Origin of the sequence: Paenarthrobacter sp. RAF54_2 (genome assembly GCF_052113945.1) — a bacterium.
Classification (GTDB): domain Bacteria; phylum Actinomycetota; class Actinomycetes; order Actinomycetales; family Micrococcaceae; genus Arthrobacter.
Map to the genome: position 1 here is coordinate 57672 of NZ_JBFRDV010000016.1, position 57671 is coordinate 115342.

Here is a 57671-nt window from a genome sequence, read left to right on the forward strand (position 1 = left end):
CACCATTGAGGCCACGTATTCCCCAACCGCGACCGTGGAACCAATCGCCGTTACCGCCAGGAGGTCAATGCCCCACCGCCCCTGAAGGAGGCCTTGGAGCATAGCCACCGTACGATATAGGGCCAGCGAGAGCGAATAGATGGTGGCCGTGACCTGGGCCGCAGCGGTATATCCCGCAACGGCCAATCCCGCAACGATGACCCCTGTCAGGACGGTGGACGCTACCAAAGGAAAGCGCACCGCAAGCTTCGCTACTTGCCGTGCCGTGGCGCTAATCATGCGGGGTTCTGCTGAGGACCACCTTCAACGCGTCCGTCTCGGCCGCCCCTGAGAACGTGTCGTACGCGTCCATGATCTGGTCAAGCGCGAAATGATGGGTTGCGAACTTCCCAGCAGGTAGCTTTTGTTGGGCGACAAGGCGAAGCAGCATCGGCGTCGTATTGGTGTTGACCAAGCCCATGCTGATATTGATGTTGCGGATCCAAAGATCTTGGAGCGGAAGTTCGACGGGCTTCCCGTGAACGCCAATGTTTGCAACATTTCCCCCTGGCCGCACCAAGCGCAATGCCATCTCAAATGTCTCCGGGAGCCCGACGGCTTCCAGGGCAACATCAACCCCGGCACCATCAGTGAGGGCAAGGACCTCACTGATCCATTCGGGGTTCCCCGGGTTCACGGTGTGCGTCGCACCAAATCCCGCCGCCCGGGCCAGGCGGCTCTCGTTGGGGTCAATGGCAATAATGGTCGCGGCTCCATAAAGCCCTGCCGTCGCCATCACTGCCAAGCCGATGGGCCCGGCGCCAACTACGGCAATGACGTCACCGGGGGCCACGCGACCATCGCGGACACCGATTTCGAAGGCTGTGGGAAGGATATCGGAGAGCATAACGGCCTGATCATCGCTTACCCCGGGTGGGAGCTTGTGGAGCGAGTTGTCCGCGTACGGGACGCGAACGAATTCCGCTTGGGTCCCGTCGATGAGGTGACCGAAGATCCACCCCGTCCCCACCTGGCCCTCTTCTCCAAGGCAATGGGAAAACAAGCCCTTCCTGCAGTTGCTGCAATGGCCGCAGGACTTGATGCACGAGATGATGACCCGGTCACCAACGCGCAGGCCACTAACCGAGGTGCCTATCTCGGTGACGGTACCGACGCCTTCATGCCCGAGGATCCGTCCTGGCTGTACCGCTGGGACGTCGCCCTTGAGGATGTGCAGGTCCGTCCCGCAGATGGTGGTCGTGTCAATGCGGACAATCGCATCCGTAGGGTGGGTGATGTGTGGATCAGGAACGTCCTTCCAGGACGTGGATCCTGGTCCTTCATAGACGAGTGCCTTCATGGTGTGGTCCATTCCTGTAGGAGCCACCGTCATTCCAAACCCGCACGGGTGGCGTCGTCCAAAGGGCTCCACCACGTCAATGGCGGTGTCACCTTGAAACGCCTCCCCGTCATCGTGGTTGGGATAATCCGGACGAAGTGATCCTTCCGCCCGGCTTGCCAGGGGAAGAGCAGCAGTCCCACAGTGTCCAGTACTTCCTGCGTCAGCTGGATGCTTTCGGCCGTCCCCTTTACCACCACGCTCCAGGCAATTCCCGAGGCTGTATCCACACCGTCGGCTTCCAGCGCTACCGGCGTTGTTCCAAGCGCAGCATGGAGTTTGGTTCCTTCACCGGTTCGGAAGACCAAGGTGCCGTGGTCAACTTTGTAGTTGATGGGGAAGATATCGGGATGGTCGCCCATCCACACTGCCAGGCGGCCCACGGATACGCTGCGGAGTTGCTCCCAACATTGCTTGGTGTCCAGGTGCTCGGCCTCGGGTGCTGACGGTTCGTTCCTCATGCGAGGATCCTAAGCCTGCCTCGGTTGCTGCGACAGGGCCCAAAGACCCCTTCTGCCTGCGGTTATGGCTAGCCGTACGGGCCCGGAGTAGGCTGACACCGAAAGTGCCAAACAGTAACGCCGTGCACCACGCTGGTGGCGGGCGCCGAAAGGCGGCGATGAAAGACTCTCCCAATCTCCCACGCGAACACCACACGGTTGCTCCGGCGGTCCAACTGGAGGACCTATTGAAGGACTTCACGTCCAGGGCAGACGAGTTACTGCAGGCCCAGGAGAGGACGCGGGGCCTGCTCGAGGCCGTCGTGGCCGTTGCCCAAGACCTGAGCCTTGAATCTGTGCTGGAGCGGGTGGTTACTTCCGCATGCAATCTCTTGCAGGCACGCTATGGTGCGTTGGGTGTTATCGGCGAGGACAAGGCGCTCAGCCATTTCATCACAGTGGGCATCGACGATGATTTGGCGAGCCGGATTGGTCCTCTGCCCACAGGACACGGGGTTCTGGGACTGCTCATTACCGAGCCTTCACCTTTAAGGCTCCACGACCTCCGTGAACACCCGATGGCCTACGGCTTCCCGCAGCACCACCCGCCGATGAAGTCTTTCCTCGGTGTTCCAATCCGCATCCGGGACGTCGTGTTCGGCAACCTGTACCTGACAGAGAAGGACGGCGGCGAGGACTTCACCCCGGAAGATGAGGATGTCGCGGTGGCATTGGCGGCAGCCGCCGCCGTCGCGATCGAAAACGCCCGGCTCTACGAGGATGCGGGGCACCGGACGTCATGGCTTGAAGCATGTATGGAAATTACGGGGCTGATGCTGGAGGAGGGACAGCCAGAAAGTGCCGCACTTGACCTCATTGCAGACACGGCCCTTCGGGAGTCAGGATGCCACCTTGCCGTGGTTCTGAAGCCTTCGGCTGAACACGTCCAGGACTACACCGTGGAGGGGGTAGCGGGCGGGAAGGGCGCGGCCCTGAAGAGTCGCGTTTTATCGTTGGATTCCACGGATTTCCTTGACGTCACCCTCAAAGGAGCAATCAAAGGCGAGGATCCTTGGCACCTCCTTGGCGATCCGGCCGATGAGTGCCCGGGAGAACTGCTTGTCGTAAACCTCAGTGCCCAAGGAACTCATCAAGGGCTGCTGGTTCTTGCTCGAAAACCCGGCACCGGGTCCTTTTCCACCACCGTTGTTGATATGGCTCCGGTCTTCGGTTCACATGTAGCCCTGGCTTTGGCACTGGACCGGATACATCGGTTCCGGGAGCAGCTGGTGGTTTTCACTGACCGGGACAGGATTGCGCGGGACCTTCACGACCTCGTCATCCAACGCCTCTTTGCGGCGGGACTGAGCATCCAGAGCCTGCGGCGCTACACCGCCGGCGGCTCAGCCCTTGAACGGATCGACGCCATAACGGAGGAACTCGATACCAGTATCCGCGACCTCAGAAACACCATCTACTCCCTGCGGACAAGTACCCACGACCACGAACTCCTGAGCAGTCGGATCTTCCAAACGATTCAAGCCGGGGCAAAATCGTTGGCATACACCCCGCATCTGACCTTGATCGGCCCCGTTGATTCCGTAGAAGACGATGTCACGATCGGGCACCTCCTGGCGGTAATCTCGGAGAGCCTCAGTAACGCTGTCCGCCATTCCGATGCGAACACCATCTCCGTGTCAGTTCGGGTGGCTCATGGCACGCTAAGCACGGAGCTCACAGACGATGGCTGTGGTTTCACGGCTGTGGGATCCGGTAATGGGTTGGCGAACATGGCCCGGAGGGCTGCAGAACTCAACGGGTCATTCAGCGTCACCAGCACGCCTGGCAAGGGTACTTCGCAGGCTTGGTCCGTTCCGCTGCCCTGAGCGTCAGCGAACGGAGCCAGCGTCCTCCTCGGGTACGTGGGCCATGAAAACTGCGGCTTGGGTCCGTCGCTCGAACCCAAGTTTCGCCAAGAGGGACGAGACATAGTTCTTCACCGTCTTTTCCGCCAACAGCATCTCCTCGCCAATCTGGCGATTGGTCATCCCCTGGCCGACGTATTCCAGCACGCGCCGCTCCTGGGGAGTCAGGGCGGCTACGCGCGGATCGAGCCTCTTCGGTTCAGTGAGTCCTTGGATAATCCGCGCCTTCACGGAATCATCGAAGAGCGACTCGCCGCGCGCCGCCCTGCGCAGCGCACCCAGTAGGTCTGAACCGCCGATTTCCTTGAGGATGTATCCCGCGGCTCCTGCCAGGACTGCACCTCGCAGAGCCATTTCATCGTCATAGCTGGTCAGAATCAGGCAATTCAGGCGAGGATCAATGGATCTAACGTCGCGGCAGACTTCGATGCCCGTACCGTCAGGCAGCCGTGCATCCAGGACTGAGACGTCGGGGCGCAATGCCGGGATACGGCGCGTCGCTTCCTCAGCAGATCCCGACATGCCCACCACCTGAAACCCTTCGCTTTCCAAAAGCTCCTGCAACCCGCGGCGAACCAATTCGTGGTCATCAAGAATGAACACGCGAACAGGACTTTCTGGCGAACCCACCCTGGCAAGGCCTGGGACATCCTGGTGATTCATGACATTCCCTCTCCGGCGGAAGCGGCAACCGCGCTTGCCGACATTTCATCGATGCCAAATTCTTGCCGACTGCATGTCTGCGCCACAAGGGCACAAGGACCCATCCCCGCGCGTGACTTTAGGCCCTATTGGGACGAGGAGATTAAACGGACGCTGGGAGAACGGGAGATGTAACCGCCCAGCATCAGGCCCCGCGGGTGTCTCCAGACAATAAAGGAGCAAAATTCCGATGAAGAAATGGACACGATGGCAGGATTGGACAGTAGTCGCGGCGGGCGCCTACGCGGCCCTGTCAGTCCTCTGGACCACACAGACAGGATCATCCACGGCCATCATGGTCACCTTAGGCGCGTTGCTTGTCATAGCCGGAGTCGTCAATCTGGCGTTGCCGGGAATGCCGGCCGCCGAATGGGCACAAGCGATCATCGCAGTGGCTCTCTTGTTGGCCCCTTGGGTGGGTGGCTTCACATCAGCGACTGGCGCTGCGTGGAGCGCATGGATTCCGGGTGCTGCCGCTTTGATCGTCACCGCGTTGGCGATCAAGCCCAGTACGGAAGAGTACCGGCACCACCACGCGGTGCCGGCCCCTTAGGTACCAAACCTGCATCTGGCGCCGGACTACCTTACGGCGCCAGATGCCGCCAAGGTCTGCTCTGCGGCCAATTCCCAGGGCAGGCGCCGTCGACTTGAGTGGTTAGGGCATAATGCAAACCAGGAACGTCGCTTCACTCCGCTTCCTTGGAGCAACCGATACTGTCACAGGGTCCCGCTACCTTCTGGAGTTCAACGGGACGCGCGTCCTCGTGGACTGCGGCCTGTTCCAAGGCTATAAACGTCTCCGCGAGCGCAACCGGAGGCCATTTCCAGTTTCCCCGGGCTCCATAGATGCCGTGCTCTTGACACACGCCCACTTGGATCACAGTGGGTACGTCCCGGCTCTCGTCCGGGACGGTTACCGCGGCCCCGTATACACCACTCACGGCACCAATCAACTGTGCAAACTCTTGCTGCCGGACTCCGGCCACCTGCAAGAGGAAGAGGCCCGGTATGCCGAACATACTGGCTCTTCCATCCATGTGCCCGCCTTGCCCATCTACACGGCCGCCGATGCGGTGAGATCGCTAAATAGCGTCCGCCCTGTGGACTTTGACGCACCCGTCGAGCTGGGTCACGCCTTTGATGCGACATTCGTTCCCGCCGGGCACATCCTTGGTGCTGCCCAGATCCATGTACGACTCGGAGAGCATTCCGTCCATTTCACAGGTGACCTGGGCAGGACCGATGATCCATTCATGTACCCGCCCCGGGATCTTGAATCCACTGATGTCCTGGTGACAGAGTCTACCTACGGGAACCGGACCCACCCGGCGGCGGGTTCTGACATTGAACTGGCCGAAGTTGTTAACCGTGTAGCAAAGCGCGGCGGTGTCGTCTTGATTGCGGCGTTTGCCGTGGGGCGTGCCGAGACGCTGATGCTCCAGCTTGCGCGTCTCCGCCGGAAAGGGCTGATTCCGGACATACCGGTGTATTTGAACAGTCCCATGGCCATTGACGCGTCCTATATTTACCAGCAACATCCGCAGGAACATCGCCTGGGTCCGGAGGAATTCAAGAGCATGTACGAGCTCGCCATTATGACCAGGAGCGTCGATGACTCGAAACTCCTCAATCTCCGTGGCGGGCCAATGATCATCATCTCGGCCAGCGGAATGCTCACGGGAGGGCGGATACTTCATCATCTGGCCGCCTATGGCCGCGATCCACATAATGCTGTGGTTCTCAGCGGTTACCAGGCAGGAGGTACCCGCGGAGCCGCCCTTGCCGCGGGGTCCCGGCAACTCAGGGTTTATGGACAGGATGTACTGATCCGCGCGGAGGTTGTTCAATTGGAAGGTTTCAGCGCCCACGCCGACGCCGACGGAATTATCCGTTGGATGCGTTCAGCACCGCGGACGCCACGAATGACCTACATCACGCATGGAGAGCCTGAGGCCTCCGATGCACTCCGTCTGCGCATCAAACGTGAACTGGGCTGGAAAGCACGAGTTCCCGAGTACCTGGAAACCATCATGGTGAATGCCCCCGATTAGCAAAAGGCACACCAGTCTGCCGCGGCCGCGTTCCGCGGGACTTCCGACCCTAACCCTTTGAAAAGAGCCGGCAGAAGCTGGACTGACAAGACCCGGCAAAGGATTTTCCGGGGAATCATCGAACAAGAACTGGAGCAGTCATGAAGGAAGCAATTGTCGTCGGTGTCAGCGATTCGCCCAGTAGTGAGGCTGCGACCCGATGGGCCGTGCAAAGGGCCGCTGCCCTTAAATTGCCTGTGCTCCTGGTACACGCTGTGGATGATCGTTGGGCCTACGATGCCATCGGCTATAACGAGTGGATCCGGGAGTCCGGTGAAAAATTCCTTGTTACTGCCAAAGACCGGGCCGAAAAAGTCGAGCCAACGGTCAAAATCAGCACGGATCTCGTCTCGGGAGGAGCCGGGTACGCCCTGCGCAAGCGGTCAAAAACCGCATCGATGGTGGTTATTGGTTCCGGCCACAGTTGGGCCGGCGGATCGCTCGCGGATCGTGCGCTACAGGTTGCTGCCGTGGCGAAGTGCCCCGTAGCGGTGATCGGTGAACATGATATGACCAGTCGACACGGCGTTCTGGTCGGAGTTGATGGTTCCGAAGAATCCACTCAGGCCGTGGCATTCGCTGCCGCAGAGGCAGACCGTGAAGGGCAGGAGCTAACCGTGCTGCACGCTTTCCGGACACCGGATCCATGGGTGGATCGGGGAGTGCCCCACGGCAATTTCTTTGAACTCGTGACCGAGGAGGAACGGGTGGTTCTTGCGGAAACGGTCGCGGGCTTGGCGGATAAATATCCGGATCTTGTTGTGCACCAGAACTTGGAGACCCACATGCGTCCTGGCGAGGCGCTGGTAAATGCCGCCGCAACAGCCCGCCTGTTGGTCGTCGGCAGCAGGGGCCGTGGCGGCTTCAAACGTCTACTGATGGGATCTACGGCCCACGCAGTCCTCACCAAACTGCCGTGCCCAACAATCATCACCAGGATCCAGCCAGTCAAGCATTCCGAGTAAGTAGCGAGCAGCAGGTCCTGGAACCCAATGGCTCCCCGGGCCTGCTGCTCATTACTGCTCCCTCGCTTCCAGTGGGGGCCTTACCACCACGACAGGACAGGAAGCATGATGGAGAACGGCATGCGCCGTTGAGCCAATACTGCCGCGGACAAGACCCTGCCCCATAGTTCCCACAACGATTAACTGGGCATCTTTCGCTGCACTAAGGAGCGTTCCGGCAACGGAGGTCCCCGTGAGCAGGAGGTCTTCAAGCTCGAGTTCGGGCGAGGTGTTGCGCACGGTACGTACTGCCGAATGCAATATTTCCAGGGGACCAACGTCACTTGCTTCAGCGTGGGCTTCGTGTCTCTTTCGGACATGCACAATCCGAAGCGATGTGCCCGCATAGGAAGCATGAGAAGCGGCATAGTGAAGCGAAGCCTCCCAGCCTTCCCGATCTATGCCAACGACGACGGGTCCATCCGGGTGGTCGGTGGACCGAACAACAGCCACGGGACACGCTGCAGTGGCGGCCAACTCCAGGCTCACGGATCCCACGAGCAGGCCCATAAAGCCTCCTATCCCCCGACTTCCCACAACCAGCATGGAGGCGCCTCCCGCCAACTTGCGAAGGTTCTCGGCCGGCCAGCCGTACACCAGGCTCTTCGTGATTTCCACCGACTCAGAAGCCTGACGGGCGCACGCGACCCCCTCGGCAACTATTGATTCAGCGGCGTGTCGCAGGCCGCTGTCAGCTACACCCGGCACGGGTTCCATGTTGTGTGTTATGGCCGGCCAAAGGGAACAATGCACTAATTGCAGCGCGCAGCTTCTCAGCTCGGCTTGCCGGGTCGCCCACTGAACTGCCGTAACGGCCTCGGGAGACCCGTCAAATCCGACGACGATCCGCTCGCTCTCTTTCATTGTTCCTTCTTTCCAAGCCTTGGACTGCCCTTTGGTAACCGTCAAGCCAGGAACACATTCCAGCCTGTCCAGCCGGTCATGCTGGGCAAGGTCATCTCAAACTCCCTATCTTCCGGCGTCAATTAACCTGGCCAGAGCTTGGCCCCACTTTGCGGCGCGGTGGAGCTCGTCTTCGCTTATCGAAGGTTCCTGGCTGACTTCGAAGCTCTCCGGTTCTGCAATGAGCTCGAAGCCGGCTTTTCGTAACCCGGAGGTGATGTGTTTGGATGCTCTGCCGGTGAGGAATGCCGGACCGTGGTTGCGGGTGTCGAATGCTGCGGCTTTTTGGCCCGGGATGGCAGGTCGGAGCTGGGCCAGCCACTCACGTATGCCGACGTTCGCATCGATATCGTGGCCAAGGGAACCGGTCGCGGCAGCGACGTTTGCTGCGGAGTGTCGTGTTGCGGGTCTGCTCATTCCGTGAGCATGGGTAGGTCCACCGACGATCAGCAAGGCACAATTACCCAGGTCATCGGCGACTACATCGGAAACGGAGACCGCTCTGGCCCCGGGCTCGCCATCAAAGCCGCTGGCAATTGCTTCAGCTACCCTGCGGGTAGTTCCGTACATTGTTTCGTAGACCACCAAGATGTCCATCATGGTCGCCCTTCAGTGGCTTCGTTCGAGTGGTCCTCAGGTACGTGGACCACGAGAACCGGGCAGTGGGCATGAGCTACGCACGCTGAGGTGACTGATCCCAGCAGCAACCCTCCAAAACCACCGTGTCCACGTCGCCCCACAACGATCATGTCTGCCTTCCGGCTAGCTTCGATCAGTCCTTGTCTGGGATGACCCTGAACAAGCCGCGAATGGACGTTGTCGGGCTGGGTCGGGCCGAAGGCCATTTCCACGGACTGCTTCAGGATTCGCCCGGCGGCTTCCTCAAAACCGGTAATGCCCATCACCACATAGCCCTCGTAGACGGGGGGATAGTCCCAGAAAGCCGTGGCAACCACGTCAACGCCCAACGGCGTCGCCAACAGTTGGGCTTCTTGGAGTGCAGCTATGGACGCATCGGAGCCGTCAACTCCGACGATGATTTCTCCTGTTGAGCCGGCTTTGTCCATGACTGTTCTCCTGCCGAATGAAACGTTCGATCCCTCCACAATGGCGCTGCAGGGCGTCCTCGGACAGGGTCCAAAGTCACGGAGATGCTTATTGCGTGGGCGGGGATTCTTCGGAACGGAGGTCTTCGATTGTCTTTCTGAGAGTGCGGATGGTGTCATCCAATTCCGACGTGACATGCATCATCCGCTCAACGGCTGCGGGGTCCACCAGGAATCGCTTCAAGTTCTGCATTCCCAAGCCGGCTGCAAATATACGCTGAATGACGAGGTCATGAAGGTCGCGGGCTATGCGCTCCCTGTCCGAGAGCAACAAGGCCTGCTCACGAAGGGCGCTTACTTCCGCGAGATCCAGTGCAAGGCCGATCCTGCTGCCAAACAATGCACTGGATTCCAGATCAGAACGGGTATAGGCCGCGCCGCCAACGGCCCGGGCCATCAGCAGAACTCCGTTTCCCCTCCCCCTGTGGCCCAGGGCCGCTACCAACACAGTGCCCAGCTTCTCCGACACCTCGGGACCGAGAACTTGTGAAGCATCCTGCACGAGGCGGGAGTCGCCAGTGGCAAGCACTGATGCTACTACCTCGGAGCCCGGCAATTGCTGGCCCGTGTTCAAGCCCTGCACTCCGACCGCCGATCTACAACGGACCTCTCCTCCGGGCGTTGGTATGGCAACGACACCCAGGATTGAGTCGGAAGCACGGACGGCCGCCTCCGCGACAAGATCCAGGTTGCCGGAGTCGTCGTCGGGCTTGCTTGCAATGAGGCGGCTGCCAAGCTCCATGCCCGCTTCCAACCATCGCTGCCGGCGATTGCTTTCGTCGAACAGGCGGGCGTTTTGGATGGCGACGCCGGCTGCTGCCGCCAGTGCGATGGCAAGCTCCTGATCATCTTGGCTGAAGTCCTTCCCGTCCCTCTTCTCGGTGAGGTACAGGTTGCCAAAAACAATATCGCGGACACGGATTGGTACTCCGAGAAACGACTTCATGGGAGGATGGCTTGCCGGGAAGCCCACAGCCATTGGGTGAGCGGTGAGGTCGTGAAGACGGAGTGGTTCGGGTTCGCGGATCAGGTGTCCCAGGACACCATGCCCGGTGGGAAGATCGCCGATGGATCCAATGGCGTCCCCATCCATGCCGACCGTAATGAAGTGGCTTAGCTGCTTATCCTCTCCAATGACGCCAAGAGCTCCGTATTTGGCGTCCACCAACTCGCAGGCCGACCGGACGACGCGGTCCAGGACAACTTCCAGGCTGAGGTCCTCGGCAATGGAAATTACCGCTGAGAGCAACCCGTTCATTTGTTCCTGTGCATGGATCATCTCATCCGCACGCTGCACGAACTCACGGAGGAGTGTTTCAACGCGCCCCTTCAGTGGGGAGCGCCAAGGGTGATCCGCGCCCATAGGCCTTTACCTCCCTGCGCCACTAATGGCCTGCCTCTCCCGAGTCTAGGTGAGTCGTCGGCATACGGGTACAGATCAGGGGTCAAGGGCCCGAACACGTCTTGGGAGACATGACCTTCGACCCTACACCTGCCGTCAGGAGACTGGGACGATGACAAAGGTGATACCAGCATGGCGAAACATACTTCCATGAGAGCCGTTAGCACAGGCGGTAAAGGTCGGCGACGATGATCACACCCAACATCCCGATGGCGGGCCTTTCCGAAGAGGAAGTCTCCCAGCGGGTCCGGGACGGTCTCGTGAACGATTTGTCGACACCTCCCAGCCGTAGCCTGTTGGCCATAGTCCGTGCCAATGTACTCACGCTGTTCAATGGCATCGTAGTGGCGGGTTTCAGTTTGCTGCTGTTCCTTGGGCAGTGGAGGGACGCGCTCTTCGGGCTGGCAGCCATAGGAAACGCCCTCATTGGCGTGGTTCAGGAATACCGCGCCAAACGATCCCTCGACCGCTTAACCATCGTCCACGGAGCAATGGCCAGAGTGGTGCGGGAGGGAAATGTTCAGGAAATCCCCGCACATGACGTGGTGCTGGATGACTTACTTCTGCTTAGTGCAGGTGATCAAGTCCCAGCAGACGCCCATATTGTTGGACCGGGTTCGCTTGAAGTCGACGAGTCACTACTGACAGGTGAATCGGCACCTGTCACCAAACACCGGGGGGATGTGCTGTTGGCCGGGTCCCTGGTCTTCACCGGCTCCTGCCATACCCGGGTATTCAGGGTTGGCCATGAGACCTTTGCCAACCGGCTGGCCGCCGACGCCAAGCGGTTTTCGCTCGTCAGTTCAGAAATACGCACAGGTATCAATCGGGTGCTGCGGGTTCTCGCCTGGGTTGTCCTGCCGGTGACGTTGCTGGTGTTGAATTCACAGCTGCTCCAACAAGGGGGATGGGAGGCCGCACTGGCCTCTGGAGCTTGGGCACAGAGCGCTGTTTCGACTGTGGCAAGTACAATCGCCATGATTCCCCTGGGACTGGTACTCATGACCAGCGTGGCTTTCGCCGTAGGCGCCGTCCGCCTCGCGGGCCAGAAGGTCCTGGTCCAGGAGCTTGCAGCTGTAGAAGTGTTGGCCCGGGTCGACGTCCTGTGCTTGGACAAGACAGGAACGCTAACAGACGGACGAATGGCCTTCGACGCCGTTCACCAGCTTCGAGGTGAAGTCCAGGACGGCTGGCGACAGGCTTTGGCTTGGTTCGGGGCCAACCAGCCTGCCAACGCCACATCCCTGTCCATCGGAGACGCCTTTCCCCTCAAAGTGCAACTGACCCCTCTCTCTTCAGTGCCGTTCGACTCTACGCGCAAATGGAGCTCGGTGACCCTGCCCAATCTCCAAGGCGATTCCAGTACCTGGATTCTCGGCGCACCGGAAGTTGTATTTGCCGGCGAATCGCCTGACTGCAGGCTCGCGCGGCAACGGGCCGGGGAGTTGGTCTTGTCGGGGGTTCGCACCATGGGAATGTCCCGCTCGAGCCAATGTACCGAAGCGACTGAAAGTGCCTTGCCCGGTGACTGCGAGCCTGTCCTGGTGCTGACACTGCGGGAAAGTATCCGGTGGGATGCGCCGCGCACTTTGGCCTACTTCCGGGAGCAAGACGTCACCATAAAAATTCTTTCCGGAGATGACCCCAGAACCGTTGGTCTTCTGGCCCGGAAGTTGGGTCTGGAAAACCCGGATGCTATCGACGCCAGTAAATTGACTGGGGACCCGGCAGCCTTGCAGGATCTGGTGGACGCGCATTCAGTGTTCGGACGCGTCTCACCGGAACAAAAGAGGGAGCTGGTGCTTGCACTGCAACGTCGCGGTCACACGGTTGCCATGACCGGAGATGGAGTCAATGACACATTGGCGCTCAAGGTGGCCGATCTCGGCATAGCCATGGACTCCGCTGCTCCCGCAACCAAAGCCGTGGCACGCATCGTCCTGCTTGATGGCAGATTCAGCCGGCTTCCTGCCGTCGTGGCCGAGGGGCGGAGAGTGATCAACAATATGGAGCGTGTCTCCATGCTGTTTCTCAGCAAGACAGCCTACGCACTTGTGATCTCGCTACTATGCGGAGCACTCCTGCTCCCTTTCCCATTCCTTCCACGCCAGCTGTCTGCCATCGATGGCCTCACCATCGGGCTGCCTGCCTTTTTCCTGGCACTCCTGCCCAATAGGCACGACTATACGCGCGGATTCCTGCGGCGGTCATTAGCCTTCTCAATACCGGCAGGCGTGGCCATCGCCGTCGGGATCACCGCGCTCAATTTCTACGTCCAAGCTACGGGCCATTTCAGCGTGGACCAGGCGCGATCCGCCTCATCGATGGCCTTGGCGCTCATAGGATCCTGGATCCTGGCGGTCATCGCGCGACCCCTCAACCTACGGAAGGCGGCCGTTATAGCCGCAATGTATCTGGGCACTGTCATCGTATTCACCTTCCCGCCCTTGAGTGGGTTCTTCCGACTTGAATGGCCCCCAGGAGACCTCTTCCTGGCGACTTTCGTAGTCGCGGTGGCGTCCAGCACCGCCGTCGAGATTGCCGGTCGACTCCGGAGGAGTCCTCCTCCCAGGCCACATGGCGAAGGACCATGACCTTCGGCTCTGGTTTACGGCGCTGAAAGCATGCAAACCTCCAGGCGTAGGACTACGAAAGGAAGCTGGCAATGCATGCATGGTGGGTAGCAGATCCAGGACCGATAGCAAACCGTCCCCTGGTGCAGGGGAAACGGAAAGACCCCCAACCACAGGCCGGGGAATTGCTGATCCGTATAAGTGTTTGCGGTGTGTGCCGAACGGACCTTCACCTGGCTGAAGGTGATTTACCGCCCCGCAATGCCAATGTAGTGCCGGGCCACGAAGCCGTCGGAACAGTCCTCGAAACCGGGTCCACTGAAAGCAGGTTCGCGCCCGGAGACCGGGTTGGTGTTCCATGGCTCGGCGGCACCTGTGGAACGTGTACCTTCTGCCTCCGCGGCAACGAGAACCTCTGCGTGGCGCCAACGTTTACTGGATGGGACCGTGACGGCGGGTTCGCGGAGATGATGACGGCCCACGAGGACTTTGTCTATGCTATTCCGTCCGGCTTCACCGATGAACAGGCCGCCCCGCTTCTGTGCTCGGGAATTATCGGTTACCGCGCGTTGAAGCGAGCTGCCCTGCCGCCAGGAGGGCGCCTGGGCATCTACGGCTTTGGGGGTTCCGCCCACCTCACGGCGCAGATTGCGATGCATCAGGGCGCCTCCATCTACGTCATGACACGTTCAACAGAAGCACAGGCGCTCGCCCGGTCCTTAGGCGCCGCGTACGTGGGCGGCGCCTCAGACGAGCCTCCGGTCAAGCTCGATTCAGCCATTCTCTTTGCACCAGTAGGAGAGCTGGTGCCCACCGCATTGAGGTCGTTGAACCGAGGAGGGACCCTGGCAATCGCCGGCATACACCTCACCGACATTCCCTCACTCAACTACTCCGATGACCTCTTCTACGAGCGCCAACTCCGAAGCGTAACCGCCAACACACGCGCGGACGGGGTGGAACTCCTGGCCCTTGCCGCGGACATGGCGTTAAAGCCGACCACAACCTCATACGACTTCTCGCGTGCAGACCAGGCCTTGGACGATTTGGCCAATGACCGGATTACCGGAGCCGCCGTGTTGAAAATCAGCTGATGGGTAACGGCCATCGCCGCAGCTCGCCAGGATGCCCAAGCCTTTAAGGCTGTTCGCTGCGGCTCGTCGATTCCAGCCGGAAGCTTCGACTATGCCCACAGGCGAGCATTACGGTCTGGTCATGGACTGTGACCCGGACGGGCGGGGCGTCGCCGGCGGCCGAGGATATTCGGATGCGTCCATCTTTCAGCTGGATGTCCATCAGGTGTCCCCGATAAGTCACGTGGAAGGAAACCGATCGAAGGCCGTGGGGCATGTTCGGTGTGAACGACAACCCCCTCCGGTCCAGCCGTAGCCCCGCGAAGCTTCTTTGGACGACGTCTATTGTGCCCGCCATCGCTCCAAGGTGTATTCCCGCCTTTGTGGTGCCGTGCTGGGTGTCATCAAGGTCGGCGTCAAGGGCTTCCCGAAAGCTGTCCCATGCCCGCTCCGGGTCCAAGGCTGCCAATACTGAAGCGTGCGCGACCCTGCTCAATGTGGATCCGTGGGCCGTTCGGGCCAAGTAGTACTCGATCGTTCGATCCAACTGTTCCTGCTGCAAGTCGTATCCAAGGCGTCTCAGAAACGAAATAAGCCCCTGGCGTCCCAAGAGGTAGGGCAGCATAAGGACGTCTGCCTGTTTGGCCAGCTTGTACCTATTGACGTCATCGCCCTCTGCCTCGAGGATGAGGTCCAGCCGCTCAATGTTCTCGTACTGTTGGCGGTACTTGTCCCAGTCCAGTTCTTGCAATTGGTCATAACCGGCAAATTGGCTGATGATTCCATCCTCGGTGATTGGCACAAACACGGCACGGGACAGACGGCCCCACCGGATAACTTCCTGTTCGGTGATGCCAAGGCGTTCCAGGAGGTCGGCCAATTCATGGCCCGAGAAAGTTTCGGGAATCCCGGCTGCACAGCCCCATACCCACGCAGCCATCACGTTCGTATACGCGTTGTCATCTAGGCCGGGGTTTCCGTGTCCATGCAACCATGTGTGATATTCGTCCGGCCCCACTACGCCCCGTATGTGGTAGCGATGGTCACCGGGGTCGTACTCAGCGACGGCGGCAAAATAACGGGCAACTTCCACCACAAGCTCTGCCCCCTTCTGAGAAAGCCACGCCACGTCATTGGTCGCTTCAAAGTACTGCCACGCGTTGAAAGCCACAGCCAGCCCTACGTGCATTTGCAGGTGCGAGTGGTCCGCCACCCAACGTCCCGAACGTGCGTTATATAGCGACCGCGGGGTTTCTTCCGTCCCGTCACTCCCGCTTTGCCATGGAAACCTGGCACCGGGCATGCCATGTTGAGCCGCAGCCTGCTGTGCCGCGGGGAGCCGCCTCCATCGGTAGTCCAGCAAGGCCCGCGCCACTGCAGGTGTCCTGGAGGTGAGAACGGGAAGTACGAACAACTCGTCCCAAAAGACGTGACCACGGTAGCCTTCGCCATGCAGCCCCCGTGCAGGTACGCCAACATCAAGTTCAGTGGTATGCAACGTCAATGTCTGTAGAACGTGGAACAAGTGAAGGTTCAAGACAAGCTGTACCTGTGCTGGTGCGTCCAAATGGACCAGGAATGGACTTACGATCCGCTGCCACGCAGACTGGTGCGCCCGCAGGAGCTTATCGAAATCACAGCCGGCGCGTTCCAGGCTTGCGGCGGCCGCAGTACCGGCCGATGAAATAGGCCGATCCCGTGATGTGGCGACGGCCACAATCCTCGTAACCGTCACCGCGGCTCCATCGGCACAATGGGTTTCAAAAGTCCGAAAGTGGAACGCCCCTTTGCTCCCGGGGGTCCCATTGGTACCTGCGACCTCAACGCTTAGTCCAACGGCCAGCCGGATCTGGCTTTGGCTGGTTTCCGCTTCCACCATCAAGGTAGTGCCTGGACCGCGGCCACCGCCGTCGGATGTAGTCCGGTCCACTAAATGTTTCCGACCTGTCAAAGGTGGCTCGGGAATGTTTGCGTTGCGTATGCCGACGTTGACGCCCACCCGGACTCCGATCAAGCCGCTCCAACCCAGCGGCCTAATGCGGGTCTTTATGGCGAGCAGATGGGGGTCTGCCGTGGAGACGAATCGCGTCTCCCTGACTTCCAAGCGTCGTCCGTCCGGGGACTCCAGAACAAGCCTCCGTTTGAGAACCGCCTTATCCATATGAAGTGTTAGTCGTTCATGAACAATCTGCAGCCCCTCGCGGGACCACCACGCGTTACCCTCCAGCCGCAGATCCATCGGGAGGCAATCAGGACCGTTGACCATATGTTCTTCGAGTACGGTCTCTTGGCCAATGCCCACGGAGACACGGTTGAACACTCCAGCCAGATACAGTCCCGGATATCGCGTCGTCCTATGGATTTCGGTTACGGCGCCTCGGACGCCCATGTAGCCATTTCCGAGTGTTGTGAGTGCCTCACGATGTCCTTCGTGGTCCGGATCCGTTCCTTCAAAAATCAGCTTCCAGGGGTCACCCATGACAAGCCCAAGATCAAGTTCGCTGACGTCGTTGAGCACTACGTTCGCGCCGGCGGCTTCGAGTTCGTTCCGGGTCCCCCGACGGTCGATCCCCACCACCAGCCCAAACCCGCCCCGATGAGCCGACTGCACCCCCGCGACTGAGTCTTCGATGACCACCGCACGCTTTGGCAGGACCTTCAATCGGCGCGCTGCCTCAAGGAACACATCTGGCGATGGCTTCCCGGGTAGACCGAGGGTCGTGGCTGTCGTGCCGTCCAGGACGACGGCAAAGGTATCTGCCATGCCTGCCGCTGCGAGTATTGGAGTTGCATTGCGGCTCGAGGTCACGAGCGCCACTGGAACTCCTGCTGCCTTCAAATTCGCCAGGAACTGTACTGTTCCGGGATAGGTTTGCACACCGTCGTCCCTCAGCCGCGCCTGATAGGCCTTGTTCTTCAGCGCACCCAACCCGAATGCGGTCCACTCACCTGTGGGGTCGCTTGGTAGTCCCGGCGGGATGCGAACACCCCGGGACGCCAACAGATCCGTCAAACCTTGTTCCCGGGGCTTGCCGTCCAACAACGTGAAGTAGTCGTTCGGTGTGAAGGCCCGGTGATCGGCATCTGCCGGAAAACGGGCATCATGGATGATCGCATCGTAGGCATCTTTCCAAGCCCTTTGATGGACCGTGGCAGTAATGGTCACTACCCCGTCCAGATCAAAAATGACGCCGTCATAAGGGGGTTTGGCCGCAGCAGCGGTGGGTGATCCCTTCATCTCCCGGCCTGGGCCGGCCGCTGTTCGGCGGACAATATCATTGGCAAAGTGCGGAGGAAAGTGTCCGGGTTCAATGAGATTGAATCAATACCTTCACGGACCAGGAATCCGGCGAAGTCGGGGTGGTTGCTGGGCCCTTGACCACACAATCCGATCTTGATTCCTGCAGCATGGGCCTCCTTGATGACTTGTGAAATCATCGTCGTCACGGCAGGATCCCGTTCATCAAAGAGGCCGGCCAACTGTTCCGAATCACGGTCCACGCCCAGAACCAGTTGAGTGAGGTCGTTTGATCCGATGGAGAAGCCGTCAAACCTCCGCGCAAACTGCTCTGCCAGGACTACGTTCGACGGCACCTCGCACATCATGTAAATCTTCAGCCCGTTATTGCCGCGCACCAGTCCGTGGGCCGCCATGACAGCCAAAACCGTTTCCGCTTCATGGACCGTGCGGCAGAACGGAACCATAACGATGACATTTGTAAAGCCAATAACTTCCCGGACGCGCTTCAGGGCCCGGAGTTCCAGTTCGAAACCCTCCTTGTACTCTTTGCTGTAGTACCTGGCTGCACCACGGAAGCCCAGCATTGGGTTTTCTTCGGGATGCTCGAAGAATTTTCCTCCCATGAGATGGGCGTACTCGTTGCTCTTGAAATCACTAAGCCGAACTACCACAGGCTTGGGATGGAACGGCGCTGCAATTTTCGCAATTCCCGTAGCCAGAACAGAGACGAAATATTCCTCAGGACTCTCATAATTGACCGTCAGCTCACGTATGGACCTCGCCTCGGCGGCATCGGTGACCCGTTCAGGGTGAACCAGGGCCATCGGGTGAACCCGGATCAAGTTATTGATGATGAATTCCATTCTGGCCAAGCCCACGCCAGCTGCCGGCAGCCGCCACCATCGAAACGCGGCGGAGGGGCTGGCGAYGTTGATCATGACATCGGTCCGGGTGGACGGAAGAGTTCCCACATCCACTTCTTCGACGTCGAACTCCAGCTTTCCCTCATATACCCGGCCTTGCTCACCTTCAGCGCATGACACCGTGACTTGCGCGCCAGGCTTGAGGAGTCCCGTTGCGTTCCCGGTTCCAACGACTGCGGGGACACCGAGCTCCCTGCTGACCATGGCAGCGTGGCTGGTGGGGCCACCGTGATCCGTAACAATGCCGGCCGCCCGTTTCATGACAGGAACCCAATCGGGGTCGGTCATCTGTGTGACCAGAATCGAGCCTTCCACAAACGATTCAATGTCCCCCGCATCCCGGATGACGCACACAGGGCCTTGGGTGATCGACTCCCCTACCGCCGCACCGGTTGCCAGTATCCTGCCTGGGTGCCGCAGGTGGTGCATTCGGAATGTTGATGCAGACAGTTGTGCCTGGACGGTTTCCGGGCGTGCCTGAACCATGAACAGCTCGCCGGTGACCCCGTCCTTTGCCCATTCCATATCCATGGGACGCCCGTAGTGCTCTTCCACCGCTACAGCCCATCGAGCCAACTTCAGTACCTCCGGATCCGTCAGGACCAGCGACCGCCGTTCCTGATCGCTCGTGTCCATCATCTGCGTCCGGGCAGTGCCACCTTGGCTGTAAACCATCTTCCATTCCTTGGCTCCGACCTCCCGCTGGATGACCGGGACAAGCGTCGGATCGCCCAGCAGGGGCTTGAACACTTGGTACTTATCAGGGTTGATGGTTCCTTGAACGACCGTCTCGCCCAGCCCCCAGGCCGCACTGATAAGGACGCTCCGTGGAAAACCGGACTCTGTATCAATGGAAAACATGACCCCTGAGGCCCCGACATCGGAGCGGACCATGCGCTGCACACCAACGGACAGCGCCACATCGAGGTGCCCAAAACCTTTGATCTCCCGATAGCTGATGGCTCGATCCGTGAACAGGGAGGCGTAGCACTGCCTGCAGGCTTGAAGGACTCCTCGCTCTCCTGAAATGTTGAGGTAGGTTTCCTGCTGGCCTGCAAAGCTCGCATCCGGTAGATCCTCTGCCGTTGCGCTGCTCCGTACGGCCACCGCGAGCTGATCCTGGCCAGCGCGTTGACACAGCATGCTGTAGCTCTCCTGCACGCTGCGGGCGAAGTCCGCCGGGAATTCCGCGGACAGGAATGATTCCCTGATGGCGCTTCCAGCTTGTCGCAACGATGAGCGTCCGGAATGGTAATCATCCAAGGAGAGGCTGATCACCGATTCCAGGGCGTTCGCGGAAAGGAATTGCCGATATGCGTCAGCCGTTGTGGCAAATCCGTCAGGTACCTTCACGCCCGCGGACCGCAGGGACCTCGTCAGCTCACCGAGAGAGGCATTCTTGCCGCCCACGGAGGGGATGTCCTGGATACCTGAATCTTCAAACCACAAGACGTGGGCGCTGTTCAACGAAGCTTCACGTGCTGAATACATGCCTTGATTCTGCACGCCCAGCCACTGCATGAGGAGGGTCTTTGGTCCCCTGCCCCGCTGTGACTTTTGGCCCTGTTTCGCCACGTGCAGGCGGCCCATGCTGGACAGGAGAGCAGGAGGCAAAACCATGGAACTCTCCAACTTTGAGAAGCTGGAACTGGACAAGATCGCTCGGGGCCTCGAAGAAGAGGATCCGAAGCTGGCCGCCCTCATGAGCTTGGAAAATCTTGGACGAATCCGGTGGAAGCATGCCTTCCGCGGAGCCCTTGTTGGCCTTGCGGGACTCGGTTTGCTGCTGGCCGGGGTCGCGGTGGGGGAACCAGTGCTCGGCATAACGGGCTTCATGGTGATGGGCGGCGGCACCTACTGGGCAACTCTCTTCATGGATGCCCATCCCGCCCGGCGGAAGACCCAGGCCGCCAGGCTCCACCACGAAAACGACAAGGAAACACCGTGAAGGCAGTTATTGTTTACGACTCCGCTTTCGGAAACACAAAGGAAATCGCGGAGGCTGTCGCCTCCGGCTTGGGAACGGCCAAGGCCAGGACAGTGCCGATCGCGCAGTTCCGGCGTGGGGATGTCTCGGCTGGCGACCTGTTGGTGGTGGGAAGCCCCATCAACGGCTGGCGGCCAACGCCGAAGATCATGGAAGGTCTGGCAGCTGTTGGCATGCAGGGACTTTCGGGAGTCCTGGCAGCTGCCTTTGACACCAGAGTCAAGCTGTTCATTCATGGCGATGCAGCGAAAAAGATCTCCCGGCAACTCAGAAACGCGGGTGCAACACTCGTCAGCCAACCCATGCCTTTCTATGTCAAGGGCACGGAAGGTCCCCTTCTGGCCGGCGAGCCTGAGCGGGCAAGGAATTGGGGCGGGGAGCTGCTAACGCTGATGAATACCCGTGCAACCAAGAGGAGTGCATGATGGCCGGTCGCTTGGACCCCAGCAAGATCATCGTTGGCGTCGATGGGTCCAAGGCGTCAGTGGAGGCGTTGCGCCAGGGCCAACATCTTGCGATGGCCCTCAACGCGCCGTTGGAGGCATGGGGCTGTTGGGAGCTGCCGCTCGGATACGAGGGATACCTGGCGATGGGCATCGATGGCTTCGCCCATGATGCAGAGCAGCACGTAAAGGATGCCCTTGAGGAGGCATTCGGGGCCCACCTGCCAAAGAACCTCAGCACCCGACTTGTCCAAGGCTCGGCACGGGCTGCCTTGGTGGAGGGCAGCAAGCATGCAGCACTCGTCGTCGTCGGCCGCCGTGGACATGGTGGCTTTGGTGGCCTCCTTCTGGGTTCTGTGAGTTCCGCAGTCGTGGCGCACGCCCACTGCCCCGTCGTCGTCGTCCATTCCCCCGAAACCGCTCCCTGAGATGCAACCGGACCAGAAGATGCGGCTTCCAGCCCATGAGCCAACGGTTCCGGCTACAGCCAGCCCAGGTGGAGTGATCGAGTGCACAGGCCTGAGCAAAACATTCGGGCGCAAAAAAGCGCTCGACGCCGTCAACTTGAGCGTGCCCGCAGGGTCGATCTTCGGTTTCCTGGGACCCAACGGTGCAGGAAAGACCACCCTGCTCCGCATCATGACCGGCCTCTCCCGTGCTTCATCCGGTGGCTTGCAGATACTGGGCATGGATGTTGGTGCGGAAGCCCCCGAGGTCCGTCGCGAGGTTGGTTACCTCCCTGACGTTCCGGCGTTCTACGACTGGATGACGGCTTCCCAAACTCTTCAACTTGCAGGCAGGTTGTGTGGGCTTAAGGGCGGAATCCTGGACGAACGGGTCCAGGAGTTGTTGGGCTTCATGGGGTTGGCTGGAAACAACCAGGCAATCGGGAAGTACTCCCGGGGAATGCGTCAACGCCTGGGTGTGGCACAGGCCCTCATCAATTCACCCAAACTGCTCTTGCTGGACGAACCCACCAGTGCACTGGATCCCGGGGGCCGAAGGGACCTCCTGGATTTCATCGGAGGACTGCGAGGTGGGACCACCGTGTTTTTCTCAACGCATATCCTCAGCGATGTAGAGCGCGTTTGTGACTCAGTGGCCATCCTCAATAAGGGAAGAATCCTCTCACAATCCTCGATGGATGAGCTCCGGGCCAGCCATGGACAACAAACCATCGCAGTGGAGGTCAGCACGGGAGCCGAGAGGCTCGCCCATGCCATTGCGGGCAGGGCCTGGACCATATCGGTACATCCTGGCCAGCGGGGGGAGATCCTGACGCGGGTGTCGGATGTGGCTGCTGCCCAACACGAGATCCCCACCATGGTCAGCGAACAAGGCACGGGATTGGTTCGCTTGGAAAGCGCCGAGATCAGCTTGGAAGACGTCTTCCTCGAACTCATTGGAGAACCGGAGCCGTGAAGACCTTTCCAGTCCTYGCTTGGAAGGAAGCCCAGGAAATAATCCACACCTGGCGCATCTGCGTGCTTCCGGCCATGGTGATCTTCTTTGCTGTCATCGGCCCGCCGCTGGCACGGATCACTCCTGAACTCCTGGGATCCCTTACCGCCGGGACCAAGGGGTCGGTCACGCTGCCGCCGGCAACTTTTGCCGACGCGTACGGGCAATGGATCAAGAACCTCTCCCAGATCATCCTGTTCGCGATCATCATTATGTACGGCGGAATGGTCTCCACCGAGGTCCGCGAGGGCACTGCAGCTTTCGTACTCACCAAGCCCGTGCGTCGAAGCACGTTCATCATGGCCAAAGCAACCGTCCACGGGCTCTTTGTCAGCATCGCGTTTGTGGTGGGCACCCTGGCAACATGGTTCATGACGCAGCTGGTCTTTGGCGCCGCACCCGCTGGCCAGCTCTGGGCTCCGGCGCTCCTGCTGCTCCTTTTCGCACTCCTTGTCCTCGCCTTCATGGAACTCTTCTCAGTTCTGATTCCGGCCACTGCAGGGGCTGCCGGGGCCGGACTTGGCCTGTACGCCCTGTTGGCGGCGGGCGGAGCGTGGGATCCGTTGGCGAGCTATTCTCCGGCTGGCGTTCCCGCCATTGCTGCCGCGATGGCGGCGAATCAAGCACACATGTCGCCGGCATGGCCAGCGATCACCGGGCTTGTTGCCGCAATAGCCGCTGTCGCGTTGGCCGCGTTCCTCTTCAAACGGAAAGAACTGTAGCCATGACGAAGCCAGCCTCAATCGTGATGCTCGTCGTAGGGATCACACTGTCAATCTTTGGATTCGCGCTTACAGCCGGAGGGGCAGCGGCAGCGTTGCTGGCCTCAGGCCAGGGCGATGAAGGTTACTTCACATCCCGTACGGAGCGCTACACCGTTGCATCCTATGCATTGGTCTCGCCTCAACTGGATGCCATCGGCGAGGGCACTGCCGAGAGACTCCCGTTCGACGTTGGCACCCTGAGGCTCCGGGCTACGTCTGCGGATCCTGATGGGAGCGTCTTCATCGGCATTGCGCCCCAGGGTGATGTTGATGCGTATCTGAAGGGAGTCCACCACACAGAACTGCAGGAAGTGAAGTTCCAGCCCTTCCGCCCGGTCTATCGGGACATCCCCGGGTCCTCAACACCTGCCCTACCCGCTGGCCAACCCTTATGGGTGGCCTCCGCTTCCGGTCCAGGACAACAGGAACTCACCTGGAACATATCCGCGGGCAACTGGACCGTGGTTGTCATGAATGCCGACGCACGTGATGGCGTTTCGGCCGACCTCCAGGCGGGCTTTCGATCAGAGCTTATTAAGCCTGCTGCCACTGGCCTGCTTCTCTCCGGCACCTTGGCTCTCGTCCTCGGAGTCCCGCTGTTGGTGGCCGGCGCAATCGGACTCGGCAGGCACGGCGGCGCAACTGCTCCGGCAGTCCTTCAGGCGCCCCTCGTTGGCGAACAACGGCAGGAACCGGCGGGCATCATCGGCCATCCGGTTCGCTTGGGGGGCCATCTTGATCCTGCCCTGACACGTTGGATGTGGCTGGTCAAATGGTTCCTTGCGATTCCGCATTTCTTCGTGTTGTTCTTCCTTTGGTTTGCTTTCGCGGTGACCACGGTTGTCGCCTGGTTTGCCATTCTCTTCACGGGCCATTACCCGCAGTCACTCTTCCACTTCAACGTGGGCGTCCTGCGATGGAACTGGCGCGTGGCCTTCTACGTCTACGCCGCCGGGGGCACGGATCAGTACCCGCCCTTCACGCTTGGACGCACCAACTATCCTGCCGACCTGGACATCGACTATCCGCCGCGCCTTTCCCGCGGATTGGTGCTCATTAAATCCTGGTTCCTGCTTATACCGCATTTGCTCATTGTCGGGGCCATCACTGGCACAGCGACGTGGGCATGGCGCACGAATGATGGACCCGCCGGTGTGGTGGGCGACCGCGGCGGAGGATTGTCGCTGCTTGCCCTTCTCGTGCTTATTGCACTGGTAATTCTTCTGTTCACGGGTAGGTATCCCCAGCCACTCTTTGCGTTCATCATGGGTCTCAACCGATGGGTCTATCGTGTCCTGGCCTATGGAGCCCTCATGCGCGATGAGTACCCGCCCTTCCGGCTGGACCAAGGCCCGGATGAGCCTGACTTCGTCGAACCACCGGGTCGAAACCGACGGGACGGCCACCTGTGACCGGGAACGGTCCCCCGGCGGACCTGCCGTCCCAAGGCAAAGCCCGACGGCGGATGGTCGCCGTCGTGGTCTTGGCCGCCGTATTGGTGGTGGCGGCAGGTCTCGCGCTGATGCTCAGCATGCGGCCCGGTGCTGCGCCGGAAGCTCCGGCGCAGGGGGCATCGTCGGAGTCTCCGGTCGCGACCACCTCACCGGGTTCCGCCGCAAGCTCCCACGAGGCGCCACCGTCCTCGGAGCCACCCTTGGTTCCTCCCCCTGAATCCGTGCCGGGCACTTCCGATACCGCACCTGCCACGCCACCTGTGCGCCCCTTCCCGGAGTCGCTTCTGGGCCAGGACCTAACGTCGATCCCGGGCGCGGGAAACAAGATTGCCTTGACATTCGATGGCGGCGCCAACGCAGCCGGGCTTCAAAGCATCCTGTCCACGCTCGACCGGGAGCAAATCAGCGCAACGTTCTTCCTGACGGGCACTTGGGCAGCGGCCAACCCGGACGGCGTGGCCCGGATTGCGGCAGCCGGGCATCGGCTGGGCAACCATTCAATGACCCACCCCGCTTTCACCCAGCTCACGGATTTGATGATTGCCGACGAAATCGGACGGGCCGAGTCGGCCATCGTTGCGGCCGGCGGTGCCCCCCGGCCGTTCTTTCGGTTCCCTTTCGGAGACCACGACTCCCGGACCATCAATACAGTCAACAGCCTCGGCTATGTGCCTGTGCGCTGGAGCGTGGACACTCTCGGATGGAAGGGAACCAGCGGGGGCATGTCCCGTGAATCCGTCGCCCAACGGGTATTGGGGGGCCTGCAGCCCGGAGGCATAATCCTCATGCATATCGGGTCGAATCCTGACGACGGCAGCACCCTGGATGCTGACGCTTTGCCGCTCATCATTGAGGGGACAAGGTCCGCCGGATTCGGTTTCGCCACTCTCGATGCGCTGTTGGCCGGCTAGTCCATGGATGCGCCCCGGTACCGGAGCCATTCTGGGTGTCGTGATCGGACTCATCCAGGAATTCCGCACCATCATTTAGGAGGAAGACATGACCTTTGTGCTGCTTCTGATCGTTCTGGGCTTCGTAGCCGTGACTTCCATTGCCGGTGGCCTTGCCCTGGCGCTTGGATCCTGGCTCGGGCCGGAACGCCTCGGGCTACCGCCTGAGATACAGCTGCCGGCTGAATACCTGGAGGGGTCTCCCTTCAGCACATACCTGGTGCCTGGAATCTTGCTTGCATTCGTTGTAGGAGGCCTCCACACGGCTGCTTTCGTTTTGCTCCTCAGGCGCAATCCTTTGGCCGGTATGGCAGCCGCAGCAGCTGCCTATGGCATCCTGGTATGGATCTTCGTGCAGATGTCCCTGATCCCGTTCAGCGCGTTGCAAGCTGTCTACTTCGGTGCCGGCCTCGCGGAGTTGGGGCTGCTGATGCTTCTGCTTGGCGTCATTCCCACAACTGATTGGCAAGGCTCGGCGCGGCCGATCGGAACAAACGCATCCCGTGGCGGGACTTTGGGCCCTGTTAGTCACAAGCGGGCAGCCGTAGGATCGCCGCATGACCGACAAGAACATAGTGCCTGAGGCAGAAGTACTCGAAGCCGACGATTGCTGGAGGCTTCTGGGCGAAACGAATGTTGGGCGTCTCTCCGTGATCGTGGATGGCCACCCGGACATCTTTCCGGTGAATTTCGCCGTGGACAATCGGACAATCGTCTTTCGAACCGGAATGGGGACCAAGCAACAGGCGATGGAAGACGACGCCGTCGTGGCCCTTGAAGCCGACTCAGTGAGCGCCGAGTTCGGCATAGCCTGGAGCGTCGTAGTAAAGGGTGCAGCCGGCGAGGCCGGTACGGGCGGTCCAGCTTTGGATGAAGTCAGACGTGCCCTCTTCCCGTGGCAAGGCGTGGGCCAGGACCTCCTCTACCGGCTAGTCCCCCAATCCGTCTCCGGCAGGCGCTTTGATCTCTCCGCTCCAATGTCGCTTCAAACCCCGCTCGACGACGCAACTCGGGCAGGCTTGGAATAGGAATCCGGCGCGGGGTGATGTGGGGATTCTGGTGGCGAGAAGCCCTGTAGCGACGGGGTGATCAGACGTCAGGGGATGTCCTCCGTTGGCCCGGATAGTTTTGCGGCGATGCTGAACCGGGAGGCCCGCCTGCTGATGTGATGGGTTGCCCGACGCCGAGGAATGGGTAACGCGGCGGCAGGGGATTGTTGCTTGGCCCGGGAGAAGAACCATTTTTTGGCGAACTCCACCATGGTCAGATATACGATCACCATGCCCAGAAGGGCCAGGAAAAACGGTGACGGTAATGGGTCGAAACCGAGCCAAGGCCCCGTCGCTGTCAGGGGCAAGGCCACTCCCACGGCGACTACGGTCAAGGACGCCACGACCAGCCCGGCCGAAGGCCTGCTGCGAAGGAAGGGCACCTTGCGGGTCCGGATGACGAAGATGATCAGGGTTTGGGTGGCGATTGATTCGATGAACCACCCGGCGCGGAACTCCCCAGGCACAGCATGGAACACTGTCAGCATGAGGGCGAAGGTGGCGAAGTCAAAGATTGAGCTGATGGGACCGAAGAGGAACATGAATCGTCGGATGAAGGCGATATCCCAGTGGGCAGGGGCGCGGAGTTGTTCGTTGTCGACTCTGTCGCTGGGAATGGCCAGTTGACCGGCGTCATAGAGCAGGTTATTGAGCAGGATCTGGCCTGGGAGCATGGGCAGGAAGCTCAACACCACCGAGGCAGTCGCGGCGCTGAACATGTTCCCGAAGTTACTTGATGTTCCCATCAGGACGTATTTGATGGTGTTCGCGAAGATCCGGCGGCCCTCCCTGACGCCATCGGCGAGGACGCCGAGGTCTTTGTCGAGCAGGATGACGTCGGCGGCATCCTTGGCGACGTCGGTGGCCGTATCCACCGAGATGCCTATGTCGGCCTTGTGCAGGGCCAGGGTGTCGTTCACCCCATCTCCCAGGAACCCCACGGAGCCGCCGCTCTGACGCAGGGCAGTGATGATTCGAGCTTTATGTTCCGGCGAAACGCGGGCAAAAATTGAGGCGGTGCGGGCTGCGGGGACGAGTTCCGTATCCGACATCCCAYCGATGTCGGCCCCTGTAAGGGTGCCCCCGGAGAGCACGCCGACGTCGGCGCAGACTTTCTCGGCTACCTTGGCATTGTCGCCAGTGGCAATCTTTACCGTGATCTGCAATGCTTCCAGCTGGTCCAGTGACGTTTTTACGTTGGCTTTGGGCTGGTCCAGGAAGATCAGAAAGCCCGCCAAGGTGAGGTCGTGTTCGTCTGCTTCAGTAACTTCGACCAGTCCGGGGACCTCACGGTAGGCGACCGCCACGACCCGGGCTCCTGCCTGGAATTGTTCATTCAGCGTCGCCAGCACCGCGGGTGTTGGCGGCCCGCAAAGGGTGAGGACTTCTTCGGGGGCGCCCTTGGTGATCAGCAGCCTCCGGCCTGCGTTTTCGTGGACCAGCACGGTGGTACGCCGGCGTTCGTGGTCAAAGCTGATCAGGTCCAGGCGGTTGAAACGTTCAGGGTCGAGCTTGGCCGCTTGAGGGCTGGACCAAAGGGCGGCGTCCAGTGGGTTCTGTCCGGCAGTTGAATACTTGGCCGTGGTGTAATCCGACTCCGTGGACAGCAGCCCCAGTGTGAGCAGATAATCCTTTGCAATCGGCGAGGTTGCTGGAAGGGCGTCGGTGAAACTGATCCTTCCTTCTGTCAGCGTGCCGGTCTTGTCGGTGACCAGGATGTCCATGTCGCCCAGGTCTTCGATGCAGACGAGCCGTTTGACGAGTACCTTCCGTTTGGCCAGCAGCCGTGTGCCGGTGGCCAAACTGGTGCTGACAACAGCCGGGAGAAGTTGGGGAGTGATACCGACGGCGATGGCCAGTGAGAACAGCAGTGATTCGATGATCGGTCGTTGGAGCAGCAGGTTGGCTACGAAAATCAAGGTGGTCAGGCCGATGGCGACCTGCAGCAGGAGGAATGAGAAACGTCGAAGCCCGATCTGGAAGTCCGTCTGCGGTTGACGTTCTCCCAGTCCGGAGGCGATCCGGCCAAATTCGGTGCCGCTCCCGGTGGCCACCACCACGCCGGTTCCACTGCCGGAGTGTACGACGGTGCCCATGAAGGCGCACGACATCAGATCTCCCAGGGCTGCGTTATCCGGTGCGGGAGAAGGGTCTTTCAACGCCGGTAGGGACTCCCCCGTGAGAATGCTCTCATCGCACAGCAGATTGTTCGTTTCCAGCAGCCGAAGGTCCGCAGGAATGATTGTTCCCAGTCCCAGCTGCACGATATCGCCAGGGACGATGTCCGTCACGTCCACTGGAAGGGTCCTGCCATCCCGAAGCACCAAAGCCTGATGCGTGATCTGTGAGTGCAGGGCTTCCGAGGCGCGTTCGGCCCGGAATTCACTACTGAAGCCCAGACCAACGCTGGCCAGCAGGATTGCACCAATCACTATCGAGTTGGTCACGTCCCCCAAGAACATCGATACAGATGCTGTGACGAGCAGCAAGATCAGGATTGGGCTGGCGAGCTGACGCCCAAGCACGGCCCAACCGTTGGCCTTATGTGACAGGACAGCGTTAGCCCCCACTATGGCCAGGCGGGACGCGGATTCCTGATCCGATAATCCTGACGTGCCCGAATCAAGCTGGTTCAGGACTTGATCAGCGTCCAATCTGGCCGCGCCCATAATGGGAAGCTGAAGGAAGCTCCTCTCCCGACCATCAACAGAGGTCATGCCAGGTCCGTTCCCTTGGTAGCGGTCGTATTAGAGACAAAGACCCAGCCCTCCTGGAAGAAAATCCAGCACAGGCCCGGTCGCGACTGCCGTCATAGCTGGAGTCTGCCACTTGGTCGGGATCCTGGGAACAGCAGGCCGCCGGCTTAGTCCCCAGCCCCGATCGAACCTCTGTAAGCTCCCTCTCCAAGTCCAATTTTCCCAACGGGTTCCGTCGCGCCACCCTTTACCGCCGACCCAACCGGAGATATTCAAATGAGGCAACAAATGCCGCTTGGGGTCTGGAATTGAGCCACCGATCGGTGACCTTTAGCCCTATTGCCGGTTGCTGCTCCGGGTCATTCTTGGACTGGGACGTCCACATCGAAGAAACATGTCTCTCTTCGGGCCATGGTTCCGTGACCGGGCCCCGCCCGACCCGGAATGCTCACTCCGCCCGAGACCGCCGTGACGTCGCGTAGTGCTGTGTTCAGTGCCATAGACCGAAGGAGCATCAGATGGAACGAGTCATCGACAAAGTAGCCCTTGTCAGCGGTGGCGCCAGGGGGATCGGGGCTGCAATCGCAACGCGGCTGCACGGTGAAGGAGCGAAGGTCATCATCGGGGATGTTCTGGACGATGAAGGAACGGAGTTCGCCGCTCATCTCGGGTCCGGGGTGCGGTATGTTCACCTGGACGTGACCAGCCCCCAGGACTGGCAAAATGCGGTGCAGGCTGCTGTTGAGGAATTCGGTGGCCTGAACATTGTGGTGAACAACGCCGGTATCGTGAACTTCGCCCCGATCGAGGACTACACGCTGGAGCAGTGGAACGCGGTGCTGGCGGTGAACCTAACCGGGACGTTTAACGGGATCAAAGCGGCAATCCCGGCCCTGAAAGAGGCACGGGGCGGGTCGATCGTGAATATTTCATCAATAGCGGGGCTGCGAGGCTACGAAGGGATTCCCGGATACAGCGCCTCGAAATTTGGGGTTCGGGGGTTGACGAAGAGCGCAGCGTTGGACTTGGGCCGCCATGGCATCCGGGTCAATTCTGTTCACCCCGGCGTTATTTCCACACCCATGACGGCTGGGATGCCGATAGACATGAGCCACACAGCACTGGCCAGGATAGGTCATCCCGGGGAAGTGGCCGATCTCGTCTTGTTCCTGTCCTCAACCGAGGCATCCTTTGTCACCGGCGCCGAATTCGTCATCGATGGTGGAGACACCGCAGGAACCGTGAGCGGCGGTCAATAACTCCCGGGCCACCGGCTCCTTGCCGGGCTTTCGGCAGACGAGCTCCGTGCACTTGAAACCGGCCTGCGGGCTGTAAGTCGCGAGCTGCGCAGCAACGCGTGAGCTGCCGCTGACTAGCTAAGCTTCTTCCGGCGTATCGATGAACCGCATGAGCGTCTCCAGCAAGTGCAGTGTTTTCCGATGAGGGTCCAGGAGGAATTGAATCCGGAGTCCGTCGATCATCGCCATCACCATGGTGACTTTGTCGTCAGCAGTTAGTTCCTCACTGTCCTGCGCAGTGGCGAGCCGCTTGCTGGTGAAGTAGTCGCGCATTCGCTCACGGCGAGCGATGAAGAAGTCATGCGCGGGATGCTCGGGGTTGGTAGCTGCGATGGTGATGGACAGCCAATTTCGCATGTGATCAGGCCGCGCAAATTCCTCTTTAAGAACACTGCTCAACACCAACTCCCGGGGCACCTTGGATTGCACAATGCGCTTGGCCAGCTCGGCGTCGTCGGCATCCCGCTCCGCAAGGGCGGCGAGGAGAAGATCATCCTTGGTGGCGAAGTGACGAAGCAGGGCCGCATGAGTGACGTTGGCGCGTGCGGCGATATCCCTGAGGCTTGCCCGCTCATAGCCGTGTTCAGCGAAGCTGGCCGAGGCCGCGCGCACGATCTCCGCGCGACGAGCCGGCGTTGTTGCGTACGGGCCACGCCTACCGGAGCTGACTTTCTTCCCGGTCTCCTGCTCAGAAGTGGTAGTCACGAACAGCCTTCTCTCACGAACGGAAAATCTCTTTTTTGCGTTGGGTCTTGTCAATTGTAACCACTGTGACTACTATTCACGAATAGTAACCATCGTGGTTACCTTTACTGGTACCGACCTCACCGTCGTCCAGTCATCACCTGCGATGCCGCAGGCGACCAACTACCTTTATAGAGGAGTCATTGGTGACTACTGATAAGCACGGGGCTCCACGTCTCGCCGGCGGCATTGCAGCCGCCGAACCATCGCCGGGCAGTCATCTGCCAGTCGGCCCCATCGAACATCCAGAGCTCACGGAAGAGCCCCAGACTCCCGTGAGCAAGGGCTACATTCTGTGGCTGATGTTGGCCAGCTTCGGCGCATCAATCGCAATGATGGTGCCCCTCTCCTATGGCATTGCCGTTCGGATCACCGAACTTGCTCCCGGCCAGGAGCAGATGCTCGGCTTCATCACAGGGACAGCGCAGGGCATCTACCTGGTTGTCAGCCCCATCATCGGCATCTGGAGTGATCGCACGCGGTCCCGCTTCGGCCGCAGGGCTCCTTTCATCTTCCTGGGTACAGGCATCGGCCTGGCTGGGTTGGTGGTCATGGGCCTCGCCCCGAACCTCCTGCTGGTGGGTGCGGGGTGGGTCCTGGGAATGTCCGGTTGGTCCATTTCCGGTGCTGCAATCCAGAATCTGATGGCTGACAAGTTGCCGGAAGGCCAGCGCGGCCGCGTCTCGGCACTGACGGGACTCATGACGCAGATTGCTCCCGTCCTGGGCATTGGTGTTGCCTACGCAGTTTCTTCGAACACTTTCCTGGTGTTCGTCGTCCCGGGCGTGATCGGCGCCATCCTCCTGGCACTCTTCCCGCTCATCAAGCCGGAAGGAAGTTCACAGAACATTACCGTGGACAACCGGGTCACCTTCCGTTCGGTGATCGCAAGCTACGGATTCAGTATCCGTAAATATCCGGACTTTGCATGGAACTGGCTGGGCCGTTTCGTCTTCTTCATGGGCCTGTATTTCAACACCACTTTCGGCACGTTCTTCTACGCCCAGCGTCTCGGGCTCCCCGTGAGGGAAGTGGCCGGCGTTGTGGCGACCATTGGAATGCTCGGCGTGGTGGCTGCTGCGGCCGGTGCACTGCTGGGTGGCTTCCTTTCCGACAAGCTCAAGCGACGCCGCTTGTTTGTGGTCATTGCCGCAGTTCTCTTTGTGGGTGGAGCCTTGGCTGAAGCCTTCGCATGGTCGCTCCCCCAGCTGATCATCGGCGCAATTCTCATGCAGACTGCCATCGCCGTATTCGCGACGGTAGACCAGGCCATCGTCTTCGCGATTCTGCCCAACCGCACCGAAACGGCACGGTACATGGCGGTGGTTGCCTTCGCCCAGAAGATCCCAAGCGCCGTGGCCCCACTGGTCGCCTCCGTGATCATCACCATCGGCATCACCGGATCGGACAAGAACTACACCTTCCTGTACCTCTCGGGCGCGGTACTGGCGCTGATCGGTGGGCTCGTGATCGCGCTCAAGGTCAAGTCCATTCGATAACGCCCGCATCGGCAGAAGAAAGAAGAAAAACTATGGGCGAAGCGCCTTATGACCTCATCGTGGACAGCGGTGGAGACCAGTTCTCCGTCACCGGCCCCGCTCCGAGGCTCTCGTGGAAGATTCCCGCCGACGTTGCGGCGACGGCTTACGAGCTGGAGGCAACGGTCGACGGCGTGGCGCAGCCGACGTCGACGACGGCCACCCGCCTTCACGTTTCATGGCCGTGGCAGGAACTCCGCAGCCGGCAGCGTGTCACCTGGCGCGTACGGATTGCAGAAGAGACGGCCGAATGGTCGGCGTGGTCTGCCTTTGAAACAGGTCTTCTCGACGGCGACTGGACGGCTTCCTGGATTTCCCCGGTCGAGCAAGAGGACAAGCCATACGGCCAGCGGCCCGCCCATGTCCTTGCCACGGAATTCATGATGGACGCGGAGGTCAAGACGGCCCGTCTCTACGCCACAGCCCTTGGTGTCTACACCGCGGCGATCAATGGAGAACGGGCCGGGACCGCGGAACTGTCCCCCGGGTCGACGTCGTACGACCATACTCTCTACGCCCAGGCCTCGGACGTGACGTCCTCGCTGGCCCCCGGACTCAACAGGCTGGCCATTGAACTGTCCGACGGCTGGTACCGGGGGCAGGTGGGCGCGTTCCACTATCCCGCCGATTGGGGAACTACGCTGGGCGCCCGCGCGGAACTGCACATCGAACGTGCCGATGGATCGCACCAGATCATCGTGACGGATGGCGACTGGACCAGCACACCCTCAACCACAACACGTGCGGACCTTATGGACGGACAAACGGTGGACTTTACCGCCCCGGCCGCACCGCCGTCGAAAGTCCAGCTCAACGTGGTGGATTCCCCCGCTATTGACTGGTCGCCCGCTCCACCGGTGCGGGTCATCGAAGCACGAGCGGCGAAAAGCGTTAACGAAGTAAGGCCCGGCGTGTGGATTGCGGACTTCGGCCAGAACGCCTCCGGATGGATCCGGCTCGAAGATCTGGGGCCGGAAGGAACGCACACGGTGATCGAGTACGGTGAGCACGTTGACAGCGATGGCGACCTCTCAACCTCACACCTGGATTCGCACCGGCCGGGAGAACCAGCAAGGATCTTCTCCCAGCGCGACGAAGTAACCGCGGGCGCGCCTGGCCAAGTCTTTGAACCCCGCCACACTGTCCACGGTTTCCAGTACGCGCGCATCAGCCGCAACGGAGCAGGCCTGGACCCGTCAAAGCTCAGCATGCAGATTGTGCACAGCGACCTCCCCAGCACGGGTGAGTTCGCTTGCAGTAACGAGGACCTGAATCAACTTCATCGCATCGGACAGTGGAGCTTCCTGGGAAATGCTGTGGATGTTCCTACCGACTGCCCAACCCGCGAACGCCTGGCGTGGAGTGGTGACTACCAAGTGTTTATTTCCACAGCAACGCGCTTGAGGGATGTGCTCGGGTTCAGCCGGAAGTGGTTGAGATCGGTGCGTGACGACCAGCTTGCCGATGGCCGCATTACGAACTTCTCCCCTGACGGCCGCGGCATCAAGAACAACTTGGACGATCAGTTCGCCATGATGACCGGATCTGCCGGCTGGGGAGATGCGATCGTCACTGTTCCTTGGGAGTTGTATGAGGCCTACGGAGACGAAGCCGTTCTCGCCGAGAACTGGGATTCGATGCTCCGGTGGGTCCGGTGGGCGCTGGAAATGGCGCGCACAACGCGCCATCACGCACGGGCAAAGGCATCCCCCGAGCCTGAGCCGTACGAGCAATATCTGTGGGATGGCACTTTCCATTGGGGCGAGTGGACGGAACCCAAGGAACGCGACGCCAACGGACGCCTGATCGACCCCGTCCAGGACAACCCCATGGCCTGGTTCATGGAAGACAAGGGCGAAGTGGGCACGGCCTACCTTTACCGCTCGGCTGCCACGATCGCTCGGATCGCCCGCGTCCTCGGACGATCCGCGGAGGCGACAGAGTTTGAGGAGGTTTCCGATGCTGTCCGCGATGCCTGGCGTGCAGCATATCTGCGTCCCGACGGAACAACCAACGCCGACACCCAGGCAAGCTACGTCCGGGCCCTCGCCTTCGGCCTCCTTCCCGGACAATCACGCGAAGGTGCCGTCGACCGGCTAGTGGAACTCATCCGTTCCGCAGACACCCACCTGGGAACGGGGTTCCTCTCAACGGGCTACCTGCTCCCGGTCCTCGTTGAAGCCGGCAGGGCCGACGTCGCCTATGAATTGCTGCTTCAGCGCACGGCGCCGTCGTGGCTATACATGGTGGACAAGGGCGCCACCACCATTTGGGAATCCTGGGAAGGAATCGACAATAACGGCGACGCCCATGACTCGCTGAACCACTACAGCAAAGCAACCGTGCTCCGGTTCCTGCACGAGCACACCCTTGGATTGCGCCAGGCCGAGGGCTCTGTGGCCTGGCACTCCATTGTCATTGCCCCCACACCCGGACCGTCGGTTACGTGGGCCAGGGGCTCCCATGAAACACCCAATGGCACCATCAGCGTCTACTGGCAACTCGACAGTGACGAGCTCCGCATCGACGCCGACATCCCCGCTGAGACGACAGCCCGAATCATCTTTCCCGACGGATCCGAATACACGGCCGGGCCTGGCAGGTTCCGCGCCGCAGCGCCCGCGGCTTTGCACGGCATCAGCGTGCCAAGTCCCGCCTGAGACACCTTCAATCCGCCTGCAAGGGCATCACACCTTTCAAGAAATGAGAAACTCATGACAACTTTCCCTGCCAATTTTCTCTGGGGCGCCGCAACCGCCGGACACCAAATCGAAGGCAACAACGTCAACAGCGACTGGTGGGCACGCGAACTGACCATGCCGGGCATGGAACTCTCCGGCGACGCGTGCGACAGTTACCACCGGTACCGTGAGGACATCGACCTTCTTGCCGACGCAGGCCTGACCTCGTACCGTTTCAGCCTCGAATGGTCCCGCATCGAACCTACGCCAGGCGCCTTCTCCAAGGCCGAACTCGCCCATTACCGTCGTATGATCGAGCACTGCTTCGCCCGGAACGTCACCCCGGTGGTGACCTTGCAGCACTTCACCACTCCGCAATGGTTCGCGAACGACGGCGGCTGGTTGGCTCCGGACGCATCGGAAAAGTTCCAGCGCTACGTCAAGGAAACCACCACCATCCTGGACGGCGTGGAGTGGGTCGCGACCATGAACGAGCCCAACATGCAGGCAGCGATCATGACAGCAATGCGCCGAATGCAACTCGCCGAGGGCGGCCAGTGGCAAAGTCCAACCGTCGAGGGCACTGAAGAGACCAAACAAACGCACAGCGACTTCCTGACCTACGCCGATCCGGAAATAGGAAGGACGTTCACCGCCATCCACCACGCTGCCAGGGAGATTATCCGCGCCCACACCGACGCGAAGGTGGGATGGACCATCGCGGCCGGGGCGCTCACCGCCGCCCCTGGCGGGGAAGAGAAGCTGCTGGAGATCCGCTACGGCAAAGAAGACGTCTACTGGGAGGGTAGCCGTGGCGATGATTTCGTCGGCGTTCAGGCCTACTCCAGCCAGCAAGTCGACGCCAACGGGCTCGTCCCCCATCCTCCGCACCCGGACAACACCCTGGTGGGCACGGCATACCGGCCCGACGCATTGGCCATGGCAGTGCGCCACGCCTGGAAGATTACCGGGGGCATCCCCGTGCTGGTCACGGAGAACGGCATCGCTACAGCTGATGACCAGCAGCGGATCCGCTACACCACAGAGGCACTGCAGGGCTTGGACCAGACCATGACCGAAGGAATTGACGTTCGGGGCTACCTCCACTGGTCCCTGCTGGACAACTTCGAATGGGGGCACTGGGAACCTACGTTCGGCCTGATCGCCGTCGATAGGGAAACCTTTGCCCGCACACCAAAGCCCAGCCTCGCCTGGCTTGGCCGCGTCGCCCAGAGCAACCAGCTCGACGTCGAGGTTTCCGCATGACCACCGCATTCGCCGATGCCTCGCTCACCCCTGTCCAGGACCTGCTTTCCCTGGCCGGACGCAGGGCCGTCGTTACCGGCGGCGCGCAAGGCCTGGGCAAAGCCATTGCACTCCGCCTGGCAGAAGCCGGTGCGGACGTGCTGATCGGGGACGTAAACGCGGACCTAGCCCTCGATGCCGCTACGGAAATCGCGAACCGCTTCCCTGTCCGGACACTAGGCCTGGGCATGGACGTCACCGACGCCGAATCGGTCCGGCTCGGCGCACTGGAAGCCGTGGAGTCATTCGGAGGTATCGACATCTGGGTCAACAACGCGGGCATCTTCCCCAGCGTCCCGGTCCTGGAGACGACTGACAGCATGTGGGAGCAAGTCTTTGCCGTCAACACCCGCGGCGTTTTCAATGGCTCCCGCGAAGCCGCACGCCACATGTCCAACGGGAATCACGGCGGGGTCATTGTCAACATCGTCTCCACGGCCGGATTCGGTGGGACGGCACCGGGCTTGTCCGCCTACGTCGGATCGAAACATGCTGTCCGTGGCATCACCAAGCAAATGGCCCTCGAGTTTGCCCCACTGGGCATCCGCGTGCTCGGCGTTGCCCCAACCTTTGTGCCAACCGAGGGCAACATGGCCGCCGCTGCTGCGCACGCCCCCGCAGATGGGACAGCGGCCATGGACGTCATGACCAACAGCCTCATTGGTCGGATGGGAACACCGGATGACATCGCACGCGTGGTCCTGTTCTGCGCAAGCGACCTGTCCACCATCATGACCGGCAGCACGCTCTTGGCCGACGCAGGCCAGACCATCTAACGCCAGCAGGATCACCCTCCAGCCAGGCACGTGCGCGGCAGCAAGATGCACACGTGCCTGGCTGGGCGCAGCACTTGTCCAAGGAAGTGAAAATTGCCGTCCGAAGAGACAAAAGTGCAATCGAGAACAGCCAAGGCAACTATCTATGATGTAGCGCGGCAAGCCGGCGTTAATCCATCAACAGTTTCCAGGGCCCTCAATAATCCCGAAAGAGTCAATGCCCGCACAAGACGCTTCATTGAGGCAACCGCCCTTGAACTCAATTTTCAACTGAACCATGCCGCCCAAGTACTCCAGACAGGATCAACAAAGACGCTCGGGCTAATTGTTTCAGACGTCACCAATCCAACCTTCTTTGGCATTCTTCGCGAGGCAGGAAGAGTCGCGGCACAACGCGACTACACCGTGGTTCTGGTAAATGCAGCCGAGTCCCCGAGCAAAGAGCTCGCTTCGGCCAATCGAGTTATCAATGCCGTGGACGGGCTGATTTTGACCAGCCCTCGCATGAGTGACCCTGATATTCAGCTTCTAGCCAAGACCACACAGGTAGTCGTGATAAACCGGGAGGTAAATGGCATTAGCTGCGTCATCCCTGATCCAGACAGGGGTGTTAGCCAGGCAATCCGCCTCTTGGCAGGGAATGGGCACAAAAAGGTCCTCTTCGTCGCGGGGCCGGAACTGTCCTGGATGTCCGCCCGCCGATGGGACGCCATCTCGGCCGCCTGCGAGTGGTGCCATCTCGCAGCCGAACGCATCGAGTCGGCGGCACCAACCGTTGACGGGGGCAGGCGAGTCGCACGGGCCGTCAAGGCCTCAGGAGCAACGGCCGTCATCACCCACAACGATCTGCTGGCGATTGGCCTGATGCACGAACTCCAAAACGCGGGAGTTGTCATACCCGATGCCCTCAGCATCATAGGCTTTGACGATATTTTCGGCGCAGACTTCACCACGCCGTCATTGACAAGCATCAGGTCCCCGCTGGGGCAGTGCGGATCGTTGTCCGCCGGCCTGGCCCTGGCCTCCCTCTCCGGCACTGTTCAAGATCCCCAAACCCTGCCCTTAGACACCGAATTGATCATCCGGGGGTCTGCGGGACCTTGGAAGGGAGTCCTATAAAACTGAGTCATGCTCCCTTTTTGCAGCCAAACTCTCTTTGGCGACGTTTGGAGGTAGCTCAATTTCAGGAGTCCTATGGTGTAACACTCAATTTTCGACTACCGTTAGTGCATGGACTCGACAACAGCCCCCCGGAAGCGGTACGCAAAAACACTTGAGCGCCGGTCTGCCGTAGCCCGGGCCGCCCTCGACATCGTCCTGGAGAAGGGGCATCGAGCTTTGACCACGGCGGAGGTGGCAGCGCGGGCCTCGATGAGCGAGACCGCCATGCTCTACCATTTCCCGACGCGCGACCACATTCTTGTCGCGGCCATGGAGCTGGCCGATGAGGATTATCGCGCCATCCTTACGGCCGAGTTTCACGTTATCGATGGCGGGAAGGCCGACTGGCCTCCACCCGCAATGGCTCACCTGACCCTGGATGACCAAGCTACGACCCGCCTGTTCCTCGCGTTAAGCGCAGAGGCAGTCAACCCCGAACATCCGGCCCACGCGTACCTGAAGGCCCACCATGAGCAGGTGATTTTTGAGTTCACTGAAGGAGTCAAAAGACGCCAGGCCAAGGGAATTGCTGATCCCAAACTCGATCCGGACAGGGTTGCCCGCCAAATGATGGCCGCATGGAGCGGTCTTCGCATGCAATGGCTTATCGACCCTTCCCTGGATCTGACGGCGGCAGTATCACAGTCATTCCTTGCCCTTAACGGTTACCCACTCATGAAGTTCAAACAAGAAATGACCGAATTCATGTCGCAAAGCTGATCTCAACAGACCACAAACTTCCACCGCAGGATTTAGCAAGACAAGACCGCCCCGAATTCCGGACAATTTATTTCTGAATTCCCGGTGGTCATTTGGAGTACCCGAAATGCAACAGGATTTCAGGGCAACATTAACTTTTTTAAAATGATGGCAATCGGTTGCCTTTTCGCTTTTCTAGTGCTTTGCTAGTGATATCGGTCACCCCAGACTAAATGGCCCAAACAATGGCCCCCCAAAAAATCTCCAGAAGCTTTTCCTCAATGACAAAGGAGTCTCAAGACATGTTCCCTGTCTTGTCCCGAACCACATCACTGACCCGTGCGGCAGTAGCCGCCGTCGCGGTAGCAGCGCTACTCTCCACGGCGGCGTGTTCCTCTTCCGCGCCGGCGTCGGAACCTACTAATTCCTCACGCAACGAGGAACTCAGCATTGCCGTTCAAGCCCAGCCGGCTTCGTTGGACCCGGCCCAGCTCGCTGAAGGACAGCAGTCCTACATCTGGGCATCAATTTTCGACACCCTTCTCATGGTGGACAAGGACAACAAGATCCGTCCCAACGCGGCTGAGAGCTGGAAATATTCTGATGACCTGCGCACGCTGACCCTCAAGCTTCGCAGCGACCTGAARTTCAGTTCCGGAGACGYCGTCACTTCCAAGGACGTTGCCGCAACCTTGGAGAGGACCAGGACGACACCGGGCCAGCAACAGCCCAAGCTCGCCAAGGTGTCCTCCATTTCCGCCCCCGATGCGTCGACAGTAGTTATTCAGCTTTCCGCTCCGGAACCATCGCTGCTGAACTATCTGGCGCAAGCCACTGGCGTCATTGGTGACGCGGACACGTTGGCGTCCGACACCACCAAACTCCGCCCAACTGGCTCCGGACCCTACGTCCTCTCGGACAAGACTGTGGACGGCACCGAGTACGTCATGGAACGCCGGGATGACTACTGGAACGCCTCGGCCTATCCATTCAAGACCGTGAAGGTCAAGGTCATCCAGGACAGGACCGCCCAGTACAACGCGCTCCAGGCAGGGGAAGTAAAGGCAGCCCTGATCCAGGCACCGCAACGCAAGCAGGCCGAAGGTGCAGGATTCGCAGTCAAGGAGGTGCAGGCCACGGCCGCTCTCGTTCTCGTCCTGGCCGACCGGAAGGGAGAACTCGTTCCTGCCCTGGCCAACGTAAAGGTGCGCCAGGCTATCAACATGGCCTTTGATCGGGCGCAGGTGGTCAAGGCCCTCCTCAATGGGCTGGGTAAGCCTACGGTCCAGGTGTTCGACCCCAACAGTGGAGCATACGATCCCGGACTTGAAGATGCCTACACCTTCGATCCGGCGAAGGCACGCAAGCTATTGGCTGAGGCAGGATACGCCGACGGTTTCTCCATGACGATGCCAAGCACGGTCATCTCCCAGTCCTTCGAGCCGGTGATCACGCAGGCTCTTTCGGACATCGGGGTCAAGGTGACGTGGGAACCTGTGCCTCCGCAGAATACTGCATCATCAATAGCCTCGAAGAAGTATCCGGCAGTTCTCTGGTTCTACGGACTCAACAGTGCAGGCCGTCAGGTGGGCGACATGTACGCTCCTGAAGCCTTCCTCAACCCCTTCAAGTGGCAGGACCCTGAATTCGACAAGTTGGTTCAGTCCATTGCCACCGAACCAGACGATACAGCCCGCGATGCTCTGTATAAGAAAGTCAACGAATACACCGTGAAGCAGGCATTGAACGCGCCGATCGCCTACGTAGGCACGCTCTGGGCAACAGCTCCGGGCATTGATTTCCTCCCTACCGGGGTGGTTTTGCCGACCGTACGTGACTTCGGCGTATCTGGAAAATAGGGCCGCGGGTCATGATCAGTTACGCCCTCCGACGTCTTGGTGCAGGCATTGTCCTTGCGCTGCTCGTCACCCTCATCACTTTCTTCCTCCTCAGCGGATCCTTGGAATCTGTTGCCCGCGAACGCCTGGGCAGTGCAGCCACTCCAGAATCCCTGAAAGCACTGATGACCCAGCTTGGCTTCGATCGGCCGGCCATCGTCCAATACCTGGACTGGCTCGGCTCGGTACTGACCGGTGATTTCGGTACTTCTCTTTTCACCAGCCAACCAGTAGCGCCTGCCGTTGCTGCGCGTCTGGGCGTCACGCTGTCGCTGGTCGTCACCGCGCTCATCATCACAGTGCTCGTCAGCGTTGCGCTGGGCGTCTGGGCGGCAACCCGAGGAGGACTGGCCGACAAGGTTTCCCAAGGCTTGTCCTTGATAGGTTACGTCGTCCCCGGGTTGCTCATCGCCATAGTCCTTGTGGCTGTGTTCGCCGTGAATCTGAAGTTGCTGCCTGCCACCGGTTTTACTCCCTTTGCCCAGAATCCTGGAAAGTGGGCGGCATCGATCACTATTCCTGTCATTGTGCTTGTCATTGGTGGAGTGGCCAGCATGGCTGCACAGATCCGCGGCACCATGATCGGTGAGCTCAGGAAAGACTACGTCCGTACCCTGCGGACCCGAGGTGTACCGACGGGGTCGATCGTGCTTCGCCACGCGCTTCGGAATGCTGCAAGTCCTGCCCTGACTGTCCTGTCCCTTGAATTTATTCAAATGCTCGGTGGTGCGCTCATCATCGAGAACGTGTTCGCGCTTCCTGGCTTTGGCGCTTACGCATTCAACGCCTCGCTCCAGGGCGATATCCCCATCATCATGGGCATCACTTTGTTCAGCGTCATGTTGGTTGTCACGGTGAACCTCATCACAGACGTAGTGAACGGCTGGCTCAACCCGAAGGCGAGAATCTATTGAGCATCGAAGAACTCAGCGTGACTTCCGGGTTGGCAGCCCCACCCCGGAAGTCTCCGCTACGAAAACTCGCCACCGACCCTCAGGCAGTGATTACTTCGGTCCTGCTACTGGTCATCATCATCCTGGGTCTTCTCACTCCCTGGATCGCCCCGCACGATCCCAATGAGGCACAACTCAATGCGATAAACGCCACACCTGGCACCCCGGGATACCCCCTCGGAGCCGACCAGAACGGGCGTGACATCGCTTCCCGGCTCCTCCATTCAATCAGCACCAGCCTGATCGCAGGCCTGATTGGAGCAAGCGTTGCCCTGGCTATCGGAATAACTTTTGGCCTTATCGGCGRATACTTCGGCCGACGGCTCCGAACCGCGACAGAGTGGGTCTTCAGCCTCATCATGACGTTCCCCGGGCTGCTGCTCCTGATCGTCCTGATGCCCGTGACCAAGGGCGACTACCGGGCAACCATGCTGATCTTTGGAGTGCTGCTCTCCCCCGGGGTCTATCGCATCGTGAGGAACCTGGTCCTTGGCGTGAAGAACGAACTCTACGTCGATGCCGCCCGCGTCTCCGGACTGTCCAACCTTAGAATCCTGGGCCGCCACGTGCTGTTCGCTGTCCGTGGGCCCATCATCGTCGCCGCAGCGTTCCTGATAGGTTCGGCGATCAGCCTGCAGTCCGGCCTGGCCTTTCTCGGCGTTGGGTCCAACCTCGTTCCCAGCTTTGGTGCAATGATCGCCGACGGCTTCACAAACCTTTATGTCGATCCCACCCAATTCATCTGGCCCAGCGTCATGCTCGGCACGCTTACTGCTTCCCTTGTATTGCTCGGAAATTCCCTCCGGGACGCCTTTGAGGGAGCAAAGCTGAAACCATCCAAGGCTTCGGCGCCCAGAACAAATACCCCCAGAGCAATTACCCCCACCACGGACAGCATCCAAGGTTCAGCGGCGGACCTGCTCTCGGTTGACGACCTGGCCATCGCTTACCCCACTCCATCAGGCCAGCTGAGGGAAGTGGTGAAGGGAGTCAGCCTCAGCCTGCGTGCAGGTGAAACCCTGGGCTTGGTGGGTGAATCCGGCTCCGGAAAGACGCAGACCGCGTTTGCCATCCTCGGTGTGCTTCCGCCCGAGGCCGTGATCACACAAGGCGCTATTCAGTTGGATGGCCGCCATCTGATCGGTCTTTCGGAGCAAGGGCTACGCACCCTGCGAGGACGCGAGATCGCGTACATCCCGCAGGAACCCATGTCGAATTTGGACCCCTCCTACACAGTTGGCGCCCAACTCGTCGAAGGCATCCGCGCCTCAGCCCGGATGTCACGCCGGGAGGCAAAGGCGAAGGTGATAGCGCTGCTGGCACGTGTGGGTATCCAAGATCCCCAGCGAACGTTCAATTCCTACCCGCACCAGATCTCCGGCGGAATGGCACAACGCGTCCTCATCGCAGGCGCCGTGGCAAGCCGCCCCAAGCTCCTCATCGCCGATGAACCCACGACGGCACTTGACGTCACAGTCCAGGCCGAAATCCTGGACCTGATACGGGACCTCCAGGCCGAGCTCAACATGGCTGTGTTGCTCGTAACGCACAACTTTGGAGTCGTGGCAGATATCTGCGATCGGATCGCCGTGATGCAGGACGGCCGGGTTGTCGAATCAGGGACCGCGCTGGAGCTCTTCCGGGAGCCGCAACATTCATACACTCAACTGCTTCTGGGCTCCATCCTCGACGAGCACACCGTTCGAACCGACCAGCCTAGGCCTGTCGTGACGGCCACCGGGGGAAAGAACTGATGACAACACCGCTATTGAACGTAAAAGACCTCCGCGTGGCCTTCAAAGGCCGCGGATTCCGGCCCCGGGAGGTGGAAGTCCTGCACGGGGTTTCCCTAACAATCGCGGAGGGTGAGACACTCGGCGTCGTGGGCGAATCCGGATCCGGAAAGACCACCATTGGGCGGGCAGTGCTGGGTCTTGTAAAGCCCAGTGGTGGGCGCATCACCTTCCGGGGTTCTGACATTACCCATGCCACTCCGAAGGAACGCCGTACCCTGTCCAAAGACATCCAGGTAGTCTTCCAGGACCCGTATACCTCCCTCAACCCGTCCCTGACCATTGGTGACACCCTGAGCGAGCCCCTCATCGTCCAGGGAACAAGTGCCACTGAAGCCCGGGCCCGTGTACGCATGCTGTTGGATCAAGTCGGCCTGCCCGGTGACGCAGCCGAACGTTTGCCCCGGGAGTTCAGTGGCGGACAACGTCAACGGGTCGCCATAGCCCGGGCACTTGCGCCGGAACCGAAACTCATTGTCTGCGACGAGCCGGTCTCCGCGTTGGACCTTTCCACACAGGCCCGCGTCATGGACCTTTTCATCGACATCCAGCGGCGCACAGGTGTTGCCTACTTGTTCGTCTCGCACGATTTGGCCGTGGTTCGGCACATCAGCCACCGCGTCAGCGTCGTCTACAGAGGGGACATCGTTGAAACTGGCCGCGCCGACCGGGTAACTTCCACTCCAGAGCATCCCTACACCCAGAGGCTGTTACTCGCAGCGCCCATCGCAGACCCTGTGGAGCAAGAAAAACGCCGGGCAGATCGCCATCGCCTTGCGGAGCTGCACCGGGATCAGCATATCCAAGCAGGAGTGTCGGGATGACGGAAAGAACCGTGGAGGAGACACGGCGTCCCCAAACTCCATTGCGGTGGGCTATCGCCGGGGCCGGCACTATCTCCCGGAGCATAGTGCCGGATTTGCAGCTCTTGCCCGGAGACCACGTGGAAATGATCTTCAGCAGGAACCCGGCGAATGCAGCCAGCTTCGCAGAGGAGTTCGGCCTGGACCGGTGGACCGACGACTTCGATTCCCTTGTCAGGGACCCTGGCGTCGACGTTGTGTACCTGGCGACGCCATTCGCTACTCATGCCGCCATGGCGCGCCAGGCCCTGCTTGCCGGCAAACATGTGGTTGTCGAGAAGCCCATGGCATTGAACGCCGATGATGTGCAAGACCTCTTTGCGCTGGCCGAAAGCCAAGGACTCTTCCTCATGGAGGCAATGTGGATGAAGTTCAACCCGGCATTCCAACACCTTTTCGAGCTACTCCGCACCGGAATCATCGGAAAGCCGTCCAGCCTCCGGGCGGGATTTGGCTTTCCCCTGATCGCCGACGGTGGCAGCAGATGGGACATTGCGCGCAGCGGAGGAACGCTCCTTGATCAAGGGATCTACCCGGTGACATTGGCCCACTCAATCTTCGGTGAGCCAACAGCCATCACGGCCCATGGACGCCTTAGGGCCGACGGGCTGGACTTCGCGGAACATTTCACCCTCGACTTCGCCGGTGGCCAGTTTGCGCAATGCGCGAGTTCAATGACCGAATTCGTCGATCCCTCCGCCGCTATCAACGGCGCCAAGGGCTGGATCACCATCCCAGGCATGTTCTGGACATCCACCACACTCCAGATTCACGCCGGTTCCTGGGAAAAAATGTTCGCCCCTGAACCCATCGATCACGCCCGCGAGGGCAACGGCTACGTCCCCATGCTCAGAGCCGCCAGCGAAGCAATCCGGGCCGGGGAAATCCACCACCCAATACATCCGGCGAAAGACACGATTGCCGTGTTCCGCACCCTGGACACCATCGCCAGCCAGTTATCTCATTGTCAGCCAAGCAGGAGAAAATACATTGCTTAAGCCCCGCCCTTCAATTACCCGAGAACTTATCAACCTGGACGGTCTTTGGCGCTTCGCCCTTGAAGATGCAGACGTTCCCCAGCCTTGGAGAGGCGTCCTGGGGGGCAGACTCGAAGCCCCTGTCCCCTCGAGTTATAACGATCTCTTTGCTGACCAGAAGATCCGGGACCACGTGGGCTGGGTGTGGTACCAGCGGATGGTGCGCGTACCGCGGGGCTGGACCGGGGAAAGGGTTTTGCTCCGTTTGGACGCAGCCACGCACGAGGGCAAGGTCTATGTTGACGACGTCCTGGTAGCCCGGCACGTCGGTGGCTACACGCCCTTTGAAGCAGACATCACCGACCACGTCTCACCCGGAGGTGAATTCAGGCTCACCGTTGGGGTGAACAATGAACTGACCAGTGCCACCATCCCACCTGGCAGCATCAGCGTCAGCCAGGACGGCCGACGCCAACAGACCTACCTGCATGACTTCTACAACTACGCTGGCCTGGCGAGGTCAGTGTGGCTCTACAGCAAGCCAGAACGCCACATCAGCGACATCACCGTTGTTACCGGCGTTATTGGCCGAACCGGCGTCGTCGATTATTCTGTCGAAACCAATCACCAAACGTCGGTCCGTGTCCGGGTCCTAGATGCTACAGGCCAGGAAGTTTCATCGGCAGAAGGCAGCCAAGGAACACTCACTATTGACGACGTCTTGCTGTGGCGACCCGGTGCAGCCTACCTCTACAACCTGGTGGTAGAGCTCCTCGACGGCGAAGACGTGATTGACAGCTATACAGAGCCGTTCGGTGTGAGGACCGTCGAAGTCCGCGGGACCCAGTTCCTTATCAACGGAGAGCCCTTCTACTTTACTGGCTTCGGTAAGCACGAGGACACAGCCGTTCGGGGCAAAGGTCACGACAACGCCTACCTTGTGCACGACTTCCAGTTGCTGGATTGGGTGGGCGCCAACTCGTTCAGGACCTCGCACTACCCCTACGCGGAGGAGGTTCTGGAATTCGCTGACCGCCACGGCATCGTCGTCGTCGATGAAACTGCCGCCGTCGGACTGAACCTGGGGGTCCAGGGAGGGCTGACAGGGGTGGGCCCCAAGCCCACGTTTTCGCCGGACACCTTCAACCACGAAACCCAGGCGGCCCACGCACAGCACCTTCGCGAGGTCATCTCACGCGATAAGAACCACCCAAGCGTTGTCATGTGGAGTATCGCCAACGAACCGGCCTCGAACGAGGACGGGGCCCGGGAGTTCTTCGAGCCGCTCGTCCAGCTCGCCCGTGAGCTCGATCCAACGCGTCCGCTGACGTACGCCGCAGTCATGTTTGCAACCTTCCAGAACGACAAAATCGCAGACCTCTTCGACGTCCTCAGCATTAATCGCTACTACGGCTGGTACATCTTCACAGGGGATCTTAAGACCGCAGAAGATTACCTTGAACGTGACCTCCGCGGCTGGCTGGAGGCCTTCGGCAAACCCATCATGATGAGCGAATACGGGGCAGACACCATGCCCGGACAACACTCCATCTGGGACATGCCTTGGAGCGAGGAGTACCAGCAATCGTTCCTCGCCATGAACCACCGCGTCTTTGACAGGATCGACGGCTTCGTAGGTGAACACGTCTGGAACTTCGCCGACTTCCAAACGTCGAACGGGATCCACCGCGTGGACGGCAACCGTAAGGGCGTTTTTAGCCGGGACAGAAAACCAAAAGCGGCAGCTCACACCCTGCGTGCCCGGTGGACTGATCTCAACGGTGCCAAGCCCGCCCCGGACGAATCAGAAGTTCCCGAAAACGCAACAACCGAGCTCAATCCAGCACCGGCCCTCGAAGGAGCAAAATGACCAACAACATCAAAGCACTGACCGGCTCGCGTCCTATTCGGGAATGGCTCGCCCATCCCGCTGGCGGTCCCCTCCTTCGGGGAATGCTTAACGAGGCCGGACAGGACGAATCAGCCCTGAAACCCATCGATCACCTTGCCCTGCAACAGCTCGTTGAACTCGGTGGCGGACAGTTCCCGCAGTCCCTGCTTGATCATCTGGTGAGGGAAGCAAATGGTGGAATCGAACCCGAGGAGGACGCTGAGGAGATCGACGACGCCCTGTGGCAGGAACGCATCACCGACGGCAGATTCCTGGGCAAGACTGTCATCGTCACGGGCGCCGGCTCCGGGATCGGCCGCGCCACTGCTTCCAGGATTGCCCGGGAAGGGGGAAGGGTGATTGCCGTAGACATCGCAGCTGCCCGGCTCGACTCACTGGCGATGGATCACCCGCAGGCTGACGTGGTAACAGTGCAGGCCGACATCACCAAGGATGAAGACATTCTGAGGATTGTTGAAGCGGCTGGAGACCGGATATATGCCTTGGCAAACGTCGCCGGAATCATGGACGACATGACCCCCTTGCACGAGGTGGCCGATGACGTCTGGAACCGGGTATTCGCGGTCAACGTCGACGGAATGTTCCGCCTGACCCGCGCCGTACTACCGGCCATGCTGGCTGCCGGACGCGGTTCCATCGTGAACGTTGCCTCCGAAGCCGCGCTCCGCGGCAACTCTGCAGGGCTCGCGTACACCGCGTCCAAACACGCAGTTCTCGGAATGACCCGCAGTACTGCCTTTATGTACGCGCCCCAGGGAATCCGCGTCAACGCAGTCGCCCCGGGCCCGGTTGCAACAGGCATCGAGGCCACCTTTGGCTCGGAGCTCGGGGCGAACCGGTTGGCTCCGTTCATGCAGATAATCCCACCTGTTGCTGTGGCCTCGCAGCTGGCTGCCTCCATCACGTTCCTCCTCAGCGAGGACGGAACCAACATCTCCGGCGCCGTCCTGCCATCGGACGGTGCGTGGTCGGTCCAGTAAGAAAAGCCCTTGGGGTTCCTCACTGCAGATGATGCAGTGAGGACCCCAACTTTTCAGGCCAACGAATCCGCGGCATCGGTCAAGAGCAGCAGGCGCCTTAGCCTTGGCATCGTGTGGCCCGGCCGAGGAGCAATGACCAGCCGGGCCTCCGAGCTGCCGTTGCTGTTGAACTGAATCTCACTGGTACCGTCCGGCCCTTGCCTGACTGTTGCTGCCGTCCCGTTGTCTGCCCCGGAGAGAAGGAACGATTCCTGATCCTCCCCCGGCACGCTTTCAATGCGAAGGCTCGTGCCGATCATCGTCCAGTCACGCAGCACCAGTGTGAGCGGCTCCTTGGGGCGCAGCCAGTGTGCCCCGTCGGGTGTCATTCCACGCTCAGCATGCTGGGCGCTAACCTCATGATCAAGTTCAGGCTGCTGTTCCCCGAAGGTGACCCCGTCCACTACCCGTGCTTCCAAGGCGGTAGATGCCCTGTCTTGCTCCGCCAACTTCCCCTGGATTTCGGTGATCTGCATTCCGTCCTGAGCCATAGGCCAAGAGAGCCTGTACCGGGCATCGTGGATCCTGTGCAGAGGCTTTAGCGTCAGCCTCTGCCCATCCGAGGCGAGAACCGAGAGCTCTTCGCCCCCTTCGGAGTGCGTTTCCAGCCCACTGGCAAGCAGAACAGGCGTCTCAGCCAGCGGCCTGAGCGGCCCTGAAGCGATGTGGGCGGCCCTGGCCCCCGTTGCCCGGTAATGCAGTCCATTGTCCGGGATCTCTTCGGCAAGGACCGTGGGTCCGTATCTGATCCAGGCCCATGGGGAATCATCCGCGGCCCGCACCATCTGCAGTTCACGGTCCAGACTTAGCAGAATCTCCTCCGTCCCGTCCCACACGCGGCGCAGTCGCCACCAACCCGCTTCTTCCTCGAGCCTGCCGCCGTCGATCCTGCCGCCGTCGCCCAGTGTGGCCTTGGCGCCTCGCGCCCATTGCGGTAGGCGGATGGCGAGGGTGAATTCCCGCGGCTCCTCCACTCTCACGCGGACGGAGGCGGTGTTCCCTGAGGGTAAGGCCGAGTCAATGGTGACCCGGACGCCCTGCTCCATCCAGTTCAGTTCCGTGGCCAAAAGCCAGCTGATACGGAGTTCGTCGCCATCAGCGACGTACACGTGCGCAGCATGCTTTGCGTGAGCCTCGTACCCGGAGCCCATACAGCACCAAAAGCCGTCCTGTTCCGGCGAATACATCCGGTAGTGGCCCGGACGATGGGAAGTGAAGTAGACCAGGCCACCGTGCCCAGGGTGCTGCGTGGATAGCACATGGCTGCACTGAGTGACCTCGATGTAGTCCAGGTACCGGTCCTCTTTATCCAGGAGATAAAGCTCGGCTGCCAGCTTGACCATGTTGTAGCTGTTGCAGCTCTCAGGGCCCTCCCGGCCGAGGAACATTGGCGAGAAGTCGTCCCTGCGGTGAAAATGCTCCCGAACACTGTTGCCGCCAATGGCGCTGCTGCGCCACGCAACGACGTCGTCGAAAAAGTCTCGGGCGGCCTGCCCGATGCGCGCGGTCGCTGCATCTTCCAACCCCAGTTGGCGGGCGGCCCTGGCAATTGCGGCGTAACCCACCACGACGGGAATTTGCGTGTTGGCGTGAAGGCCCGCAAGTGAGTCCTGCGGTATTTCGCCCGGCAAAGCCAGCACCCGGGTTATCAGCTCTTCCCGAATGAACCTCATGGACAGCTGAAGGTAGCGCCCATCCTGCCGGAGAAGCGCCAGGCGGGCGAACGCTTCAGTAAGTCCGCCGAACTCGGTCTGCATCATGAGCTCGAGTGCTTCCTGGTCCAGTCGGTCGATGGTTTCCAGCCACCAATTGGCCAGTTCATCCAGGATCTGGTCCGCCTCCACGGAGGGAACATTCCATGCGACATCCACCAAGCCCGCCAGCGTCTTGTGCAGGTTATACAGGGGAACCCAGCGCCCGTTGAGCTCAAAGGGAGAGGCTCTAATGTCTCCCTGAATGAGCTCGTCCCAGAGCTGCCGCCCTTGAGGTACGCCGCCCAAGTATCCTGTGCCGGAGGCCTGCTGCACTTCCCGCAGTCCGGACAGCAGGCTTCCAAGCATCTTCTCCAGGCGTGGGTCACCGTCCCCGGCTACAGCGTGGGCAAGCGCTGACAGGACGTGCCCTGCCGTGTGGCCGTTGAGTCCCGTCGATTCCCAACCGCCGTAGAGCTCCGCCGTAGCCGGAAGGCCCGCTTCGACACGGAAGGGCGCCAGAAGACGATCAGGATCCAGACGCAGCAGTGCTTCACGGTTCACACGCTGGGCTTCAGCAAAGACGCCCTCGCGAAGCCGAATTTGGCTGAGGGGGCGGTAATCAAACGTCATGGTCATCTCAACAGTTCAAGCAGGGCTTGCTGCCCGTGGTGGGGCTGGACGTCGCGGCCGCTGCAGCAGTGACTACAGGGACCTGACCAGACAGTGTTCCCCGAACGGTCGCGAAAGAGTGGGCTGGAAGACGCAGTACCAACTGGCCCTCGCGTTCTTCAACTTCTAGGAAGCGCGGCGTGACGGCGTCGGGGTGTGCGGGCGCGTTGAACGCTGAAACTTTGTCGCCGGAAAGCACGAGTGCTTCCACCTGCTCCAGGGAGCCGCCGCGAAGGTCCAGCACCACCTCGCTTTCGTCCTCCAGTTCCAGGTTGGCCATGGAGATCAGAACCTGGCCATCTTTGGTGCTGGCGGAGGCAGTGAACGTGGGGACCTGCTCCCCCTCCAGCGTGTGCGAGCCGTCAGAGTCAAGGTGGGTGTGCAACACGGTGGCATCCTGATGCCCTGCGTTCATGGCGAACACGTGGAACGTGGGCGTCTTTACGAGCGCTCCGCTCTCTGGATCCGTGAGCAGCATGGCTTGCAGGACATTTACCGTTTGGGCGATGTTCGCCATGACCAGCCGGTCTGCATGATGGTGAAAGGAGTCAAAGTGGATTGCTGCCACCAGGGCGTCGCGGATGGTGTTCTGTTGATAGAGGAAGCCCGGGTTGGTGCCGGGCTCTACGTCCCACCATGTGCCCCACTCGTCCAGGACCAACCCCACCGCCTTGTGCGGATCGTAGACGTCCATCATGGTGGAGTGCGCAGTCAGCAGGGTCTCAATGTGATGGGCGGCCTTGACCGTCTTCCAGTACTCTTCCTCATTGAATTCCGTGGCGGAGCCTTTGCTGTCCCAGTGACCGGACATCGTGTAGTAGTGGAGCGAGACACCTTGATATGGGGAGCTCTTGCGGCCTGGCCCGCCCTTGTCATGAAGTGCTTCCATCAGGGCTTTGGTCCATGCCACATCGTCGTCGTTGGCGCCGGCTGCTATCCGGTAAACATCGTTGCCGTTGTGGGAGCGGACAAAGGTGCTGTACTGCCGGGCCAAGTCTGCGTAGGCCTCAGCCCGGAAGTTGCCACCGCATCCCCAAGGTTCGTTGCCGATGCCGAAGAAGGGGACTTTCCAGGGCTGGTCGCGTCCGTTCTGTCGCCTCAGGCGAGCCATAGGTGAATCATCGGCGCGGGTGAGGTATTCGATCCATTCGCTCATTTCCTGGACCGTGCCGGAACCCACATTGCCGTTGACGTAGGCGTCCGCGCCGAGCATTTCGCAGAGGTCCATGAACTCATGGGTGCCAAACGAATTGTCTTCTACGACATCGCCCCAATGGGAATTGACCATCACGGGGCGCTGCTCACGAGGGCCGACGCCGTGACGCCAATGGTATTCATCGGCGAAGCAACCGCCGGGCCAGCGAAGATTTGGGATGCGCAACTCGCGCAGGGCTTCCACCACGTCATTCCGGATGCCACGGGTGTTGGGTATTTCGCTGTCCTCCCCCACCCAAAAACCACCGTAGATGCAACGGCCCAAATGTTCGGCGAAATGACCGTAGATGTGACGGCTGATGGTGGGACCCGCAATGTCCAGATTGACGACGAGCCGGGGCGAAGATGCCATGGTCAAGATTTCTCCAAAGTCTATGTGTGATTCAGCTGGTTGATTCCCGGACGATGAGCCGGAAAGGGGCCACGAGCTCGCGCCCGGGGCGGGGGGAACGGTCTTTAATCCGTTCGGTGAGAAGGGAGAGTGAGGACCGGACCATCCAGTCATGGTCCGGTGCGATGGTGGAAAGGGACGGAACGGAAAATGCTGCCTGCTGGACGTCGTCGAAACCGATGACCTTCACGTCCTCCGGAACCCGCAAGCCGGCGTCCTTAAGACCTCGAATCACCCCGAAGGCGACCGCATCGGTAACGGCTACCACGCCGTCGAATTCAATACCGTCGTGGACCAGCTTCTTGATGCCATCAGCGGCATGCTCCATGCTGGGTTGATCCATGGGCACGTGCAGCGAGGGGTCGTCGGTGAGTCCTGCGTCCGCCAAGCCCTGTCGGTAGCCCTTAAGACGATCCAGTACAACATTGTGGAGCTCGGTTTCGGGAGAGTAGTTACTCGCCCACGCGATGCGTTGGCACCCTTGCTCCACCAGATGTGCGGTGGCCGCCTTGGCTCCTTCTGCGTTTGGCATCACCACGTGATCAACGGCATCGCCGTATATCTTTTCGCCGAGGAGGACCAGGGGTATGGACTGGTTCAGAAGGCTGGCTTCCTCCGGCCCCAGTACCAGTGCAGAGAGAATCAGGCCGTCGTATTCCAGATTGCGCGACATTGCGACGGCGTCGAGTTCGTCTTCGATGTGCAGACCGGTCTGCTCAACGGCCACGCGGTATCCGAGCTCGGCGGCCTGGGCAACAACCCTGCCACTGAGCTCACCGAAATAGGCGTGGCTGAGGGCAGGAACCGCCAACCCGATCACCCCGGTGGTCCCGGTGCGCAAAGTCCTTGCAGAACGGTTCATGACGTAACCGCTCTCCTCCACTGCCTCCAGGACACGCCTGCGGATATCCAGATTTACAGACCGCCGGCCGTTCACGACGTTGGATACCGTCATTGTTGACACTCCTGCCAGCCGCGCTACGTCAGACATCGTGACCATTGCAGACCCCATTTCCACAAAATTTATTTGATGCCGGCAGAACTAAAACTTTGCGTGTAGCGCTGCTGGACGAAGAAGAAGACCAGAACTACAGGTATCACGTAAAGGATGGATCCTGCGGCTATGAGGTTGTTTAGTGGGAAACCCCTTTCATTGACGTACCCGGATGACAACGCAACTGCCAAGGTGGTGTTGCTCTGATCCAAGAGAAGGTTGGGAGCTATGAAATCGCCCCAGACCGCCAGGAATGACATGACGAAGGCGGTGACGACGATCGGTTTGGAGATAGGAAGAAAGATCCTGGTGAATATGCGGAATTGTCCGCACCCGTCCAGGATGGCCGCCTCCTCCAGTTCCTTGGGAAGGCCGGCAAAGAACTGACGGTAGAGGAAGATCAGATAGGGAGATCCCACCAATCCCCAGATCACCCAAGGCCAGTAATTCCCCACAAGTCCCACCTGCGAAAACAACAGATAGGTGGGAATGAGTGTCACGATGCCGGGCATCATCATCATGGCGATGAGTACTCCGAAAAGAATTCCCTTTCCCGGCCCGCGGAGCCTGGCAAAACCGTAACCGACCAGTGCCGAAGACAGCGTAGTAAGGACTCCGTTGACCGTGGCCAGGAACAGGGAGTTCAGCATGTATGGAAGAAAGGGGATCCTCGTTAGTGCCTCTACGAAGTTCTCGATGTGCGATGGGAGCGGCCACAGAACGGCGATCCCTGAGTACAACTGCTCAGGCGATTTGAATGCCGTGGCCAGCACCCAGTACATGGGAAAGGCAACAAGGGCCGTGATGAACACGAGGACGGCCGTGACCAGAATGGTCGAGCGTCGCCGAATGCCCGATCGGCTTCGCGTGCCCCGCTCATGACCAGGTGACTGCACCGGGTAGGGACACGCCCGTTTGGATGACTGCAGTTCCTTGAGGGTCATCTACTTCCCTCCGTCGCTGGAAGGATCCACGGAATAGAACACAGTCTTGCGGCTCGCACGGAAGAACAAGACAGTAACCACCAGGATGGCCAGGAAGAACAGCCACAACATCGCTGAGGCATAACCGTAGCGGGAGTAGGCAAAGTACTGTGCATAGACGTCGATCATGAAAATCCTGTTGGCTTCGGGAACCGCCGTGACAGCAGCTGCGCCAGTGGTCGGGGAAAGCAAAAGGGCGGGAACGAAAGTTTGCAGAACGCCGATGGTCGAAGTCACGGTCTGAAAGAGGAGCACTGGCGAGATGGTGGGAAGTGTCACTGCCGTGAACCGGCGCCAAGGTCCGGCTCCATCCAACGTTGCCGCCTCCAAAAGCTCCGGGGAAACATCCTGCAACGCGGCGAGGTTGATGATCATGCCGGCACCAATGCCCCAAAGCATCACGGCGAGCAGGACCACGAACACTTGCTGCCCCGTCATCCAGTTCACGGCGTCCTGCCCGAACCAGGCACGGACAGCGTTGATAGCGCCCGAATCCCGGTCAAACACCAGTTTCCAACTCAGTGCCGAGGCCACTGGCGGGAAGACGGCGGGGAGGTAGATCATGGTTCGCCAGAAAGACCTCAGGCGAACCTTCTGGTTCAGCAGAATGGCAAGCCCGAGGCTGCCCGCCACTGTCAGAGGCACTACAACAACGGCCAGCACTGCAGACCGCGACATGCTCGCCCACGTTTCAGGGTCACCCAGGACATCGAGATAGTTCTGCGCACCCACCCAGCGAAAACCCGGGCTCACGCCGTCCCAGTCGGTCAAGCTGACACCCAGGGCGTAGGCGAGCGGAAAGATCGTGAGCAGGACGGTGCCGATGAGCCAGGGCGAGATGAAGAGGTAGAAAGCCCGGCTACGCCGCTTAGTCAATGGGCTGCCCCGCCGTACGGGACGGGCAACGCTTAGCGTCGAAGCCATGTCAACCGCCGATACGCGAAACACCCTCGGCGAGGAGTGCGTTGCATTTGGTGTTGACTTGATCGGCGAACTGCCCGGCCGTCAGGGATCCCTGGACCAGCTTGGGGAACTGCTCCGAAACTGCAGCTGTCAGCGCCGTGACGGTTGCGTATGGGGAAAAGCTCAACACCTTGGCGTATTTGTCCTCGGCCGTCTGGGTTTCCAGAGCTGACTTCTGGTACGCCTCCTTGACAGGAAGGCTGGAACGAAGGTTTTTCATGACGGGGAGACCACCACCGGTTGCTGCACGGTCCTTTGCGGGCTGCCCGGCAGTGAACCATTCGAGGAAGGCGAAGCCTCCGTCTGGATTTTTGGCCTTGGCGGGAATCCAATGGCCTGTGGCGCTGGTGGTGGGGCTTACCCGCTCCTTGCCCAACAAGGGCGCAGGTGCCATACGGGCAAAGTCGGGCGCCTTCGTGTCGCCGGACACGACGCCGGTCAGCCAGTATCCGGCACTCTGCATGGCCTGCCGGCCTGAACTGAACGGGGGCCAGTCCCAGCCGTCGGGGTTGGGATCCAGGAGTGTGTAGCCAGCTTTGGCTTTCGCTACATCTGCCAGCCAGCCGACGGCCTTCTGAGCCTCGGGCGAACTGAAGTCCACCTTCTTCAAATCTTCACTGAACAGCGAGACTCCGGTTGTGGCGAGCATCCCTTGAAGGAACGCCACATCCGGTGCTGTAGCGAACAAGCCATAGCGGGAAGACTTACCGCCGGAGGATGAGGTCATGCTCTTGGCAACGTCCAGCAATTCGTCGTAGGTGAACGGATTGGCACTGTCAGGGACCCGGGCACCCACTTCCTCGAAAACGGACTGGTTGTACCAGAACATCATGTCCAGGCTCCAATCCTTGGTCAGTCCGTAGGTGCTGCCGCTGCCCTGCCGGGTACCGTCCCACTTCCACACATCATTGATTGCTTCGAGGTCGCCCGAGTGGATGAGGGAGCTGCCGGAAAGGTAGTCGTCCAGCGGTTTCGCAATCTTTCGGGAAGCCAGATACGGAGTCACTTGGGCACCAGCGCCGCGGACCAGGTCCGGGGGTGTGCCGGCAGCGAGCATTGCGTTGAGGCGGGTCTCGTCGTACTTGATAAACGTGATGGGAGCATCGGCGTTGAGTTGCTGCCAGGCGGAAATCACGTCCTTGGTGATCTCACCATCGTTGCCCATGATGGTCAGTGCACCCTTGCCGGAAGAGCTGCCTCCTGCTGGGCTCGACGTGTTGACCTTGCAGCCACTAAGAGCTGCGGCTGCCACACCGGCGGCCGTGAGGCCGAGGAATCCCCTGCGATTAATGGGTTGGATTTTCATAAACTGCGCACCTTCCTTGCTACGCGTACATGCCCAGCGAAAGGCTAGGCATGTAACGATAAACGGGAGATCCGGATGCATCACGAGAAAGTGTGCTTTAGGATGCGTTTATCGTTACACGAGGCTGTGGAAGCGTCAAGACTTTTTCCCAACTTCGTTTCCTGTTACGGGCTGTGAACTGCGCATGCCAGGGCGTCCCGAACCGACCGCGATGGCAGACATAATATATTGAATCCATGACGATAATCACATAAACTCGATATACCTTCGGCGCT

At 60.3% G+C, this 57671-nt stretch carries 47 protein-coding genes (1 of these 47 only partly in view); 29 read left to right on the forward strand and 18 right to left on the reverse strand.

Translation table 11 applies throughout. The annotated features are described in order from the left end of the window. The 3 genes in view from AB4Y87_RS17085 to AB4Y87_RS17095 are tightly spaced (at most 29 nt apart) and all read right to left on the reverse strand, a layout consistent with a single transcriptional unit that may run on beyond the window. Nucleotides 1-279 carry the 5' end (the start) of a heavy metal translocating P-type ATPase gene (locus AB4Y87_RS17085; protein ID WP_442005501.1) on the reverse strand. Its footprint begins 1626 nt before the window's first position, so only the first 279 of its 1905 coding nucleotides appear in the window; its start codon is at nt 277-279; its stop codon lies beyond the left edge, outside the window. Then, nucleotides 272-1339 (reverse strand): zinc-dependent alcohol dehydrogenase family protein, encoded by a 1068-nt coding sequence (locus AB4Y87_RS17090; protein WP_442005502.1) that lies wholly within the window; start codon nt 1337-1339, stop codon nt 272-274. The genes AB4Y87_RS17085 and AB4Y87_RS17090 overlap by 8 nt, the downstream gene beginning before the upstream one ends. Nucleotides 1340-1368: 29 nt before the next feature. Next, a complete protein-coding gene (locus AB4Y87_RS17095) occupies nt 1369-1839 on the reverse strand; it encodes a pyridoxamine 5'-phosphate oxidase family protein (RefSeq protein ID WP_442005503.1) in 471 nt (156 codons plus the stop codon). Between the two features lie 158 nt (nt 1840-1997). On the opposite strand from AB4Y87_RS17095, the gene AB4Y87_RS17100 reads away from it, so the two are divergent. Continuing rightward, complete coding sequence (locus tag AB4Y87_RS17100) at nt 1998-3704, forward strand: GAF domain-containing sensor histidine kinase (protein ID WP_442005504.1); 1707 nt, start codon at nt 1998-2000, stop codon at nt 3702-3704. A gap of 3 nt (nt 3705-3707) precedes the next feature. Here AB4Y87_RS17100 and AB4Y87_RS17105 read toward each other — a convergent pair whose 3' ends face one another. Then, nucleotides 3708-4406, reverse strand: coding sequence for a response regulator (locus tag AB4Y87_RS17105; protein ID WP_442005505.1), 699 nt, complete (start codon nt 4404-4406; stop codon nt 3708-3710). Between the two features lie 229 nt (nt 4407-4635). Between AB4Y87_RS17105 and AB4Y87_RS17110 the strand changes: the two genes are divergently transcribed. The 3 genes from AB4Y87_RS17110 to AB4Y87_RS17120 all read left to right on the forward strand — a co-directional run bounded on the left by AB4Y87_RS17110 (nt 4636) and on the right by AB4Y87_RS17120 (nt 7500). Beyond that, nucleotides 4636-4998, forward strand: coding sequence for an SPW repeat domain-containing protein (locus AB4Y87_RS17110; RefSeq protein ID WP_442005506.1), 363 nt, complete (start codon nt 4636-4638; stop codon nt 4996-4998). A gap of 112 nt (nt 4999-5110) precedes the next feature. Continuing rightward, nucleotides 5111-6496 carry an MBL fold metallo-hydrolase RNA specificity domain-containing protein gene (locus AB4Y87_RS17115; RefSeq protein WP_442005507.1) on the forward strand — a complete coding sequence of 462 codons (1386 nt, stop codon included), beginning with the start codon at nt 5111-5113 and terminating at the stop codon, nt 6494-6496. A 140-nt stretch (nt 6497-6636) separates the two neighbouring features. Next, nucleotides 6637-7500 (forward strand): universal stress protein, encoded by an 864-nt coding sequence (locus AB4Y87_RS17120; protein WP_442005508.1) that lies wholly within the window; start codon nt 6637-6639, stop codon nt 7498-7500. A 51-nt stretch (nt 7501-7551) separates the two neighbouring features. Here the strand turns inward: AB4Y87_RS17120 and AB4Y87_RS17125 are convergent, their stop codons facing one another. From AB4Y87_RS17125 to AB4Y87_RS17140, 4 genes are all read right to left on the reverse strand, one after another. After that, the gene (locus AB4Y87_RS17125; RefSeq protein WP_442005509.1) at nt 7552-8403 is read right to left on the reverse strand and encodes a universal stress protein; all 852 of its coding nucleotides are present in this window, start codon (nt 8401-8403) and stop codon (nt 7552-7554) included. Between the two features lie 105 nt (nt 8404-8508). After that, complete coding sequence (locus AB4Y87_RS17130; protein ID WP_442005510.1) at nt 8509-9042, reverse strand: flavodoxin family protein; 534 nt, start codon at nt 9040-9042, stop codon at nt 8509-8511. After that, nucleotides 9039-9509, reverse strand: coding sequence for a universal stress protein (locus AB4Y87_RS17135; RefSeq protein ID WP_442005511.1), 471 nt, complete (start codon nt 9507-9509; stop codon nt 9039-9041). The genes AB4Y87_RS17130 and AB4Y87_RS17135 overlap by 4 nt, the downstream gene beginning before the upstream one ends. Nucleotides 9510-9597: 88 nt before the next feature. After that, nucleotides 9598-10911, reverse strand: a complete 1314-nt coding sequence (locus AB4Y87_RS17140) for a GAF domain-containing protein (protein ID WP_442005512.1) — start codon at nt 10909-10911, stop codon at nt 9598-9600. A gap of 227 nt (nt 10912-11138) precedes the next feature. Here AB4Y87_RS17140 and AB4Y87_RS17145 point away from each other — a divergent pair, with 227 nt between their 5' ends. Then, a complete protein-coding gene (locus tag AB4Y87_RS17145) occupies nt 11139-13544 on the forward strand; it encodes an HAD-IC family P-type ATPase (protein ID WP_442005513.1) in 2406 nt (801 codons plus the stop codon). A gap of 71 nt (nt 13545-13615) precedes the next feature. After that, complete coding sequence (locus tag AB4Y87_RS17150) at nt 13616-14617, forward strand: zinc-dependent alcohol dehydrogenase family protein (RefSeq protein WP_442005514.1); 1002 nt, start codon at nt 13616-13618, stop codon at nt 14615-14617. A gap of 43 nt (nt 14618-14660) precedes the next feature. Here AB4Y87_RS17150 and AB4Y87_RS17155 read toward each other — a convergent pair whose 3' ends face one another. Then, nucleotides 14661-17834 (reverse strand): HAD-IA family hydrolase, encoded by a 3174-nt coding sequence (locus tag AB4Y87_RS17155; protein WP_442005515.1) that lies wholly within the window; start codon nt 17832-17834, stop codon nt 14661-14663. Continuing rightward, nucleotides 17831-20251, reverse strand: a complete 2421-nt coding sequence (ppsA, locus tag AB4Y87_RS17160) for a phosphoenolpyruvate synthase (RefSeq protein ID WP_442005551.1) — start codon at nt 20249-20251, stop codon at nt 17831-17833. The genes AB4Y87_RS17155 and ppsA overlap by 4 nt, the downstream gene beginning before the upstream one ends. A 127-nt stretch (nt 20252-20378) precedes the next feature. Between ppsA and AB4Y87_RS17165 the strand changes: the two genes are divergently transcribed. From AB4Y87_RS17165 to AB4Y87_RS17205, 9 genes are all read left to right on the forward strand, one after another. Continuing rightward, nucleotides 20379-20708, forward strand: coding sequence for a DUF3040 domain-containing protein (locus AB4Y87_RS17165; RefSeq protein WP_442005516.1), 330 nt, complete (start codon nt 20379-20381; stop codon nt 20706-20708). Further along, nucleotides 20705-21172, forward strand: a complete 468-nt coding sequence (locus AB4Y87_RS17170) for a flavodoxin family protein (protein WP_442005517.1) — start codon at nt 20705-20707, stop codon at nt 21170-21172. Before AB4Y87_RS17165 ends, AB4Y87_RS17170 begins: the two co-directional genes overlap by 4 nt. Next, nucleotides 21172-21618 carry a universal stress protein gene (locus tag AB4Y87_RS17175; protein ID WP_442005552.1) on the forward strand — a complete coding sequence of 149 codons (447 nt, stop codon included), beginning with the start codon at nt 21172-21174 and terminating at the stop codon, nt 21616-21618. Before AB4Y87_RS17170 ends, AB4Y87_RS17175 begins: the two co-directional genes overlap by 1 nt. A gap of 1 nt (nt 21619) precedes the next feature. Further along, complete coding sequence (locus tag AB4Y87_RS17180) at nt 21620-22612, forward strand: ATP-binding cassette domain-containing protein (protein WP_442005518.1); 993 nt, start codon at nt 21620-21622, stop codon at nt 22610-22612. Beyond that, a complete protein-coding gene (locus AB4Y87_RS17185) occupies nt 22609-23373 on the forward strand; it encodes an ABC transporter permease (protein ID WP_442005519.1) in 765 nt (254 codons plus the stop codon). The genes AB4Y87_RS17180 and AB4Y87_RS17185 overlap by 4 nt, the downstream gene beginning before the upstream one ends. Nucleotides 23374-23375: 2 nt before the next feature. Then, the gene (locus tag AB4Y87_RS17190; protein ID WP_442005520.1) at nt 23376-24827 is read left to right on the forward strand and encodes a DUF4389 domain-containing protein; all 1452 of its coding nucleotides are present in this window, start codon (nt 23376-23378) and stop codon (nt 24825-24827) included. Further along, complete coding sequence (locus tag AB4Y87_RS17195) at nt 24824-25780, forward strand: polysaccharide deacetylase family protein (protein ID WP_442005521.1); 957 nt, start codon at nt 24824-24826, stop codon at nt 25778-25780. Before AB4Y87_RS17190 ends, AB4Y87_RS17195 begins: the two co-directional genes overlap by 4 nt. An 88-nt stretch (nt 25781-25868) precedes the next feature. Beyond that, nucleotides 25869-26402, forward strand: coding sequence for a hypothetical protein (locus AB4Y87_RS17200; RefSeq protein ID WP_442005522.1), 534 nt, complete (start codon nt 25869-25871; stop codon nt 26400-26402). Then, a complete protein-coding gene (locus tag AB4Y87_RS17205; RefSeq protein ID WP_442005523.1) occupies nt 26377-26847 on the forward strand; it encodes a pyridoxamine 5'-phosphate oxidase family protein in 471 nt (156 codons plus the stop codon). The genes AB4Y87_RS17200 and AB4Y87_RS17205 overlap by 26 nt, the downstream gene beginning before the upstream one ends. Nucleotides 26848-26915: 68 nt before the next feature. Here the strand turns inward: AB4Y87_RS17205 and mgtA are convergent, their stop codons facing one another. Beyond that, nucleotides 26916-29585: a magnesium-translocating P-type ATPase gene (gene mgtA, locus AB4Y87_RS17210; protein ID WP_442005524.1), complete on the reverse strand. Its 2670-nt coding sequence runs from the start codon at nt 29583-29585 to the stop codon at nt 26916-26918. Between the two features lie 497 nt (nt 29586-30082). Here mgtA and AB4Y87_RS17215 point away from each other — a divergent pair, with 497 nt between their 5' ends. Beyond that, a complete protein-coding gene (locus AB4Y87_RS17215) occupies nt 30083-30823 on the forward strand; it encodes a glucose 1-dehydrogenase (protein ID WP_442005525.1) in 741 nt (246 codons plus the stop codon). Nucleotides 30824-30940: 117 nt separating this feature from the next. Here the strand turns inward: AB4Y87_RS17215 and AB4Y87_RS17220 are convergent, their stop codons facing one another. Further along, on the reverse strand, nt 30941-31567 hold the full coding sequence (locus tag AB4Y87_RS17220) for a TetR/AcrR family transcriptional regulator (RefSeq protein WP_442005526.1): 627 nt from the start codon (nt 31565-31567) through the stop codon (nt 30941-30943). Nucleotides 31568-31752: 185 nt separating this feature from the next. Between AB4Y87_RS17220 and AB4Y87_RS17225 the strand changes: the two genes are divergently transcribed. The 13 genes from AB4Y87_RS17225 (at nt 31753) to AB4Y87_RS17285 (ending at nt 49142) form a co-directional block, all read left to right on the forward strand. Then, entirely contained in the window at nt 31753-33105 is a 1353-nt protein-coding gene (locus tag AB4Y87_RS17225) for an MFS transporter (RefSeq protein ID WP_442005527.1), read from the forward strand. A 32-nt stretch (nt 33106-33137) separates the two neighbouring features. Next, nucleotides 33138-35804 carry a family 78 glycoside hydrolase catalytic domain gene (locus AB4Y87_RS17230; RefSeq protein ID WP_442005528.1) on the forward strand — a complete coding sequence of 889 codons (2667 nt, stop codon included), beginning with the start codon at nt 33138-33140 and terminating at the stop codon, nt 35802-35804. Nucleotides 35805-35858: 54 nt separating this feature from the next. Then, nucleotides 35859-37091 carry a glycoside hydrolase family 1 protein gene (locus AB4Y87_RS17235; protein ID WP_442005529.1) on the forward strand — a complete coding sequence of 411 codons (1233 nt, stop codon included), beginning with the start codon at nt 35859-35861 and terminating at the stop codon, nt 37089-37091. Beyond that, nucleotides 37088-37906, forward strand: coding sequence for an SDR family NAD(P)-dependent oxidoreductase (locus AB4Y87_RS17240; protein ID WP_442005530.1), 819 nt, complete (start codon nt 37088-37090; stop codon nt 37904-37906). Before AB4Y87_RS17235 ends, AB4Y87_RS17240 begins: the two co-directional genes overlap by 4 nt. A gap of 114 nt (nt 37907-38020) precedes the next feature. Further along, nucleotides 38021-39025, forward strand: a complete 1005-nt coding sequence (locus tag AB4Y87_RS17245) for a LacI family DNA-binding transcriptional regulator (protein ID WP_442005531.1) — start codon at nt 38021-38023, stop codon at nt 39023-39025. Between the two features lie 111 nt (nt 39026-39136). Beyond that, a complete protein-coding gene (locus tag AB4Y87_RS17250; protein ID WP_442005532.1) occupies nt 39137-39787 on the forward strand; it encodes a TetR/AcrR family transcriptional regulator in 651 nt (216 codons plus the stop codon). Between the two features lie 281 nt (nt 39788-40068). Further along, a complete protein-coding gene (locus AB4Y87_RS17255; RefSeq protein WP_442005533.1) occupies nt 40069-41625 on the forward strand; it encodes an ABC transporter substrate-binding protein in 1557 nt (518 codons plus the stop codon). 11 nt (nt 41626-41636) lie between these two features. Beyond that, the gene (locus AB4Y87_RS17260) at nt 41637-42578 is read left to right on the forward strand and encodes an ABC transporter permease (RefSeq protein ID WP_442005534.1); all 942 of its coding nucleotides are present in this window, start codon (nt 41637-41639) and stop codon (nt 42576-42578) included. Next, complete coding sequence (locus AB4Y87_RS17265; protein ID WP_442005535.1) at nt 42575-44371, forward strand: dipeptide/oligopeptide/nickel ABC transporter permease/ATP-binding protein; 1797 nt, start codon at nt 42575-42577, stop codon at nt 44369-44371. Before AB4Y87_RS17260 ends, AB4Y87_RS17265 begins: the two co-directional genes overlap by 4 nt. Then, on the forward strand, nt 44371-45234 hold the full coding sequence (locus tag AB4Y87_RS17270) for an ATP-binding cassette domain-containing protein (RefSeq protein ID WP_442005536.1): 864 nt from the start codon (nt 44371-44373) through the stop codon (nt 45232-45234). The genes AB4Y87_RS17265 and AB4Y87_RS17270 overlap by 1 nt, the downstream gene beginning before the upstream one ends. Then, nucleotides 45231-46271, forward strand: coding sequence for a Gfo/Idh/MocA family protein (locus AB4Y87_RS17275; protein ID WP_442005537.1), 1041 nt, complete (start codon nt 45231-45233; stop codon nt 46269-46271). Before AB4Y87_RS17270 ends, AB4Y87_RS17275 begins: the two co-directional genes overlap by 4 nt. After that, nucleotides 46264-48120: a beta-glucuronidase gene (gene uidA, locus AB4Y87_RS17280; protein ID WP_442005538.1), complete on the forward strand. Its 1857-nt coding sequence runs from the start codon at nt 46264-46266 to the stop codon at nt 48118-48120. Before AB4Y87_RS17275 ends, uidA begins: the two co-directional genes overlap by 8 nt. Continuing rightward, nucleotides 48117-49142, forward strand: a complete 1026-nt coding sequence (locus tag AB4Y87_RS17285) for an SDR family NAD(P)-dependent oxidoreductase (protein WP_442005539.1) — start codon at nt 48117-48119, stop codon at nt 49140-49142. The genes uidA and AB4Y87_RS17285 overlap by 4 nt, the downstream gene beginning before the upstream one ends. A 53-nt stretch (nt 49143-49195) precedes the next feature. On the opposite strand, the gene AB4Y87_RS17290 is transcribed toward AB4Y87_RS17285, so the two are convergent. Genes AB4Y87_RS17290 through AB4Y87_RS17315 form a run of 6 tightly spaced genes read right to left on the reverse strand, consistent with a single transcriptional unit; the run spans nt 49196 to nt 57396 of the window. Then, nucleotides 49196-51511, reverse strand: a complete 2316-nt coding sequence (locus AB4Y87_RS17290; protein ID WP_442005540.1) for a beta-L-arabinofuranosidase domain-containing protein — start codon at nt 51509-51511, stop codon at nt 49196-49198. A 1-nt stretch (nt 51512) separates the two neighbouring features. After that, on the reverse strand, nt 51513-53111 hold the full coding sequence (locus AB4Y87_RS17295; RefSeq protein ID WP_442005541.1) for an alpha-N-arabinofuranosidase: 1599 nt from the start codon (nt 53109-53111) through the stop codon (nt 51513-51515). A gap of 31 nt (nt 53112-53142) precedes the next feature. After that, complete coding sequence (locus AB4Y87_RS17300; RefSeq protein ID WP_442005542.1) at nt 53143-54162, reverse strand: LacI family DNA-binding transcriptional regulator; 1020 nt, start codon at nt 54160-54162, stop codon at nt 53143-53145. Nucleotides 54163-54173: 11 nt separating this feature from the next. Further along, nucleotides 54174-55088 (reverse strand): carbohydrate ABC transporter permease, encoded by a 915-nt coding sequence (locus tag AB4Y87_RS17305; RefSeq protein WP_442005543.1) that lies wholly within the window; start codon nt 55086-55088, stop codon nt 54174-54176. After that, nucleotides 55089-56051: a carbohydrate ABC transporter permease gene (locus AB4Y87_RS17310; protein WP_442005544.1), complete on the reverse strand. Its 963-nt coding sequence runs from the start codon at nt 56049-56051 to the stop codon at nt 55089-55091. A 1-nt stretch (nt 56052) separates the two neighbouring features. Continuing rightward, nucleotides 56053-57396 (reverse strand): extracellular solute-binding protein, encoded by a 1344-nt coding sequence (locus AB4Y87_RS17315; RefSeq protein WP_442005545.1) that lies wholly within the window; start codon nt 57394-57396, stop codon nt 56053-56055. Between the last annotated feature and the right edge of the window lie 275 nt (nt 57397-57671).

Bases quoted from the DNA above. Each gene is read 5' to 3' on its own strand.
- AB4Y87_RS17090 (WP_442005502.1), bottom strand. From the start codon at position 1,339: ATGAAGGCACTCGTCTATGAAGGACCAGGATCCACGTCCTGGAAGGAC.
- AB4Y87_RS17095 (WP_442005503.1), bottom strand. From the start codon at position 1,839: ATGAGGAACGAACCGTCAGCACCCGAGGCCGAGCACCTGGACACCAAG.
- AB4Y87_RS17100 (WP_442005504.1), top strand. From the start codon at position 1,998: ATGAAAGACTCTCCCAATCTCCCACGCGAACACCACACGGTTGCTCCG.
- AB4Y87_RS17105 (WP_442005505.1), bottom strand. From the start codon at position 4,406: ATGAATCACCAGGATGTCCCAGGCCTTGCCAGGGTGGGTTCGCCAGAA.
- AB4Y87_RS17110 (WP_442005506.1), top strand. From the start codon at position 4,636: ATGAAGAAATGGACACGATGGCAGGATTGGACAGTAGTCGCGGCGGGC.
- AB4Y87_RS17115 (WP_442005507.1), top strand. From the start codon at position 5,111: ATGCAAACCAGGAACGTCGCTTCACTCCGCTTCCTTGGAGCAACCGAT.
- AB4Y87_RS17120 (WP_442005508.1), top strand. From the start codon at position 6,637: ATGAAGGAAGCAATTGTCGTCGGTGTCAGCGATTCGCCCAGTAGTGAG.
- AB4Y87_RS17125 (WP_442005509.1), bottom strand. From the start codon at position 8,403: ATGAAAGAGAGCGAGCGGATCGTCGTCGGATTTGACGGGTCTCCCGAG.
- AB4Y87_RS17130 (WP_442005510.1), bottom strand. From the start codon at position 9,042: ATGATGGACATCTTGGTGGTCTACGAAACAATGTACGGAACTACCCGC.
- AB4Y87_RS17135 (WP_442005511.1), bottom strand. From the start codon at position 9,509: ATGGACAAAGCCGGCTCAACAGGAGAAATCATCGTCGGAGTTGACGGC.
- AB4Y87_RS17140 (WP_442005512.1), bottom strand. From the start codon at position 10,911: ATGGGCGCGGATCACCCTTGGCGCTCCCCACTGAAGGGGCGCGTTGAA.
- AB4Y87_RS17145 (WP_442005513.1), top strand. From the start codon at position 11,139: ATGATCACACCCAACATCCCGATGGCGGGCCTTTCCGAAGAGGAAGTC.
- AB4Y87_RS17150 (WP_442005514.1), top strand. From the start codon at position 13,616: ATGCATGCATGGTGGGTAGCAGATCCAGGACCGATAGCAAACCGTCCC.
- AB4Y87_RS17155 (WP_442005515.1), bottom strand. From the start codon at position 17,834: ATGAAGGGATCACCCACCGCTGCTGCGGCCAAACCCCCTTATGACGGC.
- AB4Y87_RS17165 (WP_442005516.1), top strand. From the start codon at position 20,379: ATGGAACTCTCCAACTTTGAGAAGCTGGAACTGGACAAGATCGCTCGG.
- AB4Y87_RS17175 (WP_442005552.1), top strand. From the start codon at position 21,172: ATGGCCGGTCGCTTGGACCCCAGCAAGATCATCGTTGGCGTCGATGGG.
- AB4Y87_RS17180 (WP_442005518.1), top strand. From the start codon at position 21,620: ATGCAACCGGACCAGAAGATGCGGCTTCCAGCCCATGAGCCAACGGTT.
- AB4Y87_RS17190 (WP_442005520.1), top strand. From the start codon at position 23,376: ATGACGAAGCCAGCCTCAATCGTGATGCTCGTCGTAGGGATCACACTG.
- AB4Y87_RS17200 (WP_442005522.1), top strand. From the start codon at position 25,869: ATGACCTTTGTGCTGCTTCTGATCGTTCTGGGCTTCGTAGCCGTGACT.
- AB4Y87_RS17205 (WP_442005523.1), top strand. From the start codon at position 26,377: ATGACCGACAAGAACATAGTGCCTGAGGCAGAAGTACTCGAAGCCGAC.
- AB4Y87_RS17215 (WP_442005525.1), top strand. From the start codon at position 30,083: ATGGAACGAGTCATCGACAAAGTAGCCCTTGTCAGCGGTGGCGCCAGG.
- AB4Y87_RS17230 (WP_442005528.1), top strand. From the start codon at position 33,138: ATGGGCGAAGCGCCTTATGACCTCATCGTGGACAGCGGTGGAGACCAG.
- AB4Y87_RS17235 (WP_442005529.1), top strand. From the start codon at position 35,859: ATGACAACTTTCCCTGCCAATTTTCTCTGGGGCGCCGCAACCGCCGGA.
- AB4Y87_RS17240 (WP_442005530.1), top strand. From the start codon at position 37,088: ATGACCACCGCATTCGCCGATGCCTCGCTCACCCCTGTCCAGGACCTG.
- AB4Y87_RS17250 (WP_442005532.1), top strand. From the start codon at position 39,137: ATGGACTCGACAACAGCCCCCCGGAAGCGGTACGCAAAAACACTTGAG.
- AB4Y87_RS17260 (WP_442005534.1), top strand. From the start codon at position 41,637: ATGATCAGTTACGCCCTCCGACGTCTTGGTGCAGGCATTGTCCTTGCG.
- AB4Y87_RS17270 (WP_442005536.1), top strand. From the start codon at position 44,371: ATGACAACACCGCTATTGAACGTAAAAGACCTCCGCGTGGCCTTCAAA.
- AB4Y87_RS17275 (WP_442005537.1), top strand. From the start codon at position 45,231: ATGACGGAAAGAACCGTGGAGGAGACACGGCGTCCCCAAACTCCATTG.
- AB4Y87_RS17285 (WP_442005539.1), top strand. From the start codon at position 48,117: ATGACCAACAACATCAAAGCACTGACCGGCTCGCGTCCTATTCGGGAA.
- AB4Y87_RS17290 (WP_442005540.1), bottom strand. From the start codon at position 51,511: ATGACCATGACGTTTGATTACCGCCCCCTCAGCCAAATTCGGCTTCGC.
- AB4Y87_RS17295 (WP_442005541.1), bottom strand. From the start codon at position 53,111: ATGGCATCTTCGCCCCGGCTCGTCGTCAATCTGGACATTGCGGGTCCC.
- AB4Y87_RS17300 (WP_442005542.1), bottom strand. From the start codon at position 54,162: ATGGGGTCTGCAATGGTCACGATGTCTGACGTAGCGCGGCTGGCAGGA.
- AB4Y87_RS17305 (WP_442005543.1), bottom strand. From the start codon at position 55,088: ATGACCCTCAAGGAACTGCAGTCATCCAAACGGGCGTGTCCCTACCCG.
- AB4Y87_RS17310 (WP_442005544.1), bottom strand. From the start codon at position 56,051: ATGGCTTCGACGCTAAGCGTTGCCCGTCCCGTACGGCGGGGCAGCCCA.
- AB4Y87_RS17315 (WP_442005545.1), bottom strand. From the start codon at position 57,396: ATGAAAATCCAACCCATTAATCGCAGGGGATTCCTCGGCCTCACGGCC.